The 57671-nt window shown below is 60.4% G+C and carries 51 protein-coding genes (1 of these 51 running past the window's edge); 33 read left to right on the top strand and 18 right to left on the bottom strand.

Features of this window, described 5'->3' with window-relative positions:
* The 7 genes from bcsZ to AC07VO_RS26325 form a co-directional block, all read left to right on the top strand.
* Positions 1–252, top strand: the end of a protein-coding gene (gene bcsZ / locus AC07VO_RS26355; RefSeq protein WP_192351276.1) for a cellulose synthase complex periplasmic endoglucanase BcsZ. 996 nt of this gene lie to the left of the window's left edge; the window shows 252 of its 1248 coding nt (coding positions 997–1248); its start codon lies off the left edge, out of view; its stop codon occupies positions 250–252.
* On the top strand, positions 228–4088 hold the full coding sequence (locus AC07VO_RS26350; protein ID WP_192351275.1) for a cellulose biosynthesis protein BcsC: 3861 nt from the start codon (positions 228–230) through the stop codon (positions 4086–4088). The genes bcsZ and AC07VO_RS26350 overlap by 25 nt, the downstream gene beginning before the upstream one ends.
* A 17-nt stretch (positions 4089–4105) precedes the next feature.
* Entirely contained in the window at positions 4106–4774 is a 669-nt protein-coding gene (locus AC07VO_RS26345) for an SGNH/GDSL hydrolase family protein (RefSeq protein ID WP_026286561.1), read from the top strand.
* Positions 4771–5445, top strand: a complete 675-nt coding sequence (locus AC07VO_RS26340) for an alginate O-acetyltransferase AlgF (RefSeq protein ID WP_064617413.1) — start codon at positions 4771–4773, stop codon at positions 5443–5445. The genes AC07VO_RS26345 and AC07VO_RS26340 overlap by 4 nt, the downstream gene beginning before the upstream one ends.
* An 18-nt stretch (positions 5446–5463) precedes the next feature.
* Complete coding sequence (locus tag AC07VO_RS26335) at positions 5464–6873, top strand: MBOAT family O-acyltransferase (protein ID WP_192351273.1); 1410 nt, start codon at positions 5464–5466, stop codon at positions 6871–6873.
* Positions 6873–8027, top strand: coding sequence for an alginate O-acetyltransferase AlgX-related protein (locus tag AC07VO_RS26330; protein WP_064617408.1), 1155 nt, complete (start codon positions 6873–6875; stop codon positions 8025–8027). Before AC07VO_RS26335 ends, AC07VO_RS26330 begins: the two co-directional genes overlap by 1 nt.
* A 244-nt stretch (positions 8028–8271) precedes the next feature.
* A complete protein-coding gene (locus AC07VO_RS26325) occupies positions 8272–10695 on the top strand; it encodes a glucose/quinate/shikimate family membrane-bound PQQ-dependent dehydrogenase (protein WP_018927932.1) in 2424 nt (807 codons plus the stop codon).
* A gap of 104 nt (positions 10696–10799) precedes the next feature.
* On the opposite strand, the gene pcaG is transcribed toward AC07VO_RS26325, so the two are convergent.
* From pcaG to hpaR (AC07VO_RS26305), 4 genes are all read right to left on the bottom strand, one after another.
* Positions 10800–11405, bottom strand: a complete 606-nt coding sequence (gene pcaG, locus AC07VO_RS26320) for a protocatechuate 3,4-dioxygenase subunit alpha (RefSeq protein ID WP_018927931.1) — start codon at positions 11403–11405, stop codon at positions 10800–10802.
* Positions 11406–11416: 11 nt separating this feature from the next.
* Entirely contained in the window at positions 11417–12136 is a 720-nt protein-coding gene (gene pcaH / locus AC07VO_RS26315) for a protocatechuate 3,4-dioxygenase subunit beta (RefSeq protein WP_018927930.1), read from the bottom strand.
* A 103-nt stretch (positions 12137–12239) separates the two neighbouring features.
* Positions 12240–13169, bottom strand: coding sequence for a pca operon transcription factor PcaQ (gene pcaQ / locus AC07VO_RS26310; RefSeq protein ID WP_018927929.1), 930 nt, complete (start codon positions 13167–13169; stop codon positions 12240–12242).
* A 145-nt stretch (positions 13170–13314) separates the two neighbouring features.
* Entirely contained in the window at positions 13315–13737 is a 423-nt protein-coding gene (gene hpaR, locus AC07VO_RS26305; protein WP_026286558.1) for a homoprotocatechuate degradation operon regulator HpaR, read from the bottom strand.
* Between the two features lie 254 nt (positions 13738–13991).
* On the opposite strand from hpaR (AC07VO_RS26305), the gene AC07VO_RS26300 reads away from it, so the two are divergent.
* On the top strand, positions 13992–15248 hold the full coding sequence (locus AC07VO_RS26300) for an OprD family porin (RefSeq protein ID WP_192351271.1): 1257 nt from the start codon (positions 13992–13994) through the stop codon (positions 15246–15248).
* 115 nt (positions 15249–15363) lie between these two features.
* Here AC07VO_RS26300 and hpaA read toward each other — a convergent pair whose 3' ends face one another.
* On the bottom strand, positions 15364–16266 hold the full coding sequence (gene hpaA, locus AC07VO_RS26295; RefSeq protein WP_018927925.1) for a 4-hydroxyphenylacetate catabolism regulatory protein HpaA: 903 nt from the start codon (positions 16264–16266) through the stop codon (positions 15364–15366).
* 189 nt (positions 16267–16455) lie between these two features.
* Here hpaA and AC07VO_RS26290 point away from each other — a divergent pair, with 189 nt between their 5' ends.
* The 9 genes from AC07VO_RS26290 (at position 16456) to AC07VO_RS26250 (ending at position 25380) form a co-directional block, all read left to right on the top strand.
* Positions 16456–17112 (top strand): fumarylacetoacetate hydrolase family protein, encoded by a 657-nt coding sequence (locus AC07VO_RS26290; protein ID WP_192351269.1) that lies wholly within the window; start codon positions 16456–16458, stop codon positions 17110–17112.
* Positions 17113–17123: 11 nt separating this feature from the next.
* A complete protein-coding gene (locus AC07VO_RS26285) occupies positions 17124–17894 on the top strand; it encodes a fumarylacetoacetate hydrolase family protein (protein WP_018927923.1) in 771 nt (256 codons plus the stop codon).
* Between the two features lie 5 nt (positions 17895–17899).
* Positions 17900–19360 (top strand): 5-carboxymethyl-2-hydroxymuconate semialdehyde dehydrogenase, encoded by a 1461-nt coding sequence (gene hpaE / locus AC07VO_RS26280; RefSeq protein WP_192351267.1) that lies wholly within the window; start codon positions 17900–17902, stop codon positions 19358–19360.
* A gap of 108 nt (positions 19361–19468) precedes the next feature.
* Positions 19469–20326 carry a 3,4-dihydroxyphenylacetate 2,3-dioxygenase gene (gene hpaD / locus AC07VO_RS26275; RefSeq protein ID WP_018927921.1) on the top strand — a complete coding sequence of 286 codons (858 nt, stop codon included), beginning with the start codon at positions 19469–19471 and terminating at the stop codon, positions 20324–20326.
* A gap of 201 nt (positions 20327–20527) precedes the next feature.
* Positions 20528–20920, top strand: coding sequence for a tautomerase family protein (locus AC07VO_RS26270; RefSeq protein WP_018927920.1), 393 nt, complete (start codon positions 20528–20530; stop codon positions 20918–20920).
* 49 nt (positions 20921–20969) lie between these two features.
* Positions 20970–22274 carry an MFS transporter gene (locus AC07VO_RS26265; protein ID WP_018927919.1) on the top strand — a complete coding sequence of 435 codons (1305 nt, stop codon included), beginning with the start codon at positions 20970–20972 and terminating at the stop codon, positions 22272–22274.
* A 12-nt stretch (positions 22275–22286) separates the two neighbouring features.
* Entirely contained in the window at positions 22287–23090 is an 804-nt protein-coding gene (gene hpaH / locus AC07VO_RS26260) for a 2-oxo-hept-4-ene-1,7-dioate hydratase (protein ID WP_018927918.1), read from the top strand.
* 18 nt (positions 23091–23108) lie between these two features.
* On the top strand, positions 23109–23909 hold the full coding sequence (hpaI, locus tag AC07VO_RS26255; protein ID WP_018927917.1) for a 4-hydroxy-2-oxoheptanedioate aldolase: 801 nt from the start codon (positions 23109–23111) through the stop codon (positions 23907–23909).
* Positions 23910–23925: 16 nt separating this feature from the next.
* Positions 23926–25380, top strand: a complete 1455-nt coding sequence (locus tag AC07VO_RS26250) for an NAD-dependent succinate-semialdehyde dehydrogenase (RefSeq protein ID WP_086945687.1) — start codon at positions 23926–23928, stop codon at positions 25378–25380.
* Between the two features lie 63 nt (positions 25381–25443).
* On the opposite strand, the gene hpaR (AC07VO_RS26245) is transcribed toward AC07VO_RS26250, so the two are convergent.
* Positions 25444–25866 (bottom strand): homoprotocatechuate degradation operon regulator HpaR, encoded by a 423-nt coding sequence (gene hpaR / locus AC07VO_RS26245; protein ID WP_064621252.1) that lies wholly within the window; start codon positions 25864–25866, stop codon positions 25444–25446.
* A gap of 232 nt (positions 25867–26098) precedes the next feature.
* Here hpaR (AC07VO_RS26245) and AC07VO_RS26240 point away from each other — a divergent pair, with 232 nt between their 5' ends.
* The 6 genes from AC07VO_RS26240 to AC07VO_RS26215 all read left to right on the top strand — a co-directional run bounded on the left by AC07VO_RS26240 (position 26099) and on the right by AC07VO_RS26215 (position 31002).
* Positions 26099–27397, top strand: coding sequence for an NAD(P)/FAD-dependent oxidoreductase (locus tag AC07VO_RS26240; protein WP_018927914.1), 1299 nt, complete (start codon positions 26099–26101; stop codon positions 27395–27397).
* Between the two features lie 53 nt (positions 27398–27450).
* The gene (locus AC07VO_RS26235; protein ID WP_018927913.1) at positions 27451–27816 is read left to right on the top strand and encodes a cupin domain-containing protein; all 366 of its coding nucleotides are present in this window, start codon (positions 27451–27453) and stop codon (positions 27814–27816) included.
* Between the two features lie 52 nt (positions 27817–27868).
* Complete coding sequence (locus AC07VO_RS26230) at positions 27869–28534, top strand: helix-turn-helix transcriptional regulator (protein ID WP_018927912.1); 666 nt, start codon at positions 27869–27871, stop codon at positions 28532–28534.
* A gap of 93 nt (positions 28535–28627) precedes the next feature.
* Positions 28628–29449: a molybdenum cofactor biosynthesis F family protein gene (locus AC07VO_RS26225; protein ID WP_192351265.1), complete on the top strand. Its 822-nt coding sequence runs from the start codon at positions 28628–28630 to the stop codon at positions 29447–29449.
* Positions 29442–30242, top strand: coding sequence for an SDR family NAD(P)-dependent oxidoreductase (locus AC07VO_RS26220; RefSeq protein WP_192351264.1), 801 nt, complete (start codon positions 29442–29444; stop codon positions 30240–30242). Before AC07VO_RS26225 ends, AC07VO_RS26220 begins: the two co-directional genes overlap by 8 nt.
* Positions 30235–31002 carry an SDR family oxidoreductase gene (locus AC07VO_RS26215; RefSeq protein ID WP_192351262.1) on the top strand — a complete coding sequence of 256 codons (768 nt, stop codon included), beginning with the start codon at positions 30235–30237 and terminating at the stop codon, positions 31000–31002. The genes AC07VO_RS26220 and AC07VO_RS26215 overlap by 8 nt, the downstream gene beginning before the upstream one ends.
* 59 nt (positions 31003–31061) lie before the next feature.
* Here the strand turns inward: AC07VO_RS26215 and feaR are convergent, their stop codons facing one another.
* From feaR to AC07VO_RS26200, 3 genes are all read right to left on the bottom strand, one after another.
* On the bottom strand, positions 31062–32024 hold the full coding sequence (gene feaR / locus AC07VO_RS26210) for a transcriptional regulator FeaR (protein ID WP_018927908.1): 963 nt from the start codon (positions 32022–32024) through the stop codon (positions 31062–31064).
* A gap of 118 nt (positions 32025–32142) precedes the next feature.
* A complete protein-coding gene (locus AC07VO_RS26205; RefSeq protein WP_028940818.1) occupies positions 32143–32727 on the bottom strand; it encodes a DUF3156 family protein in 585 nt (194 codons plus the stop codon).
* Entirely contained in the window at positions 32708–34207 is a 1500-nt protein-coding gene (locus tag AC07VO_RS26200) for an APC family permease (RefSeq protein ID WP_192351260.1), read from the bottom strand. Before AC07VO_RS26200 ends, AC07VO_RS26205 begins: the two co-directional genes overlap by 20 nt.
* 305 nt (positions 34208–34512) lie before the next feature.
* Here AC07VO_RS26200 and AC07VO_RS26195 point away from each other — a divergent pair, with 305 nt between their 5' ends.
* The gene (locus AC07VO_RS26195) at positions 34513–35841 is read left to right on the top strand and encodes an alginate export family protein (protein ID WP_192351258.1); all 1329 of its coding nucleotides are present in this window, start codon (positions 34513–34515) and stop codon (positions 35839–35841) included.
* 39 nt (positions 35842–35880) lie between these two features.
* Here AC07VO_RS26195 and AC07VO_RS26190 read toward each other — a convergent pair whose 3' ends face one another.
* The gene (locus AC07VO_RS26190; protein ID WP_018927904.1) at positions 35881–36786 is read right to left on the bottom strand and encodes a methyl-accepting chemotaxis protein; all 906 of its coding nucleotides are present in this window, start codon (positions 36784–36786) and stop codon (positions 35881–35883) included.
* A gap of 266 nt (positions 36787–37052) precedes the next feature.
* Here AC07VO_RS26190 and AC07VO_RS26185 point away from each other — a divergent pair, with 266 nt between their 5' ends.
* The 4 genes from AC07VO_RS26185 (at position 37053) to AC07VO_RS26170 (ending at position 41368) form a co-directional block, all read left to right on the top strand.
* On the top strand, positions 37053–38030 hold the full coding sequence (locus AC07VO_RS26185; protein ID WP_018927903.1) for a helix-turn-helix transcriptional regulator: 978 nt from the start codon (positions 37053–37055) through the stop codon (positions 38028–38030).
* Between the two features lie 128 nt (positions 38031–38158).
* Entirely contained in the window at positions 38159–39040 is an 882-nt protein-coding gene (locus tag AC07VO_RS26180) for a transporter (RefSeq protein ID WP_018927902.1), read from the top strand.
* A 22-nt stretch (positions 39041–39062) separates the two neighbouring features.
* Positions 39063–40226: an MFS transporter gene (locus AC07VO_RS26175; protein ID WP_096480355.1), complete on the top strand. Its 1164-nt coding sequence runs from the start codon at positions 39063–39065 to the stop codon at positions 40224–40226.
* Between the two features lie 35 nt (positions 40227–40261).
* Complete coding sequence (locus AC07VO_RS26170; RefSeq protein ID WP_018927900.1) at positions 40262–41368, top strand: class II histone deacetylase; 1107 nt, start codon at positions 40262–40264, stop codon at positions 41366–41368.
* Positions 41369–41476: 108 nt separating this feature from the next.
* Here the strand turns inward: AC07VO_RS26170 and AC07VO_RS26165 are convergent, their stop codons facing one another.
* On the bottom strand, positions 41477–42433 hold the full coding sequence (locus AC07VO_RS26165) for a p-hydroxyphenylacetate 3-hydroxylase reductase component (RefSeq protein ID WP_192351256.1): 957 nt from the start codon (positions 42431–42433) through the stop codon (positions 41477–41479).
* Between the two features lie 68 nt (positions 42434–42501).
* A complete protein-coding gene (locus tag AC07VO_RS26160; protein WP_192351254.1) occupies positions 42502–43671 on the bottom strand; it encodes a p-hydroxyphenylacetate 3-hydroxylase oxygenase component in 1170 nt (389 codons plus the stop codon).
* Between the two features lie 274 nt (positions 43672–43945).
* On the opposite strand from AC07VO_RS26160, the gene AC07VO_RS26155 reads away from it, so the two are divergent.
* The 3 genes from AC07VO_RS26155 to AC07VO_RS26145 all read left to right on the top strand — a co-directional run bounded on the left by AC07VO_RS26155 (position 43946) and on the right by AC07VO_RS26145 (position 47555).
* Complete coding sequence (locus tag AC07VO_RS26155; protein WP_086945697.1) at positions 43946–45433, top strand: aldehyde dehydrogenase family protein; 1488 nt, start codon at positions 43946–43948, stop codon at positions 45431–45433.
* Between the two features lie 128 nt (positions 45434–45561).
* Positions 45562–46608: a Rieske 2Fe-2S domain-containing protein gene (locus tag AC07VO_RS26150; RefSeq protein ID WP_192351252.1), complete on the top strand. Its 1047-nt coding sequence runs from the start codon at positions 45562–45564 to the stop codon at positions 46606–46608.
* The gene (locus tag AC07VO_RS26145; protein ID WP_192351250.1) at positions 46605–47555 is read left to right on the top strand and encodes a PDR/VanB family oxidoreductase; all 951 of its coding nucleotides are present in this window, start codon (positions 46605–46607) and stop codon (positions 47553–47555) included. Before AC07VO_RS26150 ends, AC07VO_RS26145 begins: the two co-directional genes overlap by 4 nt.
* Positions 47556–47565: 10 nt before the next feature.
* Here AC07VO_RS26145 and AC07VO_RS26140 read toward each other — a convergent pair whose 3' ends face one another.
* The 5 genes from AC07VO_RS26140 to AC07VO_RS26120 form a co-directional block, all read right to left on the bottom strand.
* Entirely contained in the window at positions 47566–48279 is a 714-nt protein-coding gene (locus AC07VO_RS26140) for a GntR family transcriptional regulator (protein WP_019578625.1), read from the bottom strand.
* 77 nt (positions 48280–48356) lie between these two features.
* On the bottom strand, positions 48357–49598 hold the full coding sequence (locus AC07VO_RS26135; protein ID WP_064617348.1) for a thiolase family protein: 1242 nt from the start codon (positions 49596–49598) through the stop codon (positions 48357–48359).
* Positions 49595–51478, bottom strand: a complete 1884-nt coding sequence (locus AC07VO_RS26130; RefSeq protein WP_192351248.1) for a feruloyl-CoA synthase — start codon at positions 51476–51478, stop codon at positions 49595–49597. The genes AC07VO_RS26135 and AC07VO_RS26130 overlap by 4 nt, the downstream gene beginning before the upstream one ends.
* A 143-nt stretch (positions 51479–51621) precedes the next feature.
* A complete protein-coding gene (locus AC07VO_RS26125) occupies positions 51622–53070 on the bottom strand; it encodes an aldehyde dehydrogenase (RefSeq protein ID WP_192351246.1) in 1449 nt (482 codons plus the stop codon).
* Positions 53071–53197: 127 nt separating this feature from the next.
* A complete protein-coding gene (locus tag AC07VO_RS26120) occupies positions 53198–54028 on the bottom strand; it encodes a p-hydroxycinnamoyl CoA hydratase/lyase (protein ID WP_007895816.1) in 831 nt (276 codons plus the stop codon).
* 212 nt (positions 54029–54240) lie between these two features.
* Here AC07VO_RS26120 and AC07VO_RS26115 point away from each other — a divergent pair, with 212 nt between their 5' ends.
* Positions 54241–54729 carry a MarR family winged helix-turn-helix transcriptional regulator gene (locus AC07VO_RS26115; protein ID WP_018927890.1) on the top strand — a complete coding sequence of 163 codons (489 nt, stop codon included), beginning with the start codon at positions 54241–54243 and terminating at the stop codon, positions 54727–54729.
* 6 nt (positions 54730–54735) lie between these two features.
* On the opposite strand, the gene AC07VO_RS26110 is transcribed toward AC07VO_RS26115, so the two are convergent.
* On the bottom strand, positions 54736–56046 hold the full coding sequence (locus AC07VO_RS26110; RefSeq protein ID WP_192351244.1) for an OprD family porin: 1311 nt from the start codon (positions 56044–56046) through the stop codon (positions 54736–54738).
* Positions 56047–56378: 332 nt separating this feature from the next.
* Here AC07VO_RS26110 and mhpT point away from each other — a divergent pair, with 332 nt between their 5' ends.
* Positions 56379–57605, top strand: a complete 1227-nt coding sequence (gene mhpT / locus AC07VO_RS26105) for a 3-(3-hydroxy-phenyl)propionate transporter MhpT (RefSeq protein ID WP_086945702.1) — start codon at positions 56379–56381, stop codon at positions 57603–57605.
* The last annotated feature ends 66 nt before the right edge of the window (positions 57606–57671 follow it).

Here is a 57671-nt window from a genome sequence, read left to right as displayed (position 1 = left end):
TGGGCTGCACTGATTCCCTACCTTGAGGCCAAGGGGCATCCCCGGTTGGCCGATCAACAACGACAGCGCGTGGAGCTCGCCTTGCAAGAGGCGCTGGCCAGGCCTGATACCGACGCCAGTCCGCCGCGTTACTACAACTTCATGCTTAGCCTGTTCGCGCTCGGCTGGGCAGATAAACATTACCGATTCCGGGAAGACGGAACGCTGAAACTCTCCTGGGAGACCGCATGCACGCGCACCACCGCACGCTAGCCATCGCCGTCATGAGCGCATGGACGGCTGCTGCACACGCTCAAAGTCCGACGCCACAGACGTTACTCGTCGAGCAAGGGCATTACTGGCAGTCGCACAACAACCCTCAACGCGCTGCGGAAGTCTGGCAGAAAGTCCTGCTGCTGGACCCGGTCCAGGTTGACGCACTCTATGGCCTGGGCTTGATCGGCGTGCAACAGGGCAAGCCACAACAGGCGCAGCAATACCTCGCCCGCTTGCAAGCCATCCAGCCAACGCCTCGACAGGCCCTGCAATTGGCGCAGGACATCGGCGTGGCCCAACCGCAGAACCAGCAGCGCCTGGAGGAGGCTCGGCGCCTCGTCGATGCCGGTGAGCGTGACAAGGCGACCGCCGTGTTTCGCTCGCTGTTCGATGGCCGCCCACCTCAAGGTACGATCGGCCGCGAGTATTACAACAACCTTGCCTTCAATCAGGCTGACTGGGCTGAAGCACGCAGCGGATTCCAGCGCCTGCAACGTGAGATGCCCAACGACTCGATCGTCGCGCTGTTTTACGCCAAGCATCTGGTCCGTCGTGAAGACAGCCGTGCCGAGGGCATTCGTGCACTGGCCGCACTGACCCAGCGTACCGACATTGCCGGTGATGCCGACGAAAGCTGGCGCCTGGCACTGACCTGGATCGGTCCGCCCAATCCGGCACAAGTACCGTTGTTCGAGGCGTACCTCAAGACGCATCCGGATGACGTGGAAATCCGCGCGCAGATGAACAAGGGCAAGCAACAGCCGGCAACGACGGCCAGCAAGGAATGGCAACCGCCCGCCGAAGTCGCGCGCGGTCTGAAGGCGCTCAAAGCAGGCGACCAGGCCACCGCCGAACAGGCGTTTCAAGCACGCTTGAAAACCCAGCCCGATGACGCTGACGCGCTGGGCGGCCTTGGGGTTATTCGCCAGCAGCAACAGCGACTGGCCGAAGCGGAAAAGCTCCTGGGGCAGGCCACGCGACAACACAACGGCAGCCGCTGGCAAGTGGCGCTGAACGAAGTGCGCTACTGGTCTGCGTTGCAGCAGGCCCGCGATGCCCAGGCCAAAGGCCAGACAGCCCAGGCACAGGCCTTGGTGAACCAGGCGCTGCGGCAGAATCCAAACGGGGCGGATGCTCTCCTCGCCCTGGCGGATATTCAGGCCAGCGCGGGCCAGTTCGATGAGGCTCAGCGCAACTATCGGCAAATTTTGAATCTGCGCCGCGACGACCCTCGAGCACAGGAAGGGTTGGTTAATGTGCTACTCAAGAGCGGCAAGAACGATGAAGCCCTGCAACTGATCAACAGCCTGCCAGCCACCGGACAGGCAAAGACCGGCCAGTCCGCACGCCTGCAAGCCTTGCGCGCGACGCAACTGGCCGCCCTCGCCGAACAACGCAACGACCTGCCCGCTGCGCGCAACGCCTTGCAAGACGCGCTGCGCGTTGAGCCGGACAACATCTGGACACGTTTCGCCCTGGCCCGCCTGAACCTGGCAATGGACGAACCGCAAAAGGCTCGGGACCTGATCAACACCATGCTCCAGGCCCACCCCGACAATGCCGATGCGCTTTACGTCAGCGCCTTGCTGTCGGTCCAGATGGGTGAGTGGAAAGCCGCCCAGGCAACCTTGGGACGCTTGCGCCCCGACCAGCGCACCCCGGACATGGAAGCACTGGCCGCTGATGTCAGCCTCAACCTGCAACTCAGCCAGGCGATCGGGTTGGGCAAGCGCGGACAGCGACAGGAAGCCCTGACCTTGCTCGATCGTACTCAGCCGATGGCCAACAACAGTCCAGATCGCACGGCGAGCCTGGCCTCGGCCTATGTCGAGATCGGCGAGCCGACCCGAGCGCTGGCCCTCATGCGCGGCCAATTGCAACACACCGCTGCGCCCTCGGCGGACTTCATCCTGCAATACGCCTCGGTCCTGCTTGAGTCCGGGGAAGACGCCCAGGTCAACGAGATTCTGCGCGACCTTCAGAACAAGCCCTTGAACGCACCGACTCGCAAGCGTTTCGACGACCTGCTCCATCTCTATCGCATCCGCCAGGCTGACCATCTACGCGAACAAGGCAATCTGGCCAGCGCGTATGACACGCTGGCGCCCGCGCTGGCGCAACGTCCCGGTGACAGCGCCGCCGTCGCGGCGCTGGCACGAATGTATTCGGCCAACGGCGACACGACAAAAGCCCTCGAACTCTACAAGCCGCTGTTACAACGTCAGCCAAACGACCCACAACTGCTGTTGGGTGCCGCCGACGCGGCGGTGCTGGCACATGACACAGGTTTTGCCGAACAGGCACTGCAACAGCTGCTCAAGACCGAATCCGGTAACCCTCAAACGCTGACCGAGGCCGCACGCCTCTACCAGAACATGGGCAAGACCGGCACGGCGACCGATCTGCTGCGCAAGGCAGTGGCCATCGAGCAGAGCGAGAAACGCAGAAGCCAGAGCGGCCAACTGGCCGGGTCGACGGTGGCACCCAACCCTTTTGCGGGGGTGTCGGGGCCACGTAGCGAGGTCAGTCGCGACACCTTGCTGGCAGCGATCCCGCCACCGGCTCAGGAAATACCGGGCAGCGTGAGGTCTAACACCCCTTTTGGCATCGACGCCCTGCCAAGGCCCCAGCAGGCGAGCAATCCATTCGAGTCGCAGCTGCCGCGCGCAGCACTGGTGAGTGAAGACATCAGCCCCGCGCAACTGGCGCTGAATAAAATCCTTCAGGAGCGCAGTGCCTACGTCACCCAGGGCGTGAGCATTCGCAGCAACAACAGTGAGTCGGGGTTGAGCAAGCTGACCGATATTGAAACGCCGCTGGAAATCAATATCCCGCTGGATGAAAGCCGTGTCGCCCTGCGCGTGACGCCGGTCTCGCTGAACGCCGGCAGTGCCAGCGGCGAAGCACTGCAGCGCTTCGGTAGCGGTGCGCAGAGCGAAGGCGCCGGCTCGCAAAAAGCCGAGGGTGTCGGTCTTTCCGTCGCTATTCAACGGCCCGCGGATGGGCTCAAGGCCGATCTCGGCACCACCCCGCTCGGCTTCAAATACTCCACCGCCACGGGCGGCATCAGCGTTGATCGCCCCATAAGCGACTCCTCTAATGTCCGCTACGGGGTGAGCGTTTCCCGGCGTCCGGTGACTGACAGCGTCACCTCGTTTGCCGGCACCACGGACAAACGCAGCGGGCAGTCCTGGGGCGGTGTGACCGCCAACGGCGGGCGCGGCCAGTTGAGCTATGACGACAGTGAAGTCGGCGCCTATGGCTACGCCTCCTGGCACCAGCTATTGGGCAACCATGTCGAATCCAACAGCCGCAGTGAACTGGGCAGCGGCATCTACTGGTACCTGCAAAATGCAACGGACAGCAAGCTGACCGTCGGCCTGAGCATGACCGGCATCAGCTACGCGAACAATCAGGACTATTTCACCTATGGCCACGGCGGCTATTTCAGTCCGCAGACGTTCTTCGCCCTGGGCGTACCGGTGACCTGGGCACAACGCACCGGGCGCTTGACGTATCAAGTCAAGGGCTCGGTCGGCGTGCAGCATTTCGAGCAAGACAGTGTCGACTATTTCCCGACCGACAAAGCCCTGCAGGCGGCCTCGGGCCTGCGTTACGCCGGGCAAAACAAAACCGGGATCGGCTACAGCGTCGCCGCAGCGGCTGAATACAAGGTCGCTTCGAACTTCCTGCTGGGCGCCAATCTGGGCCTGGACAACGCCCACGACTACCAACAATTCAGCGGCGCCCTGTCTTTGCGTTACCTGTTCGAGGACATCAGCGGCCCCATGAGCTTGCCGGTCAGTCCGTACGCCTCACCTTATTCCAACTGATCATTCTGGAGTTTCCGATGCCCACTTCTGCCCTTGCCGGCCTGACGCTCCTTGTTCTTGGGGAGAGCCATATGAGCCTCGCGGACCATTTGCTGGAGCCGCTGCACGACAACCTGACTCGCCAAGGCGCCCTGGTTCACTCCATCGGTGCCTGTGGCGCCAGCGCCGGCGACTGGCTGATCAGTAAAAAGGTCGACTGCGGTGCCGAGCGCAAAGGCAACGACAAGATGGTGATCAAGGGTCGTGACGCCACCACCACACCGATCCAGGACCTGATCGCCGCCGACAAGCCCGACCTGGTGGTACTGGTCATCGGCGACACCATGGCGTCCTACGACAAGCCCGTGTTTCCGAAGGCCTGGGCATGGCAAAGCGTCACCGGCCTGGCCAAGGCCATCGCGGCCACCGGGACCCGTTGCGCCTGGGTGGGCCCGGCCTGGGGCAAAGCCGGTGGCATGTACCAGAAGAATGATGCCCGCACCCAGTTGATGTCGCAGTTTTTAGCCGCGAACGTGGCGCCTTGCACCTACATCGATTCGCTGACGTTCTCCAAACCCGGGCAGTGGATCACCACCGATGGGCAGCACTTTACCGTTGCCGGTTATCAAGCCTGGGGCACTGCGATTGGTGGTGCGTTGGCCAAGTTGCCCGCCGACACCGTCAGCAGCACAGGAGCCGGCAAATGACTCGATCCGCATGTGGCTGGGCGCTGTTCGCGCCCTTGATGCTGAGCCTGCACGCCCAGGCCGCCGACATTGCCCTGTACCCGACGGGCCCGGATCAGGACTCGGCCTTCTTGCGCTTTATCAACGCCGCCGACCGCCCCTTGCAGCTGCTGGCCGAAGGCTCGCGGGCCAGCCTCAGGCTCGAGGGTTCGAATGCCGTGTCCGACTACCTGCCCGTGCCCGCCAACCAGCCGATCAAGGGCACCCTGGAACGCAACGGCAAAAGCCAGCCGCTGGACATCCAGGTGGCAGCAGGCGAATTCGCCAGTGTGATCGCTTTGCCAGATAGCGCTCAAGGTATCCGTCAGGTCGTCATCCGTGAGCAACCCGACGATTTCAATAGCCTGAGAGCCTCGCTGGCGTTTATCAGTGCCGATCCAGCGTGCACCCAGGCCGGTTTGCGTGCTGCGGGAAAAAACACCGACCTGTTCAAGGAGGTGGCCGACGGCAGCGTGCAACGCCGAGCGATCAACCCGGTCAGCCTGTCGGTTCAATTGGTCTGCGCCCAAACCAATGTCGGTGCGCCACTTGACCTCGGCCAGCTCAAGGCCGGCGAGCGCTACAGCGTTGTGCTGCTGCCTGGTGCAAATGGCCCGCACCTGTTGCTCGCGACTGACGTCCTGGCCCACTGATCGGATCGCGCCACCACCATGGTTTTTGCCTCTCTCGAGTTTCTGACGTTGTTCCTGCCGCTGTTCTTGTGCAGCTATGCAGTGTGCCCAGCCGCCTGGCGCAACGTCACGTTACTGATCGGCAGCTGGCTGTTCTATGGCTGGTTGAGCCCTCGGTTCCTCGCAGTGCATGTGGTGCTGACGATCACGGCGTGGGCCGGCGGCTTGCTGATTGACGCCTTGCGGGAAAAAGACAAGGGTCGCGTGCGGCTACTCGTGACACTGATCGTGCTCAACACAGCGGTGCTGTGCTGGTACAAGTACGCCAACATCGTCGCCGGTACGTTGATCGATGCCCTTGCCTGGTCTGGCGCCATGCCGCTGGACTGGCAGCGAGTCATCATGCCGGCCGGGCTATCGTTTATCGTCTTGCAGGCGATTTCCTATCTGGTGGATGTACACCGCCGCACCGTGCCGGCCGAACGCAGCTTCATTAATTACGCCACCTATATTTCGATGTTCGGCCATTCGGTCGCCGGTCCCATCATTCGCTATAACTGGGTTCGGCGTGAGCTGAATCAGCGTCACTTCAACTGGCAGAATTTCTCGCTGGGCGCACGCCGGTTCATGGTCGGGATGAGCATGAAGGTCCTGGTGGCCGACACCCTGTCGCCGGTGGTCGATGTGGCGTTCAATGTGCAGAACCCAAGTTTCTCTGACGCCTGGATCGGCTGCCTTGCTTACTCCTTGCAACTGTTCTTCGACTTCGCCGGCTACAGCGCCATGGCCATTGGTCTTGGATTGATGCTGGGCTTCCACTTTCCCGAGAACTTCAACCGTCCCTATCTGGCCAACAGCATCCAGGACTTCTGGCGCCGCTGGCATTTGTCGCTGTCCAGCTGGCTGCGTGACTATCTGTATATTTCGCTGGGTGGTAATCGCAACGGCACCTGGAAAACCTATCGCAACCTGTTCCTGATCATGGCTATCGCCGGCCTCTGGCACGGTGGCGATAGCTGGAATTATCTGCTGTGGGGCAGCGCCCATGGTATTGCGTTGTGTGTGAATCGTGTCTGGAACAGCTCTACCCTGCCCCCGTTACAGCCAGTGTTTTCCCATGGGCTGACCCTGCTGTTCGTCTGCCTGGCCTGGACACTGTTCCGCGCCCCCGACTTTCACAGCGCGCTGAGCCTGTATGCCGGACAGTTCGGCCTGCAAGGCATTGCCCTCGGTGACGAACTGTCCGCGACCCTACGCCCGGTACACGGCCTTGCGGGTTTGCTGGGGGTGTTCGGTGTCGTTGCACCGTTGTTGCACCCTTACTGTGAGAAACGACTGGGCGGCCTATTGCTCCACACCACCGCCCTTTGGCCCATCGCCGGTTTCATGCTGTCGTTCGCACTGATCGCCAGTCGCGAAACCGTACCCTTCCTGTACTTCCAATTCTGATGACAACCCTAAAGCCTCCCCCGCTCCCTACTCAGCCAGATGATTTGGCGATTCGCAGCAGTCGGTTGGCAGGCGTGGCGCTGCTGATATTCCTGTTCGTCGGACTGCTGTCCTCTGGCCGTCTGATCGTTTCAGGGCAGATCTCACTGTTACCCGGTGAAGTGCAGACCTCGCAGATTCTTGACGGCGATATCACTCATCGACTCGCCAAGGAACTGTCGAACGCTCACCTCCCCACGACCTTCGCCAAGCTGGAGCGCGGAGTCAGTTGGCTGCTCCTCAGTGACACCGGGCCGAGGGTTCGCTCAGGTTGTCCTGGCTGGTTGTTTTTGGCCGATGAGCTCAAGGTCAACCATCAAGCGCAGCGCAATGCCGATGCCAAAGCCCAGGCCGTGATTGATCTAAAGCAGCAGCTCTCCCAGCGTGGTATCAGCCTGCTGGTGGTCATCGTTCCAGACAAGAGCCGCATCGCTTCCGAGCAGCGTTGCACACTGCATCGCCCAGCCGCTCTCGAAGGACGCATCCAGGCCTGGACCTCAAAGCTGGATGCGGGCGGCGTGTCGAATCTGGACCTCACCGCGGCGCTGACGCCACTGGGGGCCAGTGCCTGGTTGCGCACCGATACGCACTGGAGCGAATCCGGCGCGAAAACGGCGGCCGATGCCATCACACAGCGCCTGAAGACCCTGGGCATCAGCGCCACGCCAAGCAGGTCGTTCAATGAACGTCATGCCCCGCTCGCGGTTCGACCTGGCGATCTGGTCCATCTGGCGGGCATCGACTGGCTGCCGCTCAAATGGCAACCCGCACCTGACATGGTCGCCCAAACCAGCACCCACGAACTTCCCGTTACGTCGGCCGCCAACCCTGACACTGAGGCAGACCTTTTTGGCGATGCCGACCTCCCCAACACCGCGCTCATCGGCACTTCATTCTCACGCAACTCCAACTTCGCAGGGTTTCTGCAGCAGGCACTGGGCGCCCCCGTGGGTAACTTCGCCAAAGACGGTGGAGCGTTCTCTGGCGCTGCAAACAGCTACCTCAACAACCCGGCTTCCAAAGAAACGCCGCCAAAGCAAATCATCTGGGAAATCCCGGAGCGGGACCTGCAATCGGCGTACGTCGACCCCATTGCCTATCGCTCTTTGCGGTAGGCAATCACACCTGGCTGAAGGCAATCTTCGCCAGCTCGCCCCGTGTGTTCAGGGGCATTTCTCTCGATTGTTACCATCTTCGCAACAGTGTTTCTCCTTTCCGGCAAATGACAATTTGTCGCAGGGCTCGCTTTTTTTGATATCTTTGCGCAATTAACCAAATAGTTAACAACTATTTTCAGACTTGCCTTCACTGCTCTTAACCCTCCCCACAAACGTTCATGCGTCAGTAGGATCATGCAACATGACTAAGTCTCGACCTTCGGCATCCGTCAGCCGCTGGCCCATCTGGGTCGTCGCCTTCGGTGTGCTGGTATTTGGATTATTCTTCGCAGCAGGTGGTGGCTACCTCGCCACGCTGGGCGGCAGCTGGTACTTCCTGCTCGCCGGTTTCGGTTTGATCGTCTCTGCCGTACTGCTCTTCAAGCAGCGTCTGCAAGGTGCCTGGCTGTTCGCGGCGGTGATGGTGCTGACCGTGATTTGGGCGCTGGCCGATGTCGGACTGAATTTCTGGCCACTGATCTCTCGCTTGTTCGCCCTGGGCGTGCTGAGCCTGTTGGTGGCATTGGTCTACCCCCATCTGCGCAAGGCCAATAGCCTGGCCAGCGGTCGCAGTGGCTACGCTCTGAGCGGTGTGCTGGCAGTCGCCATCGTTGCAGGTGGTGCCGGTATGTTCGTACCCCATGCCCCTGTTTCGCCGACCGGTGACGGCCCTGGCCTGACCACGGTCGACCCTGCCAAGGCCCAGAAAAACTGGGAACACTACGGTAACGACGAAGGTGGCGGCCGCTTCGCTGCTCTGGACCAGATCAACCGTAGCAACGTCTCGAAGCTGGTGCCGGCATGGACCTACAATACCGGGGACATCGCGATCAGCGACGGCAATGGCGCCGAAGATCAGATGACACCGTTGCAGGTTGGCGACAAGGTGTTCATCTGCACCCCGCACAACAACCTCATCGCACTGGATGCCGATACCGGTAAACAGCTGTGGAAGAACGAGATCAACGCCAAGACCCGTGTTTGGCAACGTTGCCGCGGTATCGCCTACTTCGACGCTACCGCCGCGCTCGCCCAGCCTGCTGACGGCAGCACACCTGCCAAGCCCGTATCAGTACCGGCCGGCGCCAACTGCCAGCGCCGTCTGCTGACCAACACCATCGATGCGCGCCTGATTGCAGTGGACGCCGATACAGGGGAGTTCTGCCAGGGCTTCGGTAACAACGGCCAGGTTGATCTGAAAGCAGGTCTTGGCGACGTCCCTGATTCCTATTACCAGCTGTCATCGGCACCGCTGATGGCCGGGACCACCGTGGTTGTCGGCGGCCGTGTCGCCGACAACGTCCAGACCGACATGCCAGGTGGCGTGATCCGTGGTTTCGACGTCGTCACCGGCGAGATGCGCTGGGCATTCGACCCGGGCAACCCCGAAGACAAGCAGGCTCCGGCGGCCGGCAGCACCTACGTGCGCAGCACGCCCAACAGTTGGGCACCGATGTCCTACGACCCGGCGATGAACACCGTGTTCTTGCCGATGGGCAGTTCGTCCACCGACATCTACGGTGTGGAACGTACGGCACTGAACCACAAGTACGGCGCTTCCGTTCTTGCACTGAACGCAACAACCGGCGAAGAAAAGTGGGTCTACCAAACCGTCCACAACGACCTGTGGGACTTCGACCTGCCCATGCAGCCAAGCCTGATCGACTTCACCAAAGCCGACGGCAGCAAGGTGCCCGCCGTAGTGATCGGCACCAAAGCCGGCCAGATCTTCGTGCTTGACCGCGCCACCGGCAAACCGCTGACCAAGGTGGAAGAGGTTCCGGTCAAAACCTCGAACATCCCGAACGAACCTTACTCGCTGACTCAGCCGAAATCGGTGGGCATGCCAGCGATCGGCGCGCAAACGCTGACCGAGTCGGACATGTGGGGGGCAACGCCGTTCGATCAACTGCTCTGCCGTATCTCGTTCAAGAAAATGCGTTACGACGGGCTGTACACCGCACCAGGCACCGATATCTCGCTGAGCTTCCCGGGCTCGCTGGGAGGGATGAACTGGGGTGGTATCTCGACTGACCCGGTACACGGTTTTATCTTCGTCAACGACATGCGTCTGGGCCTGTGGATCCAGATGATTGCGGCGCAGAAAGATGCCAAGACCTCTTCCGGTGGTGAAGCACTGAACACCGGCATGGGCGCAGTACCGCTCAAAGGCACCCCGTATGCAGTGAACAAGAACCGCTTCCTGTCGGTTGCCGGCATCCCTTGCCAGGCACCGCCTTTTGGCACACTGACCGCGATCGACATGAAAACCCAGAAAGTCGCGTGGCAAGTGCCGGTCGGCACCGTCCAGGACACTGGCCCGTTGGGTATCAAGATGCATCTGCCGTTGCCGATCGGCATGCCGACGCTGGGTGGTACGCTCTCTACCCAGGGCGGCCTGGTGTTCATCGCCGGTACACAGGACTACTACCTGCGCGCCTTCAACTCCGCCAACGGACAAGAGGCCTGGAAAGCCCGGCTACCCGTGGGCAGCCAGGGTGGCCCGATGACGTATGTGTCGCCGAAAACAGGCAAGCAGTACATTGTCATCACCGCGGGTGGTGCGCGTCAGTCACCCGATCGCGGCGATTATGTGATCGCTTACGCGCTGCCTGATAGCAAGTAACCCGTAACAACAAAAAGCCGCTGCCGCCCTGTGAGGGTGGCAGCGGCTTTTTGTTGTCTGCACGCTTGGCCCGTTGAACTCGCTGGCTCGGCGCGAAGCGGGTTTTAAAAATCGAAGAACACCGTTTCACCCTCCCCCTGAATACGTATGTCGAAACGATAAGCCGCCTTGCCATCCACCTCGCAACGCTGCGCTATCAGCGTTTCGCGACGCTGCGGTTGCTCGATCAGATTAAGCACCGGGCACGTCGCGTTGGCTTGTGGCTCATCGGCAAAGTACAGCCGGGTTTGCAGGTGAATATTGATCCCGCGGGCAAACAGCGACACATTGATGTGCGGCGCCATCGGCACCCCGGCGGCATTGTTCACCACGCCCGGCTTGATGGTATTGAGTGTCCACTCCCCCGCATCGAAGGTGGTGGCGGTTCGGCCGAAGCTGTTGAAGGTTTTTTCCGAGTCGAAGACCGGGTCGTAGACACCTTCATGATTGGCCTGCCAAAACTCCAGAAACGAGTCTCGCACCAGGTGACCGTTGCCGTCATAGACATGACCGATCAGCAGAATCTGTTCGCCCTCGGCACCCGGCTTGGCCATCTGATTCCAGATTTCTTCCGGCCGTGTCGGGTTGCCGGCAGCCTCTAGGGCCAGACCGATATGCACATAGGGGCCGGCCGTTTGCGAAGGGGTTTCGGGTAGCAGTTCGATAGGCATGGACGGACTCCTCAGCAGTTTTCGAAGTGGGTCTTGCGCTGGCCGCGCAGCACGATGTCGAAACGATAGGCCAGGCAATCCATCGGATTGGCATTACCCATGTCGAGCCGGGCGATCAGGCTCTGTACCGCCTCTGGATTGGCGATCGACTTGACGATCGGGCACATCGGGATCAGTGGATCGCCTTCGAAATACAGCTGGGTGATCAGGCGCGTGGCGATCGATGGCCCGCTGATGGAGAAATGGATGTGCGCCGGGCGCCAGTCATTCGGACCGTTGCGCCAAGGATACGGACCGGGTTTCACGGTGCGGAAGCTGTAGTAGCCGTCACGGTCGGTCAGAGCCCGGCCGACACCACCGAAATTCGGGTCCAGTGGTGCCAGGTAGCGATCATTCTTGTGCCGGTAGCGACCGCCGGCGTTGGCCTGCCACATCTCCACCAGGGTATGCGGGATGGGCTTGCCATATTGATCACAGACCCGGCCGGAAACGATGATCCTCTCGCCCACCGGCAGCCCACCATTATTGAAGTTGAGTAGCAGGTCGTTATCGAACCGCCCCATCTTCAGGTGAGAGAAATCCGGGCCGCTGGTTTCGCTGGCCGACTGGGGGATGCTCACCAAGGCTTGGCGTGGAGAACGGGCGACAGAGGTTTTGTAATCAGGGGTCAGGGCTTTGGGGTGCCAATTACGGTCACGAATAACGAAACGACTGCTGTCTGCATCAGACATGTCGATCTCCTGTTGTTTGATTTATGGAGCACTACCTGCGCAGTTTCAAACAACAGAAGGCTGGGGAATATTGAAAAGCCACCCTCAATACATAACCAAATGGTTATGGATAAGACCCTTCGCGATACGCCTGCCCTACCTCGCGCAGCACCTCGACGCACCACTGGGCCGCCAGTGACAACGGCAAGCTGGCGTTACTGGAAATCCCCACCGAACCACCCGGTTCGCGCTGCCCCAGGTTGATCTCAAGCAGTTCGCCGCTTGCCAGATCCAGGCGCACGGCATCCAGAGGCGCGATCCAGATCGCCTCGCTGGACAACACATAACGACGGCTCAGGGTCACGGACAAGGTTTCCAGACGCTGCCGCGACTGGCTGATGCCACATTGCACGAACAGGCTATCGGCATATTTGCGAATCGTCGTTCCTGCCAGCGGCAGCACCAGCGGGAAATCTTCCAGGGCGCTACGCTCCAGTGGCTCGGCCAGCAAGGGATGATCGGGACGCACCACCAGTGTCATGGATTCACTGTACAGATGCTCGAAGGTCAGCCCCTGAATCTCCGGGCTATCTGTCATACGGCCGACCACCAGGTCCACGTCACCCACCCGCAACTGCGACAACAAATAGGCGCTTGGCCCGGTCACCACACTCACCACCAGCGCCGAATGGCGCTCGTGCAAGCGCCGTACAACCTCAGGCACCAGCAAACTTTCCACTGTCGACAACACGCCGAGTCGAACCGTGCCTGCCGCATATTCGCCACCGCGCAAGGTGTTCACCCCATCACGCAACGCCTGCACCGAAGGCCCGGCATAACGCAAAAAGGCAACCCCGGCTTCGGTCAGGTTCACACCACTTTTACTGCGTATAAACAGACTTGCCGCCAGCAGTTCCTCCAGCTCCTTGAGCGTCTTCGACATCGCTGGCTGACTCACCGCCAACACATCCGCCGCCCGCGCCAGACTGCCCTGACGAGCCATTTCGAGAAAGCACACGAGGTGACGGAATTTGATGCGGGTGTCGATGTTCACTACGGAGCCCCGTGAGGTTGCCTCATTGGTATCGAAACGTTTGCAGGCAATCTTAGCGTGCGCTCAATTTCCTGGTGATCGGATGGTGGCAATGGACTTTTTTGACTTGCTCGGAGGGGATGTCAAATACAGGACATTGCGTCAATTAGGGCTTGATGTTCTTCAATTTATTGAGCAGTTCCAGCAACTGCTCAAGCGACTCCGCGCCGAACTGCTCCTGAATCTTCAAGTAGTTGCTTTCCATCCCCGCACTCATGTCGACGAAACACTGCTGCCCCTGCTCGGTCAGGGCGATGAATACCCGGCGCTGATCTTCGGACGACTTCCTGCGCCGGACGATACCGTCGCGCTCCAGCCGGGACAGCACGCCGGTCATGCTCGGTTTGAGGATGCATGCCAGATTGGCCAGTTGATGGCTTTCCAGTTCGCCGTGCTGACGCAAGATACGGATCACCCGCCATTGCTGTTCAGTCAGATCATGTTCGTTGAGCAACGGCCGGAAAAATGCCATGGCTGCTTCGCGGGCCTGCAACAAGGTGAGCGTAAGGGACGGTCTGGGGGTCGGCATGGTTCACGCGGAAAAAGAGGTCGAAGCGTCAAAGCTTAGAGTCGGCACAGAGTGCATGCAACATCCCCTCTGCAGCACATCATTAACTTATAAACAAATAACTGATCTCAGATAAAAAATAATCGCCACCACCCCTATTCCTTCTGAAAAAACTGAAAAAAACGCTACGCAAATAATAGATAAGATGTTAACTATATGACACCCCTTACCGAATAGGGGGTGATACCTACAAAAACAACAAAAGGACCCCCCTCATGCATTCGTGCCTCCTTCGCACGGCGGCAAGCGTTGCCCTGTGCGCCGCGTTTAGCCCGTTTAGCGCTCACGCTGATTTTGTCCAGGACAGTAAAGCCAGTTTGGACCTGCGCAATTTCTACATGAACCGAGACTTTCGTCAGAGCAACGCACCACAGAACAAGGCCGAAGAGTGGGCCCAGGGTTTTGTATTACGCCTGGAGTCGGGTTACACCGACGGCATGGTCGGTTTCGGGGTCGATGCCTTGGGCGAACTCGGGGTGAAACTTGACTCCAGTCGCGATCGTCGAGGCACCGGCTTGCTGCCCTTTGGCGCCAGCCAGCAACCAGAGGACAGCTACAGCGAATTGGGCCTGACCGCCAAGCTGCGAACATCGAAGACCGTGCTCAAACTCGGCACCCTACAGCCGCAACTGCCCGTGGCCGCCTATAACGACACCCGACTGCTGCCCTCAACCTACAGCGGTGAGCTGGTCACCTCCCAGGAAGTCGACGGCCTGACCCTGAATCTGGGCCGCCTGGAAAAGCAGAACCTACGAGACTCCTCCAGCAATGACGAGATGAGTTACGCCGGTGTGCAAAGCAGCCATCTCGATCTGGCCGGTGGCACCTACGCGATCAATCCACACCTGGCAGCGACCTATTATTACGCCCGGATGCAGGACATCTACAGCCAGCACTTCATCGGTCTGGTGCATGAATTGCCCTTGGCAGAAGGTGTGAATCTGCGCAGCGATTTGCGCTATTTCGATACTCGCGAACAAGGCAACCATGAATTGCGCAGTCCATCCAGGGTCGATGGCGGCAAGATCGACAACCGTTTTTTCAACGGCATGGTAAGCCTGTCGATGGGTGCCCATAAATTCGGCCTGGGGTACCAGAATCTCTCCGGAGACGGCGACTTCGCCTTTCCGGGCCTGGCCCCATATTCAGTAAACCTGGTGACCATCAACGTCTTCACCAAGGCCGAGACCGACGCCTGGCAGGCGCGTTACGACTACAACTTCGCGGCCCTGGGCCTGCCTGGGCTGACCTTCATGACTCGCTATGTCGACGGCTCTCATGTGCAAACCTCCACCGTGCGTAACGGTCGGGAATGGGAGCGTGACACCGACCTGGTTTACACGGTGCAGAGTGGTCCGCTGAAGAACGTCAATGTGCGGCTACGCAACGCCACTCTTCGCTCAAGCAACGGCCTGACCAGCGATATAGACGAAAACCGGATCATCATCGGCTACAGCCTGGCCTTGTGGTGAGCCGCCCATGAAAAGTGCAATCGGTTCCCTGTAAAAGCCATTTTTCAGGGCACCGGCTGCGACCATGATTGCTCGACAAACACTCGGCGCCTATCGAGAAGCAAACATGGCTACCTCAGCGCAAACCCGACTGCCGCAGGCGGTACTCCCCAGGGGTCACCAGCGCATAACGCTGGAAAAACCGACTGAAATAGGCCGGGTCCTTGAAGCCCAACTGGTAGCAGATTTCATTGGCCGAACTGCCAGTGAACAACAACAGACGCTTGGCCTCCTGCATCAGCCGTTCAAGGATCAAACGTTTGGACGGCAGGTCGGCAATGCGCCGGCAGACATCGTTGAGCCGTGCCTCGGTAACACCAATGCCATCGGCATAGCGCGACAGCGGCCAGTGCTGCAGGTAATGGTCTTCGATCAATTCGTTGAAGCGGTGGAAGATCCGCAAGTCTTCATGGCGTGCCGGGCGGGCTTCCAGGGAATTGGCGCACAGCCTGAGCAGGCTGATCACGATCAATCGCGTCAGGCTCTCCAAGGCCGCCCCCCGCCCTGGCTTGTCGCCGTTGATCTCGTTGCACAGTTCCTCGAACAGAAACTCCAGTCTCCTGACCTCGGGCTGGAACTGTGGTGCCAGCCCCGCCAATGCCACGCAAGCCGCTGGCAACTGCGAGCCCGGCGCCAGACTCGGATCGGCATCGATCAACTGCCAGACCAGTTGCTGGCGCACCGTCAACACATGCCCGTCGGCGTCCGCTTCGGTGACGAAGGAATGGGCCACCGTCGGTGGCGTGAGGAAAAACATAGGTCCCGACTCGAGGTATTGCTGGTCATCCAGATAGACCCGCACCGCACCGCTCTTCACGTAATGCACCTGGAAGAACCGGTCGTGTCGGTGCACGGGCATATTGCGGCCGAAGAACTCAGCCAGATTGCCGAGTTTGTCGTAGTGCACTTCGGCATCGCTGTAACGCTGGTCGTAGACCTGACCGATGTTGATATTGGGGATCGGCTGACGATCGATCATCGCTCGGTTCTCTTTCTTGTTTGCGTGTTGGCAGTGCAAGGACTTTCATCCTGCGCCGGTTTGCGGCGGCTAACCACTGCCAGCGCATTTTGCCACGCTTGACGATTGTTAACATATTAATTATAACGTTAACAGGTTAACGAATATTTCGCGAAGCAGTCACTGCTCCGCCATTGCCAGGAGAAAAGCATGAGCCGTGCCCTGCATGATGTTGCGAACGGCACCCTGTTCGGCGTTGCGCTGAACTATCAAGGGTTGCTGAACCAGCGTGTCGCCGAATTCGAGCAAGCGCCTTACCAGAAGCCGCCGGTTAAACCGGTGCTGTTCATCAAGACGCCCAACACCCGCAATGGTCATGACCGCACGGTGATTCATCCGCAAGGTGAACGCCTGCAACCGGGGCCTGCACTGGGTGTGGTGATCGGTAAAAGCGCCAGCCGGGTCAGCATCGAGAATGCGCTGGAACATGTGGCCGGCTACACCATCGTCAATGAGTTCAGCCTGCCGGAAGACAGCTACTACCGCCCGGCGGTGAAAGCCAAGTGTCGTGACGGCTTCTGCTCGCTGGGCCCGGAATTGGTGGGCCGTGACCAGCTCGCCGATCCGCATCAGTTGAGTCTGAAACTGTTCGTCAACGGTGAACTACGCCAGGAAAACTCCACGGCCAACTTTGTCCGCAGCATTCCCCAGTTGATCGCCGAAATCAGCGAATTCATGACCCTCCACGAAGGCGATGTGCTGATCACAGGCACCCCTGAAGGCCGTGTCGATGTCCAGCCCGGTGACACCGTCGAAGTCGAAATCAGCGGCCTGGGCCGCCTCGTCAACCACATCGTGGCCGAGTAACAGGAGCTTCCATGAAACACGCCCGTATCCGCTTTGAAGGTGAAGTCCACCTCGTCCATGTCGAAGAGCACAACGCCGTGCGCCTGGCCGACGGCCGCCTGCTGGCCGAAGAACAAGTGCAATGGCTGCCACCGGCCACCGGCAGCATGTTCGCCCTGGGCCTGAACTACGCCGACCACGCCGCCGAGTTGGCCTTCAAGCCGCCCACCGAGCCCCTGGCGTTCATCAAGTCCCCGGGCACCTACACCGGCCATAACCAGGCTACATGGCGCCCGGACAACGTCGCCTATATGCACTACGAGTGCGAACTGGTCGCCGTCATCGGCAAGCCCGCGCGTAACGTCAAGCGTGAAGACGCCCTCCAGTACCTGGCCGGCTACACGGTGTGCAACGACTACGCGATCCGTGACTACCTGGAAAATTACTACCGGCCCAACCTGCGGGTGAAGAACCGCGATGCCACGACGCCGGTCGGTCCGTGGATCGTCGACGTCGCCGACGTGCCGGACCCGAGCAACCTGAAACTGCGCACCTGGATCAACGGTGAGTTACGTCAGGAAGGCTCGACCTCCGACATGATTTTCGACATCCCTTACCTGATCGAATACCTGTCCAGCTTCATGACCTTGCAGCCCGGCGACATGATCGCTACGGGCACGCCGGAAGGTCTGGCCGATGTGGTTCCCGGCGATGAAGTGATTGTGGAAGTGGAAGGCGTGGGTCGCCTGGTTAATCGAATTGTTAGCGAAGCGGAATTCTTCTCCGCCCGTAAAGAGGCTTGAGCAGCATGATCAAACACTGGATCAACGGCCGTGAGGTCGAAAGCAAAGACGTTTTCGTCAACTACAACCCGGCCACCGGCGAAGCCATCGGTGAAATCGCCAGCGGCGGCGCCGAAGAAGTCGCTCAGGCCGTAGCCGCGGCCAAGGAAGCCTTCCCCAAGTGGGCTAATACGCCAGCCAAGGAACGTGCCCGACTGATGCGCAAGCTCGGTGAGCTGATCGAGCAGAATGTCCCGCGTCTGGCCGAACTGGAAACGCTGGACACGGGCCTTCCGATCCATCAGACCAAAAATGTGTTGATCCCCCGCGCTTCGCACAACTTCGATTTCTTCGCCGAAGTCTGCACCCGCATGGACGGTCACTCTTACCCCGTCGACGACCAGATGCTCAACTACACCCTGTATCAGCCGGTGGGTGTTTGCGGTCTGGTGTCACCGTGGAACGTGCCGTTCATGACAGCCACCTGGAAAACCGCGCCGTGCCTGGCACTGGGCAATACTGCAGTGCTGAAGATGTCCGAGCTGTCCCCGCTGACAGCCAACGAACTCGGTCGTCTGGCTGTTGAGGCTGGCATTCCCAATGGCGTGCTCAACGTCATCCAGGGTTACGGCGCCACCGCCGGTGACGCACTGGTTCGGCACCCGGATGTGCGCGCAATTTCGTTCACTGGAGGTACCGCCACCGGCAAGAAAATCATGCAGACCGCCGGCCTCAAAAAATACTCCATGGAACTCGGCGGCAAGTCACCGGTGCTGATCTTTGAAGATGCGGACCTGGAGCGCGCCCTCGACGCCGCACTGTTCACCATCTTCTCGCTGAACGGCGAACGCTGCACCGCTGGTAGCCGGATCTTCATTCAGGAAAGCGTTTACCCTCAGTTCGTCGCCGAGTTTGCTGCCCGCGCCAAACGCTTGATCGTCGGCGATCCACAGAACCCGAAGACTCAGGTCGGCTCGATGATCACTCAGGCCCACTACGACAAGGTCACTGGCTACATCAAGATCGGCATCGAGGAAGGCGCCACCCTCCTCGCCGGTGGTCTGGAACGTCCGGCCAACTTGCCGGCGCACCTGAGTAAAGGCCAGTTCATTCAGCCGACGGTGTTCGCCGACGTGAACAACAAGATGCGTATCGCCCAGGAAGAGATCTTCGGTCCGGTGGTGTGCCTGATTCCGTTCAAGGACGAAGCCGAGGCCCTGCAACTGGCCAACGATACCGAGTATGGCCTGGCGTCTTACATCTGGACCCAGGACATCGGCAAGGCCCATCGCCTGGCCTACGGCATCGAAGCCGGCATGGTGTTCATCAACAGTCAGAACGTGCGGGACTTGCGTCAGCCGTTCGGTGGTGTGAAAGGTTCCGGTACCGGACGCGAAGGCGGCCAGTACAGCTTTGAGGTGTTCGCCGAAATCAAGAACATCTGCATTTCCATGGGCAGTCATCACATCCCGCGTTGGGGTCTCTGAACAGCCGATGGTCGCTGCTGAAGGCAGCGATGGGCCGCGCATCGGCTCATCGCAGCCTTCACTGGCCACCAGATTGAATCGAATAACAACAATTTCAGGAGAATCATCATGGGCGAAGTCGTCCTGGCCGCGAAAATCTGCCATGTACCCTCGATGTACCTGTCGGAACTGCCCGGCAAGCATCACGGTTGTCGCGAGGCGGCAATTGCCGGACACAAGGAAATCGGCCGTCGCGCCCGCGAGCTCGGTGCCGACACCGCCGTGGTGTTCGACGTGCACTGGTTGGTCAACAGCGGCTATCACGTCAACTGCGGCGAGCATTTCAAGGGCATCTACACCAGCAACGAACTGCCGCACTTCATCAAGAACATGGAGTACGAGTACCCGGGTTGCCCAGCGTTGGGCGAGCTGATCGCCACCGAGGCCAATCAGGCCGGGGTGCGCACCATGGCCCACAACATCCCGAGCCTGGAGTTGGAATACGGCACTCTGGTACCTATGCGCTACATGCACATGGGCGTCCCGGACGAGCAGAAGTTTGACGTGATCTCCATCGCCGCCTGGTGCGCCTGGCATCGCCTGGAAGACAGCTTCGCCTTCGGCGCTGCCGTGCGCCGGGCCATCGATAGGAGCGACCGCAAGGTGCTGGTGCTGGCCTCCGGCTCGCTGTCCCACCGTTTCTCCGACGACCGTGAAGCCGAAGCCAACATTCACAACTGGACCCGTGAATTCGACAAGCAGATGGACCTGCACGTGGTCGAGATGTGGAAGCAAGGTCGCTTCAAGGAGTTTTGCGCAATGCTCCCGGACTACGCCGAGCACTGCTTCGGCGAAGGCAAGATGCACGACACCGCCATGCTCCTCGGACTGCTTGGCGGGCCCGAGTACAACAAACCGGTGGAAGTACTGACCGAGCCCTTCGGCAGTTCAGGCACTGGCCAGATCAACGCCATTTTCCCTCTCTGAGGTACCAGACAGGAACTGGCGTAGCAGCTGTCGAGCGGAGCGAGGCGGCGTCCGAGGACGTAGTCCTCGTAAAACCGGTGCTCTCGATTTACCTGAAACACAGAGGTGTATGGGGTTACGACTGCTTCGCAGCCGGACGCTGCCTCGCTCCGCTCGACAGCTGCTACGCGATGCGAAACATCAACGTTACGGGAGACTCACATGCCTCATTTCATTGCTGAATACACCGACAACATCGAACAACAAGCCGACTTGCCCAGCCTGTTCGAAAAAGTCCACGCCTCCCTCGGCGACAGCGGCGTGTTCCCCCTGGGCGGCATCCGCAGTCGTGGAGTGCGCCTGGACACCTGGCGCATGGCTGATGGCAAGCACGATTACGCCTTCGTCCATATGACCCTCAAGGTCGGTCACGGACGAGATCTGCCGACCCGGCAGACAGTCGCACAAACACTGTTCAACGTAATCACCGAGCACTTCGCCGAACTGCAGTCGCAACGGCTGCTGGCGCTGTCGTTCGAGATGATCGAGCTGCACCCCGAACTGAATTTCAAGCAGAACAACGTGCATGCCTTCTTGAAGAACCAGGCGGGCTGATTCACGCCCTCCTTCCGCCAACGGCCACTCAAACAAAAAGTACAACATCATGAGCACAGCCAATACCGCTGACAGCATCACCCTTGCCGAGCACGATCGAACCCACAGCACCGTTACCTGGCGCCTGATGCCATTGCTGTTGATCTGTTACCTGTTCGCCCATCTGGACCGGATCAACATCGGCTTCGCCAAGATGCAGATGAGTACCGACCTGCACTTCAGCGACACCGTCTACGGCTTCGGAGCCGGACTGTTCTTCATTGCCTACGCGCTGTTCGGGGTACCGAGCAACATGGCCCTTGACCGGGTCGGACCACGGCGTTGGATCGCCAGCCTGATGGTGGTCTGGGGCGTACTTTCTGCCAGCATGTTGTGGGTCGAAAGCTCCAGCGGTTTCTATGTCCTGCGCTTTCTGCTGGGCGTAGCCGAAGCCGGCTTCTTTCCCGGGATCCTGGTGTTCCTCAATCGCTGGTACCCGGCCCGGCGCCGGGCTCAAGTCACCGCGCTGTTTGCCATTGCCGTGCCGATGGCCGGAGTCATCGGCGGACCGCTGTCCGGGGCGATTCTGGAAAACCTCCATGACTTCGGTGGACTGCGCGGCTGGCAGTGGATGTTCCTGATCGAAGGAGCGCCGGTGGTCTTGCTGGGCCTGGTGGTGCTCAAGTGTTTGCCGGATAACTTCGAAGTCGTGAAGTGGCTGAACCCGGCGCAGAAACAGCAACTGCGCGCGCAACTGAGCAGCGAAGAACAGCGTAAATCCATCACCTCCTTCGGTGGGATTGTGCGCGACCCGCAGGTCTGGCTGCTGGTGGCGATCTATTTTGCGGTGATGCTGGCGGTCAACACCCTGGCCTTCTGGATGCCAACACTGATCCACGGCGCGGGAATTGGCAGCGATGGCAAGGTAGGCCTGCTCAGTGCAGTGCCCTATCTGGCCGGTTGTTTCTTCATGATCGGCTGCGGACGCTCGTCGGACCGTAACCGCGAACGCCGCTGGCACCTGTGTGTGCCGCTACTGATGGCCGCCGCCGGTATCGCAGTGGCGGGCCTGGCGCCGGGCAACCCGCTGTTGGTGATGGGCGGCTTGACCGTCGCAGGCATGGGTGCCAGCGCCGCGTTGCCGATGTTCTGGCAACTGCCTCCGGCCTTTCTCTCCAACTGCACACAAGCCGCCGGCATTGCCCTGATCAGCTCGTTCGGCAGCATCGCCTCGTTCCTCGCGCCTTACCTGATCGGCTGGATGCGCGACACCACTCAGAGCGCCAGCCTGGCCCTGTATGTCCTGGCGCTGTTAATCGCTCTCGGCGGCTTCCTGGTGCTGCGCACCAATGCGGCCATCGTCAATCCACAATAAGAGATCTTCGTCATGCTCGATCAACAGCAAATCCTTCACGCCGCCGCACAACTGGATCGGGCTGAACGCTCCAGGGAGCAGGTCCGGCAATTTTCCCTCGATCACCCGGCTATCACCATCGAAGACGCGTATGCCATCCAGCGCGCCTGGGTCGCCCAGAAAATCAAGGACGGGCGCAAACTGGTCGGGCACAAGATCGGTCTGACCTCGCGGGCCATGCAAGTGTCCTCGAACATCACCGAGCCGGACTTTGGTGCCTTGCTCGATGACATGTTCTTCGACGAGGGCACGGACATTCCGTTCGAGCGCTTCATCGTGCCGCGGGTGGAAGTGGAGCTGGCGTTCATCCTTGGCAAGCCGCTCAAAGGTCCGAACTGCACGATCTTCGACGTGCTCGACGCCACTGAATGGGTGATCCCGGCGCTGGAAATCATCGATGCGCGAATTCAGCAAATCGACCCGCAGACCAAGGCGACACGCAAGGTGTTCGACACCATTTCCGACAACGCCGCCAACGCTGGCGTGGTCATGGGCGGTCGTGCCGTGCGGCCGACCGAGATCGACCTGCGCAAGGTGCCTGCGGTGCTCTACCGCAACGGCGTGATCGAGGAGTCCGGGGTGTCGGCCGCCGTGCTCAATCATCCGGCCAAAGGCGTGGCCTGGCTGGCGAACAAACTGGCCGCCTACGACGTCACCCTGGAAGCGGGCCAAATCATTCTCGGCGGCTCCTTCACCCGCCCGGTGGCGGCCAACCCCGGTGATACCTTCCATGTCGATTACGACATGCTGGGTTCCATCTCCTGCCGCTTTGTTTGATCCCTGGAGGACTGTTCCATGGACATGCCCATCAACCGTTTCAAACAACGCCTCAAAAGCGGCGAAGCTCAGATAGGCCTCTGGCTCGGTCTGGCCGACGCCTACTGTGCCGAGCTGGCAGCCAATGCCGGTTTCGATTGGCTGCTGATCGACGGCGAACATGCACCCAATGATCTTCGCGGGTTGCTCGGCCAGCTTCAGGCAGTGGCGCCCTACCCCAGTCATCCGGTGATACGCCCGGTGATCGGCGATATCGCGCTGATCAAGCAGGTGTTGGATATCGGCGCCCAGACCCTGCTGGTGCCGATGGTTGAAAGTGCCGAACAGGCACGGGAACTGGTGCGTGCGATTCACTATCCGCCCCAGGGCATACGCGGTGTCGGCAGTGCGCTGGCCCGTGCGTCACGCTGGAACAGCATTCCCGGTTACCTCGACAAAGCGGATGAACAAATGTGCCTGCTGGTACAGATCGAGAACCGCGAAGGCCTGGTCAACCTGGATGCCATTGCGGCGGTCGAGGGCGTGGACGGGGTGTTTATCGGCCCGGCGGATTTGAGCGCGTCCATGGGCCATCGCGGCAATCCGGGGCATCCCGAGGTGCAGGCGGCCATCGAGGACGCCATCGTGCGGATTCAGAAGGCCGGCAAGGCCGCAGGCATTCTCAGCGCCGACGAGACACTCGCCCGGCGCTATATCGAGTTGGGCGCGGCATTCGTTGCCGTGGGTGTCGACACCACCGTGCTGATGCGTGGCCTGCAAACCCTCGCCGGCAAATTCAAAGATGCTCCGGTGCCCACCAGCTCCGGCGGCGTGTACTGATTTTTCGAGAAGCCCGATGAAACTTAACGATTTGAAACTGCTGCGCGAGCAGGCTTACATCAATGGCCAATGGGTCGACGCCGATGACGGTTCACGCTTCGCGGTGACCAACCCGGCGGATGGCGAAGTCATCGCCCAAATCAGCTCCCTCGGCCAAGCCGAAACCGCCCGCGCCATCGCCGCGGCCCAGGCTGCCCTGCCCGCCTGGCGCGGCAAAACCGCCAAGGATCGCAGCAAGGTATTGCGCACATGGTTCGAGCTGATCATGGCCCATCAGGAAGATTTGGCTCGCCTGCTCAGTTGGGAACAAGGCAAACCGCTGGCCGAGAGTCGTGGCGAAATTGCCTATGGCGCGAGCTTTATCGAGTGGTTCGCCGAAGAGGCCAAGCGGGTCTACGGCGATGTGATTCCTCATGACAAGCAAGGTCGGCGGCTGGTGGTGATCAAACAAGCCATCGGGGTGGTGGCGGCCATCACACCGTGGAATTTTCCCAATGCAATGATCACCCGCAAGGTCGGTCCGGCGTTGGCCGCCGGTTGCACCGTGGTGCTTAAACCGGCTTCAGAAACCCCATTGTCGGCTTTGGCCCTGGCTGAACTCGGCGAACGCGCCGGCATTCCGGCGGGCGTGCTGAACGTCGTCACCGGCACCCGCTCTCGAGAAATCGGTGCGGAGCTGACGGGTAACCCGGCAGTGCAAAAACTCTCGTTCACCGGCTCCACCGGCATCGGCAAATTGCTGATGGCCCAGTGTGCGCAAACCATCAAGAAAGTCAGCCTGGAACTGGGCGGTAACGCGCCCTTTATCATCTTCGAAGACGCCGACCTGGATGCCGCCGTGGAAGGTGCGATCGGCTCGAAATTCCGCAACAGCGGCCAGACCTGTGTCTGTACCAACCGCTTGCTGGTACAAAACAGTGTCTATGACGAGTTCGCCCGCCGCCTGGTGCTGGCGGTCAACACCCTCAAGGTCGCCCGGGCCGAAACCGAAGGCGCGCAACAAGGGCCGCTGATCAACGCCAAGGCGGTGGCCAAGGTCGAGGAACACATCAACGACGCACTGGCCCAGGGCGCGACGCTGCTGGCCGGCGGCAAACCCCACGCACTGGGTGGCAACTTCTTCGAGCCCACGGTCCTCGGCGACGTCACCCCGGCCATGCTGGTGGCCCGGGATGAGACCTTCGGCCCGCTGGCACCGCTGTTCCGTTTCGACACCGAAGCCGAGGCAATCGCCATGGCCAACGATACCGAGTTCGGTCTGGCGTCCTATGTCTACACCCGCGACCTGGGCCGGGCTTGGCGCGTCAGCGAGGCGCTGGAGTACGGCATGGTCGGAGTCAACGAAGGACTGATCTCCACCGAAGTGGCGCCGTTCGGCGGGATAAAGCAGTCAGGGTTGGGCCGCGAAGGTTCCAAGTATGGGATCGATGATTACATCGAGCAGAAGTACATGTGCCTGAGTATCAAATAATCTCTGTACAACGCGTCATTCGATTTCGCGAGCAAGCTCGCTCGCGAAATCGCTCCGATATTGTCAGCGCTTGATGGTCTTCAACTCGTTGAGCAGCCCGAGCAACGTCTGCAACTTCTCCTCTCCCAACTGTGCCTGCAACCGTTGGTAGTTCTCTTCCATGCACTGGCTCATGGACTCAAAGCACGCCTCGCCCTTTTCGGCCAGGGTCACCAGCACCCGTCGCTGGTCCTGCTCGGCCTTGCGCCGATGGACCATGCCGGCCGCCTCCATGCGCACCAGCACACCGGTCATGCTCGGTTTGAGGATGCACGCCAGTTCCGCCAGCCGGTAGATTTCCAGCTCGCCGTGCTGACTGAGAATGCGGATAACCCGCCACTGTTGTTCAGTCAACCCGTGCTGGTTGAGCGAGGGACGAAAAAAACTCATGGCTGCTTCACGTGCTTGCAGCAGGGTCAAGGTCAGGGATTGCCGGGGTTTGAGCATCGGAGTCAGGATCACGGTTGATTTAGTTAATAATTTAACGAAACTCTATCATCCTGTCCCCCCGAACGCGCCATAACTTCTTATCGCAAAGGCCTTCTGGCGCGCTGAATCAAAAATCCCGGCATAGAGAATCAAGACATCCACCGAGCCAAGGCTCTTAATAGGAGTCATCCGGTACAGAGCTAATCAAAGGCCCTGCGTTGAGTTTTTCTTCACTTTTTCAGGCTGCGCCATGATCAATATCGAAACGCCCACCTATTACACGGCCACCAAAAAATACAATCTCAGCTTCCCGACCCTGGAACAGGATGTGGAAGCCGACGTTGTGGTCATTGGCGGTGGTTTCTCCGGCATCAATACCGCGCTTGAGCTCGCCGAAAAAGGCATCACCAACATCGTTGTGCTGGAGGCGCGTTACCTGGGTTTCGGTGGCACCGGGCGCAATGGAGGGCAGATCATGGCCGGCATCGGTCACGACCTGGAGAAGATCAAGAAGGACGTGGGTGAGGACGGTCTGCGCCAGGTCTTCGAGATCAGCGACCTGGGCGCGGACATCATCAAGGACCGCATCGCCAAGTACAACATTGATGCCGACTTCTGCCACGGCTACGGCTACATGGGCTTCAACGCTCGCCAGGAAAAGACCCTGCGCGCCTGGGAAAAAGACTTCAAATCGATCAACAGCAAACACGAGATTCGCTTTCTCGGTGGTTCGGACGTCAAGCAAATCATCGGCTCCGATGCCTACAGCAGCGCATTGCTGCACATGGGCGGCGGTCACGTCCATTCGTTGAACCTGCTACTCGGTGAAGCCAAGGCACTGGTTGGGCACGGCGTGCGGATTTTCGAGAACAGTCCAGCGCTGGAAGTCAGCTATGGCGAGCGCATCACCGTGCGCACCGGCCGTGGTTCGGTCAAGGCCAGCAAGCTTCTGTGGGCCTGCGACAGTTTCCTCAACAAGCTGGAACCTGAGCTGCACCGCTCGACCATAAACACTTACGCTTTCCAGATGATGACCGAGCCACTGTCGGACGAGTTGATCAACCGCATCAGCCCGATTCGCGGCGCCTACAGCGACATTCGTCCGGTGATCGACTACTACCGCGTCACCAACGAAAACCGTCTGTTGTTCGGTGCGGCCACACCGCTGGTCGAGCACATTCCCCTGGACCTGAAAGCCTGGAACCGCAACCTGATGCTGAAGATTTTCCCGTACCTCAAGGACGTGAAAATCGATCTGGCCTGGGGCGGTCCGATGGCCTGCAGCCCGAATCTGTTCCCGCAGATCGGCACCCTGCCCGGTCGCAGCAACGCCTTCTTCGTTCAGGGCTATTCGGGCTTCGGCGTCACCCCCAGCCACATCATCTGCAAGGTGCTGGCCGAAGGCATGAGTGAAGGCTCGGCGCGCTATGACCTGGTCAGCTCGATCCACCGCCCTACCATCCTTGGCAAAGATGCGTTTCGCCCACTGTTGCTGACCGCCGGCAAGTCCTGGCACCAGCTGTCAGGTTATTGGAACGGGCGTCGGTAACTGCCAAGGCGCTCTTCCCTTTTCTGTTTTTTTACTCATCAGGAGCAACTGCCATGACCCTTACCACCCTCAAGAAAGACATCCAGCTGTCCGAACTGGACGCCTGGGGCTCCGTTGCCGACCTCGGCTCGGAAATCCTCGAAGGCGAAGTCAAAGCCTTCGGCAAAATGACTTTCGGCGCACCGACCGACCCGGTCAGCAGTGCCTATTTCGGCACCACCCAGGGCAAGTTCCGCATGGTCTATCCGTTCGCCGAACAAGCTACGGTGGTTACCGGCGAAGTGGTCCTGACCAACGAATCCACCGGCCAGAGTGCTCGCTACAAGGCCGGCGACAGCTGGTTCGTGACCAAAGGCACTCCCGTGCTGTGGGAAGTGGTCAGCGAAAGCTTCGTCAAACACTACTTCGCTGTCGCTTGACCGATTCGGGTTGCCGGCGAACAGCCGGTAGCCCCTTGGCGAGGTACCGAACATGAATGCCCTCCCCACCCAGGAAATCGCCGGCCATTGCCTGCAAGCTTTCACTCAACTCGTACCTGCCAGTCAGGCGGCGTTCTACTGTGTCGACCGGCAACTGCAAGCCCGTGACTTCCGGCTGCATTGCATGAGCGATGAGATGCATCGCGACTATCTGGACAACTACCGTCGGTTCGACCCTTTGCAACCGCGAAATTGCCTGTCCAGCGGGCGAGCCGTGGTGCCTCTGGGTTTTGCCATGGCCCGACAGCCGACACGGGACAGTCGGCGCTATCGGGACTTTCTGCAGCGCTATGGCATTGTCGATGTGGTGGAAATCCTCGCCCATCGCGCCGGCCAGCCTCAGGCCGCGATCTCGATGTTACGCACCGCCGAACAAGGCGCCTTCACCACCGACCAACTGGCCCAGCTCAATGCCTTGCAGTCCCTGCTGCAACTCGCCGTCGCGAACATACAGCCCTGCGAAGATCCGCTGACCGGCCTGACGCCCAAGGAGCGGCAGATCGCGTTGTTACTGCGCCAGGGCGCCAGCAACAAGCAACTGGCCCTGGAACTGAAAGTCGGTCTGCCGACCATCAAGACCCACCTGATCAACCTGTTTCGCAAGACCGGCGTCAGCAGCCGCACCGAGCTGGTCGGAACCCTGTTTCTCCAGCTCTGATTTTTTAGCCCGGCTCAACCATCCGGTTGATAGGCGAGCTTGTATGCGAACCGCATGCTCCAGATTGTTATTTCACTCAACTGGAGCATTGCAATGACAACATCATCCGACTGGATCACCGTTGGCGCCCTGGCCGACGGCTTCGCCCCTGAAGCCTTCATCCTGCCGAACCTGGCCGACCTGAACGGCAAGGCCTTCACGCTGAACTTCGCCAATGGCTGGCAGATCGAACATCGTTTCGACACCGAAGCCCTATCCTGGACCGCTGCCGATGGGCACTCCACGGGCACTGCAAACTATCGAGCCACCTCAGTGCGTCCAGGTCTGTACCTGGTGGACTTCATCAAGCACGAAGGTGGTCAAGCCTGGTCGATCAGCCTGGTGCTCGACACCGTTAGCGCTGCATTCACCGCCGTGATCGGCCGCATGCCGACCCAGGATCAAACCCGTGAAGGCCTCTACAGCCGTGCGCTGGCGGGCAAGCACCTGACCTCGGTCGAAGTCGAGTTTTTGCATGGCAGCCTTGATCGTCCGTGGCAGGAAGGCCAATGCCCTCACGCACCGACCAGCGAACTGAGCGGCCTGCGCAACCTGTATCGCTACAGCCCAAGTGAAGTCTACGAACACATCTACCTCAACGATCAGTTCTATTCCTGGCAGTGCCTCAAGGGCGTCGAGCAAGGCCTGTGCGACACCGACCGCTGCCACTACTACAAGATCGCCGATCAGCTGTACCTGTTCGTCTGGCGCGAGAAGATCATCCCGACCCTCGGCCTGGTGCTGATCGACCTGCAACAGCACCGCAGCGACGGCAAGATCTTCGGTTATGCCGGGTCGTCCTTCGATGAACTGTCAAACTTTCCGATCAGCTCTTACTGCCAGGTTCTCAACCGGACGGAGTATCCCAATGCCTGAGCCACGTACCGTTGCAATCACCGGTGCCGGGACGGGTATCGGTGCTGCCTGTGCCCGGCTGTACGCAGCCGAAGGCGCCAATCTGGTGTTGATCGGCCGCCGCCGCGAGCCCCTGGAGCAAATTGCCCGGGAAACCGGCGGGCTGGTTTTGGTCGGCGATGCCGCCTGCCCGGACACCTGGGAAGGATTCGTGGCGCAGATTCGTCAGCGCCACGGGCGCCTTGATGTACTGCTGGCCTGTGCCGGCGGCCTTGGCCTGGGCAGCGCCACCGACACTAGCCCGCAGACCTGGGAAGCAGCGTTGCGCAGCAACCTGGACAGCGCCTTCTACAGTGCCCGGGCCTGCCTGCCTCTGCTGCTGGAAAGTACCGGCAACATCGTGCTGATCGGGTCCATTGCCTCACTGGCGGCGGGCCCCGAAGTCTGCGGCTACACAACGGCCAAGCACGCGCTGCTCGGCCTCAACCGCTCGCTGGCCAGGGATTACGGCCCGCGCGGTGTACGAGTGAACGCCGTCTGCCCGGGCTGGGTGCGCACGCCCATGGCCGATCAGGAGATGCAGCCGCTGATGGACTTTTATGACGAAACGCTGCAGCAAGCCTATGACCGGGTCTGCGCCGACGTGCCGTTGCGACGACCGGCCAGCGCCGAGGAAATTGCCAGGGTTTGCCGCTTCCTGGCCTCTAGCGAGGCGTCGATTATCACGGGCGCAACCGTGGTGGCCGACGGCGGCTCGAGCATCGTCGATGTGCCGACCCTGGCCTACACCCACATGGAGCCGTCTCATGCCTGATGACCTGGATTTCAGCGGTAAAACCGTACTGGTGACCGGCGGCGCCCAAGGCATTGGCCGGGCGATCGTCGAAGCCTTCGCCTGGCGCGGTGCGCGAGTGGTAATCGCCGACCTGCAACTGTCACAGGCTCAGGCACTGGCCAGCGAATTGTCCGGGCAGACGTGTCAGGTCGAAGTTGTGGGCGTCGATCTGGCCGATGCCACGGCAGTGTTCGACATGGTCCGGGCACTGGAGCAACGCTGGAGTCGGCTCGATATTCTGGTGCACAACGCCGGGTATTTTCCGCTGACACCGTTTGCCGACATCACGCCATCCATTCTCGAGCGCACCCTGGCGGTCAATCTCTCGGCATTGTTCTGGCTGACCCAGGCGGCCTTGCCGATGTTTCACCGTCAGGGCGGTGGTTGTGTGCTGGTCACTTCGTCAGTTACCGGCCCAAAAGTGGCTTATCCGGGGCTGAGCCATTACGCGGCATCAAAAGCCGGGGTCAACGGTTTCATCCGCAACGCGGCACTGGAACTGGCCGGACACAACGTGCGGGTCAATGGCGTCGAGCCGGGCATGATCGCGACGCCAGCCATGGGCAATCTGGGGGACGACCAACTGAACGAAAATATCGCCAGTCGAGTGCCCCTGGGACGGCTTGGCAAGGCGGCAGATATTGCCGGAGCCATGCTGTTTCTAGCATCGGATCTGGCAACTTACATCACCGGACAGACGCTGGTGGTCGATGGTGGCTCGACCTTGCCAGAGGTTTGATATAGCGTTTTTTCATGCTGGAAGGGGGCTTTGAAAAGCCCCCTTTTTTATCCAGAGAGTCAAGCCGCCCCCACCGCCTGTTGCAAATGACTGGAACGAAAATCCTTGGGTGACAACTCGAACTGCTTCTTGAACGAGCGGCTGAAATGCGCCGAGTCGGTGAAGCCCCACTTGTAAGCGATGGAGGTGATCGATTCGCTACGCAAGAACGGATTGGTCAGGTCATCGGCACTGCGCTTGAGCCGCGCCCGTTGAATGTAGCGGCAGACGCTATCGTCCTGCTCTTCAAATAACCGATACAAGTGCCGCACTGAAATGTTCAATCGATTGGCCAGCCCGACGGGACTCAAGCCCGGCTGGGTCAGGGACTCGTCGATGACTTTCTGCACATAACTGCGCAGGTTGTTGCCCTGCAACGAAGTAACGTCATCCCCCGACACCTGATCCTGATCGAATGCCGAACCCAGCAACGATACAAAAGCCGATTGCAACGCCTCACCCTCACCGACTGCGCCCTCGCCCACCCACGCGTCCTTGCACAGCTGATCCACCAGCACATGCAGCATCCGCCCACAGGCCTTGCTCGAGGAAATCTTGCCGAACGTCCGGGACTGGCTGCCAAGCTGTTTGCACACTTCGTTGCGGGACAAGGAGACCGAGACATGCTCGATCAGCCCGAATGGGCTGATTTCAATGGAACCTGCCGAGTCCATCAGCAGCAGGTCCCCGGGAGCCAACTGGATGCTCTGTCCGTACTGGGTGATCTGGCAGTAACCGCTGCGCTGGCTGACCAGGAAACAATCCTGTTCGTTGTCGTGATCGGCGTTGGGCTTGTCGCGCTTGATAAGCCCTGCGTTGGTACGCAAGTTCGCCAAGGACAGACCGCCCCGGGAACACTCGGAAACCTCACCAATGAACAGCGAACGGTTGTAGGCCAATTCTGTGTCGAAATGACCACAGGCTGCTCGCAGATCCCGGGTCCAGGTTTCCAACCCGTCTTGCACAGACTGATGGATGCTCATGGGGCTCTCCACAATGGCTTTTTGTTTTTGTTGCGCAATAGTTAACATGTTATCTATATGCGCGCAACAAGTACGTGTCTGCCAAAGTGAGTAGCACTAATGATGCCAAAATCGCGAATCAGAACGTGCGCAACAGGCGCTGCAATCCAGTCAACGTGTCAAGCAGCCAAGTACGTTGATCACGGCTCAAAGCGATGTAGCGACGAAAGGCCGGCATCCGGTTGACCACCTCGCTGCCACCCATATGCTCCAGCCGTACGCACCACTGATGCCCTTGCAGATCGATGCGCAAGCGTTTGAAGTCCAACGGCATCAAGGCCTGGTGCAGCGCACTGTCCTCCTGCAACCTGGCCTGCAACCTGGCTAATAGCGCGGCGTCTCCAGCACGCTGCCGACAGCGGATCCCGGTCCGTCGAACAGCCCCGCTATGGTGCAGTTCGAAGCTCGCCGCGCCCTCAGTCGAGGCAGGCACCCGGATCACGAACTCGGTCATGACCAGGTGCATCAACAGCTGCGACTCGGTGCGCTCGACGATCTCCAATTGCAGGCTGCCATCGTCCAGCGAAGCCCGGGCCGCTGTCGGCTCTGTCTGCTCGAAACTGGCCAGACCGAGGTTGCGCCGCAGGTGCTCGAGCGTCACCCCAGGTCGATAACCGGCTGGGGCGCGTCTGGCGCTGAACAGCTCAGACAGTTTTTGCAGCATGGTCGATATACCCGTTGTCAGGGTGCCCCGGTTCATTGGAGAACTCCTTGGCCAGCACTTCTTCCACCGAAGCAGGCTTGAATGGATTGACCTTCTGCACGACTAACGTCCAGAACAGCGCGTACACCGCGGTGCCACCAAGCATCACCGCGAACGGGACATAGATATCCGCGGGGTTCATGCCGGGCGGCGTGATAAACCACATGCCCAGCAGGATGCCGACGCTGGAAAGGATCTGTGGCAACGGGAAGAAGGGCGAGCGATAGGCCCGTGGCAGATCGGGACGACGGATGCGCAGCATTACCACCGACAGCGTCACCAGCAGATAGGCAAAACTCCAGGCACAAACGGCGGCCAACACCAGATGCATGATGTTGTCAGTGTTACCGCCCAGATACAGCGCATGCAGGCAAGGAATCAGCATCGCCACCAGAATGCACAGCAGCGGCGTCTTGAAGCGTGGGTGCAAGTAGGTGAAGACCTTGGGCAACGCGCCGTCGACTGCCATGCCGTAAAGAATCCTCGGCACACCCGCCATCAGCGTATTGATGGTCGCCGCCCCGGCAAACAGAAAGCCGATCCCCAGCCACATCGGACCGATATTGCCCATCACCTGCTCGGCGAACTTTGGAATGGCCATCGGTGTATCGAGCAGATGCACGCCACCGGCGGCATCAAGCAACACGTTCTCCACTTGACGCTTCATTGCCGCGCCATAGATGAACATGCACGACGCAACGCTCAACAACCCCAGAATCATCGCCTTGGGCATGACCTTGGCCGATTGGCGCAAGTCCGGCGCCAGAGGGGTGACGAACTCACAACCGACGAACATGAACATGGCCATGCCCACCAGCGACAGGATGGTGATCAGGTCAGTACCCACAAGGGATACACCGAACCAGCCATCCAGTTGCACCGCTGGCGCCGCGATCAACCCCATCACGCCAAACACCATCAACGTGGTCCACATGCCGAAGGTCAGAATGATCTCTGCCCTGCCGAAGGCGCTGACGCCGAAGGCATTGAGAATCCCGAACACCACGACGAACCCAACCCCAAGCAACCAGGAACCACCGGCAGATTCTGCCAAGGTATTGAGGTGCTCGAAGTTCACCAGGGCCATGACCCCGGAAAGAATGGTCTCGGCAGTGCCTGCGAACACATGCACGATCAGGTAGGCCGACAACGTGCCAGTGATAGCAAAGAAGCGGCCCATGCCGCAATTGATGTAGTCGTAGACCGAACCGGTAGTCGGCAGGATCGATGCCGCTTCAGCGAAGGTGGTCGCCTGGGCCAACATCATCACCACGGCAATCAGCATGGCCACCGCGAAGGCGCTGCCGCCGATGCCAAAGCCCATGGTCGCGGTGAGAATCACCGGGCTGGCCATGATCAGACCAATGGTACTGGCGAGCGCAGTGGGAAAACCGACCGTGCCCCGGTTCAAATGCTCGGTGAGTCTGTCATTGATCGACATAGTGCAGATCCTCAAAAACGGATTTTTATCGTGGATGTAACGAGCCGTTCAAGGAGCTGGCGACAAAGCCCTCCCCAGCCAGTCCCTGAGCGAAACGGCGCCGTGTGCAGAGTGACTGTGCTCCTCTGCCACCCAGATCGTCTTGCCCATGTCTGCCGCCGGTCTTGTTGCTCCCTGCCATGCTTCACCGCGTGGCTGACAGGATCAAATGCCTGGCACGCAGGTGAAAGACTTCCCCCACCTCCAGTCGCCCTAATGCGCACTCGACCTATCGAACTGTCCAACAAAAGCTGGGGAAAACAACAATGGAGCAAACACTGAAAGTACGAGCGCTGCCCAAGGCCGTTGGTCTGGGGATCGCGCTCTTGATCGCCGACTCGTCGGCCCAGGCGTACGAGCTGTATGCCGATAACGACACCAAGGTCACGGGCAACTTCCTCGCGGTCTATGGGATGTTCAACAGTCGCAAGAACTATGACGGCACCACAGGCGGGTCTAGCTGGCGCGAAGGATTTATCAAGTATGGCTTGAGTGTCGAGCAAACGCTCGGCGGCCTGGGCAGCGCCTACGGCACGGCCAATCTGGTCAGTTCCGGCACCTGGGGCGATGGCGATGCCGCGGGCATCACCGACGGTACCGAACGAACCACAAAGTTTGATGAAGCCTTCGCCGGCTGGCGTTCCGGCGACCTGTTCCCGGTACTTGGCAAGGATGGCGTGGATGTGTCGTTTGGGCGCCAGGTCATTACTCTCGGTGACGGTTTCATCATCAACGACGACGGCCTGAACCTGGGTAAAGGTGTGGCGGATGGTGAGTTCAACCGAGGTGGTGCCTATTATCTCGCGGCGCGCCACGCATTCGACGAAACGGCCGTCCTGCGCCTGGGCGGCAAGGAAGGCGTGCACGGCAGCCTGATGTGGATCAAGTCGGACAACCGCGCCCAGGCCAAGACCGAGATGGCCGCCAGCACCCTGGAATACACCGCCGCGCCAGGTACCCTCGGGCTGACGTATATTCACGGCATTGACGTCGATGATCGTTATGCCAGCGACTTCCAGAAGCAACGTGAAGGCATGAACATCTATAGCCTGCGGGGCGCTGGCAATGCCGGAATAGAGAACGCTCACTTTTCCTTCGAATATGCCTGGCAGGACAAGGACGCCGGCCCGGAAAAAGCCTGGTACACCGAAGCCGGCTACACCTTTGCCGACCTGCCATGGTCGCCGGACCTGACGTACCGTTACAGCCGCTATTCCAAAGATTGGGATTCGATGTTCAACGGTGTCAACCGTGGCTACGGCACCTGGTTCCAGGGCGAAGTGGCCGGTAATTATTCGGGCCCGTTCAACAGCAACACCGCGATCCAGCATGTGGCGCTCAAAGTCAAACCACTGGAGCCAGTGACCGTTGGCGTGCTGTTTTTCGACTACAAGACCCTGCACAAGAACAATGCGCTGGACCTCGATGGTCGTGAACTGGACCTGTATGCCGAATGGGCGGTGAACGAGCACCTGATCGTCACCCCGTTGGTGGGCCTGTATAAGCCGGAAAAGGATGAAAGCAACGGCGGTAATCAGGTTGGTGGCAACGGCACCAATGTCTACAGCCAACTGACCGTGGCCGTGCCTTTCTAATCCATGTCAGGAGCTGCCTGGCGCAGCTCCTGACGCGGTTTACTGTTTGTGCTGATGCAACATCGTCTGAATCTGATGAGTCGCCTGGCGGGTATTTTCCGCCAGTTTGCGCACTTCATCGGCCACCACTGAAAACCCGCGCCCGACCTCCCCCGCCCTGGCCGCTTCGATGGCGGCGTTCAAGGCCAGCAAGTTGGTCTGGTCGGCGATGCCTTTAATGACTCCTACCACCGTCGCGATCTGGCCGTAGGTCGCCTGATTCTGCTCGAGCATTCGTTGATGGGTGGCCTCGGCTGAACGCTCATCGCTAATGTCGCGCACCGCGCCGATCACTCGGGTCAAGCGGCCCTGCTCGTCACGGGCTGCGCGACCACGCTCGCGACACCAGATGTAACCTCGGGTCTTGTGGCGCATCCGGTATTCAAAGACGTATTCACCACTGCCGTGGGTTGCGAGGATTTCCCGATCGAAGATCGCCATGATCTTCGGCAGATCGTCAGCATGGGTGATGTTGACTTGAGCATCCCAACCGTCGGGCAGCTCGTGCGGGGCATACCCCATGAGGAGGCGGAACTGACTGGAAAACCGCATGCAACTGGCTGGATCCTGGACATCACCGTTGACCACGGTGATGTCCCAGCAACCCTCGGTCAGCGTCGACTGCAACAGCTCCCAGATCTGCTCCTCCTGCCGGTGCTGGTGGGACAACTGCACGTGCAGGCTTAACTCGGCCTCCAGCGCCTGCTCGCGGAGCCGGGTCTGTTCCAGCTGTTGGCGAAGCGTTTCAAGCGCCTGCTCGCTGCGCTCCAATTGGCAGGCCTGGCCCTTGGACAGCTCCTCGGCGACCCGCAGACGTTGCACGATTTGGTTTTTTTCTTGTGTAAACCGTTCCAGTTGCAAGGCCTCGGTGAGCGCCTGCTGCTGTTTATGTTTCTTGAAGAACATCAGCCTGTCCTTTGTTCATCGAGTCGAGACACTGGATCTGATAGCAAACGGGAGATGATTGCTTGTACGTGGCTGCTGAGGCGTTTGCTCCTGTCTGCCACACACAAAAGGCCTTCCTGTAGCAGCCATCGTGCATCTGTAGGATAGCGATACTCTCTCAACCCGCCGATACTCGTCCTCAGGCCCTGCCCACGTCCAAACGACGTTTCGGTCCTTAATGACTTCGTGACGAAAACAATAAAAATGTCGCACAGAGGTACATACGAATGAGCCGTCATGATCATGGTCACGCCAGCCTCCTGGAGGCGTTCAGTGCAATGACACTGGAGCTTCAGCGCCTGGCACAGGACAAAGACATCGAGCATTTCCACCACGCCGCGCTGGGCTGCATCAACCAGTTGTTACCCTTCGACAGTGCCTGGTGGGGGCGTGCGGCGCTGATTGAAGGGTTGCCTGAAGAACATAACTCCTATCTCTACAAATTGCCCCGCAGCTACCTGTCGGACTGGCAATCGATTCGCCATATCGACGTGACCGTCGGCAGGGTCCACGACATCCCCGGGCAAGCGGTCATCGTCGACATGCGCGACCCTTCCAACGGTTCCGGACTCAACTGGCTCGGCGAATCCTATGGTATTGGCGAATTGCTGTGCATTGTGTACGTCGACCCACAAACCCACCTCAGCGATCACCTCACGGTGTATCGCGCTCCCGAAGCACCGCGCTTTTCCGATCAGGATTGTCGGTTGCTGAACAACCTCATGCTTCATCTGGTTGCTGCGGTATCGGCCAACCAGATCCGCACCCTTGTGGCCATGCGCGAAACCCTCACCCGCCCGCGCAATCTGGCGCTCGCCGTATGCGACCAGCGCGGCACACTGCACTGCGCGGAACGTGGTTTCGTCGACTTGCTGCTGACCGAGTGGACGGACTGGACCGGCCCTTGCCTGCCGGTGGCAATGGACGCTAATGGGTATGAAGGCAAGTATCTGCAGATCGAGGCCTCGACGGTCGGTGATCTGTTCTTGCTGGCAGCCCGCAGCCGCACTGTGCTGATGCAATTGAGTCCACGAGAAAACGATGTGGCTCAAGGCTTCGGCGAAGGCAAGACCTACAAGGAAGTCGCCCGCGATCTGGGCATGTCACCCAATACCGTGCGCCACCACATCCGCGCCATCTACAGCAAACTCGGGGTCAAGGACAAAGCCCGAATTGCCCATCTGCTGCACGCCCCGCCTGACTGATCTACCCCGCTGACTCGCGCTGACTTTTTAGCTGCCTTTTTGACAGCCACGGGACACTTTTGCCCTTTTTTCCCTATGCCACGTAGGGGCGATCCGTTCGCCGCACAACAACTCAAAGAAGAGACGCAATGCCCATGACCAGTACCTTCACCCGCAACACTGCACTGGCTCTTATCAGTGGTCTGTCGAGCCTGCATGCTGGCGCCGCCGACCTCAACGCCCGGGATTTTTTCGGCGCCCCTTCGGGCACCACCCTGGGCGTGCTGTATTTGCCGGCAAGCCGCGCCAATGATTTCCACGGCCCCGCCGACAGCACGGGCAAGGCCGACCTTAAGGTCAACGCCGTGGCTTATCGCCAGGTCTTTTTCACCGACATCTGCGGCACCCTCTGCACCCCACAATTCATCGTGCCCTTCGCCGACATCAGCGCCCACCTGCCAGGTGCCAGTCAGCACACCGGAGAAAGCGGTTTCGGTGACCCTCAGGTCGGCGGCACCCTGTTCTTCATCAACGACCCCACCTCGCGCACCTACAGCGGGTTGCTGACCCTGATTACCCTGCCGGTGGGCGAGTACCACAGCACAAATCCCGATGTGTCACCCGGTGCCAATCGCTGGGGGGCAACCTTCGTTTACAACTACACCCAGGGCATCGGTGAAAAATGGGTGCTGGAAGCCAACCTCGAAGCCCAGCTCTATGGCAAGAACGACGACTACTTCAGCAATGACCTCAAACAGGACCCTCTGTATCGCTTGCAAGCTTTTGCCTCTTATGACTTCACGTCGAGCACCTATGGCGCGTTGCGACTGATCCACGCCGATGGCGGCGAGTTGCGGATCAATGAACAACGCATCGATGACACCCACAAGCGCTACACCCAGGTGGGTTTCGAAGTCGGTCACTGGCTCGATAAACAGAATCAGTTGATGTTCAGCCTCTCGCAGAACGTCGCCACCGACAACGGCTATCACGGTACCGACGCATTGCTGCGTCTGGTCCATGTGTTCTGAATTCATTCATCGGAGCTTGAACATGAACACCCAGACCAAACCGCTGACCAATCACCGCTCGCTCGCATCATCCCAACTGGCATTGCTGGCAGCCATTGTGTTGTTCGCCGCCATCACCCCGACCATCCTCATGACCGCACCGGCTGTGGCGGCGCAACTGGCAACTCAATGGCAGCTGAGCCCGTCACAGATAGGCAATCTGTTCTCCACCGAACTCGGTGCCATGAGCCTGGCCACCCTGCCCGCTCTCTGGTGGCTCAAACGTATCGACTGGCGCCGCGCCGCATTGCTGGCCGGGATACTGTTCATTGCAGCCAACCTGCTCTCGATGCTTGCCCACGATTATTCGCTACTCCTGGCATTGCGCTTTTGCAGCGCCCTGGCCGGCGGTTCACTGATGATCATCTGTCTGTCCAGTGCCGCCTCGACGTCCAACCCCGATCGCGTCTATGGCTTATGGGTGATGGGGCAACTGGTGGTCGGGGCGATTGGCTTGAGCATCCTGCCACGCCTGTTTGAACACTACGGGCTGTCAGCCTGCTACTTGATCCTTGCAGGGCTGATGACGGTCTTTTTGCCAATGGCCCGTTACTTTCCCCAAGGCAGCCCGCCGACTGAGAAAACCGCCGAGCGAGTAGCCCTCGCCTCGAAGTGGAAGGCGGCACTGGGCATTCTTGCCATCCTGAGTTTTTACATCAGCCTGAGCGGCGTCTGGACCTTTATCGGTTCCATCAGCACCCACGCCGGCCTCTCTGCCGAGTCCAGCGGCGAGATTCTTGCCGTTGCTACGGTGACAGGCATTGTCGGTGCGGGTTGTGCCTCGCTGATCGGCAATCGTCTGCCACGCCTGCTGTTGTTGCTGCTGGGTTACGGGCTGATGGCAGGCTCGGTGCTGCTGTTGCTGGGCCAACCTGAAATGCTGCGCTTTGCTTTGGCTGCGCTGCTTTTCAAGTTCACCTGGACCTTCATTCTGCCGTTGATTCTGGCCTGCCTGGCCGACCTCGACCGTTCCGGAAAACTGATGAATGCCTCCAACCTTGTGATCGGTGGTGGCCTCGCCATCGGCCCGACAGTGGCTGGCCGGCTGATCGAAGCCAGCGGCGGTTTCCAATCGCTGCTTATCGGAGCGGCCTGCATCACTTTGCTGTCCCTGGTGTTGATTCTGAGCTGCCGCCCTAGCGCGTGAGTGGTCCTTTTACCCTAAAGAAAATGGAAAGAACGATGAGCCGAAAAAGTGCGTTTTTCTTCGACGAACTCAGCCTCTGGCACAGCGCCGGACTGCACGCCTTGACCTTGCCGGTGGGAGGTTGGGTGCAACCGCCTGCCGCTGCCGGCCACGCCGAATCGCCGGAAACCAAGCGCCGTCTGAAGAGCCTGCTGGACGTTTCCGGCCTGACCCGACACTTACAGGTACGAAGCGCCAATGCGGCAGCGGATGAGGATCTGCTACGGGTTCATACGCCTGACTACCTGCAACGCTTCAAGGCCATGAGTGATGCCGGCGGCGGCGAATTGGGGCCGAACGCTCCCATTGGGCCCGGCAGTTATGAAATAGCCAGGCTGTCCGCCGGACTGGCCATGGCAGCGGTCGATGCCGTACTGTCCGGCGAGGTCGACAATGCCTACTCTCTGTCACGCCCACCGGGTCACCACTGCCTGGCCGACAGCGCCATGGGTTTCTGCTTCCTGGCCAATATCGCCATCGCCATTGAAGCCGCAAAAGCACACCGTGGCCTGGGCAAAGTCGCGGTGATCGACTGGGATGTGCACCACGGCAACGGTACTCAATCAATCTTTGAGGAACGCGGTGATGTGCTGACCATTTCGCTGCATCAAGACAGCTGTTTCCCCGCCGGTTACAGCGGTGAAGCCGATCGCGGCCGCGGCGCGGGATTGGGAGCGAATATCAATATTCCGTTGCCCCCAGGCTGCGGTCATGAGGCTTATCTCTATGCGATGGAGCGTATCGTGATTCCGGCGCTGGAGCGCTTCGAGCCCGAGTTGATCATCGTTGCCTGCGGTTACGACGCCAACGCCGTCGATCCCCTCGCCCGGATGCTGTTACACAGCGACTCGTACCGGCAGATGACTCGCTGCGTGCGCGAAGCCGCCGAACGGTTGTGTCAAGGCCGTCTCGTTCTGGTGCATGAAGGCGGGTACTCCGAAGCGTATGTGCCGTTTTGCGGGTTAGCGACCATTGAGGAATTGGCTGGCATCAGGACTGAAGTCACCGACCCCATGTTGGAGTTTGTGCAGCTGCAGCAACCGAAGGAAGCGTTTGCGGCATTTCAACGGCACTTGATCGATGAGTTGGCCGTAGCACGCTGAGCCTTGGCGCTGACAATGTTGCAGCGCAGTTCAACGGCCCGAGCGTGACGCAAAAAAAAATCCGATGCCATTACCGGCATCGGATTTTTCTACCCCAAGATCAAACGGTCAGCAGTTGCTGATCAGTCGTTTCAACACGGTTTTGAACGTTTCTATCTGCGTCTCGCTGAATTCGGCAAAGACTTTCTCTTGTTGCGCCTGAGCGATCGCCCAAAGGTCTTCGGTCTGCTCGATACCGGCAGCCGTCAGACGTACACCGTTGTCATCGTCGTTCACCAACCCCTTGCGTTTGAGGTTGGCGACGGCCTCATCGATTTCCCGAACAGGCATCGCCACCTCACGCAACAGATCGTCGGGGCTCAGCCTTGCGTCACTTTCCAGCACCATCAGCATGCGCGCCTCGCTGGTGCGCAGGCCGGTGGACAGTTGCCGTGGCTGGTAGCTGGACTGGTAGGCCCGCACCGCCTGGGTCATCAGGTAATACAGATTGTGGCTGAGGCGCCCCTGAAAATGGCTGCTCGGTGGCTGGCTTTCATCGCGTTTAGTCATGCGGGTATGAGGCAAGACCATGGAGTAGGCGCCCTGGTGATAGAGCAACGGCGAGCGACCGAAATCATCGAACGCCACCACCTTGCCGATCATGATCCAGTGATCACCGCCATCCACCTGCTGGTACTTCTCGCAGTGAAAACGCGCCGAGCAATCGGCGAACACCGGTGCCCCACCCTCGCCCGGTTCGAACTCGATCTCGGCGAAGCGATCTTCCTTGGGCCGGGCGAAATTATTGGAGAGGTCAATCTGGTCCGCCGCCAACACGTTGACCGCGAAATGGCTGGCCTGCTCGAACACCTCGTGGCTGTTGGAACGCTTGTCGATGCTCCACAGCACCAGCGGCGGATCGAGGGATACCGAGTTGAAGCTGTTGGCGGTCACCCCGACTTTGCGCCCGGATGCACTGGCGGCAGTCACCACCGTCACGCCGGTGGCGAAATTGCCCAGCGCCCGGCGAAAGGCCCGTGGGTCGAAGGTCGTTTCAGTAGCTGCACAAACGCTGTTATCAGACATGCAAGACTCCCGGACTGCTTTCAGGAGCAGTCCTGATTGTTGTTATGGGGACGCGGTGACGATCTGGCTCAGATCATGCTCGGGTCGGGCTCCAGCCCCATCAGCTCGCGGCCGAGGATCTGCGCGCAGACGTCGTAGTCGGTGTAGGCATGGGCCCCGGTCATGTGCGAGTCGCGGAACAGGCGTTGCATCTCGTTATGCTCGAACCAGGCATTGCCGCCGGCGGCCTCGAACAACCGGTCCACTGCCTGAATGCACATCTTGGTGGCGTAGGCCTGGTTGGTGCGCCAGAACGCCAGGGTTTCGCGGCTTGGGTATTCATGTCGTTCGCTGTGCTCGGCATGCTCCTGCCAGGTCTTTTCGAGAAAGGCCCGGGCCGCTGCTACCTGATGGGTCGACTCGGCCAGGCGCATCAACGCCGGGGTCGCGGCACCGACCGCCGCACCGGTGTAGGCACGCACGCGGGTTTTGGTTTTTTCACGGAACACCTCCAGCATGCGCTCGGCGACACCCAGGCTCACCGTGGAGAAACCGCTGGCAAAGTAAGGACGGTACGGCGAGTAGAAGATCTTGCTGTCCGGGTACAGACCGAAACCGGCGGACTTGCCTTCCATCATGTCTTTGGCTTTCTGGATGCGATGTTCCGGTACCAGCACACTGTCGATGATCAAAGTCTTGGTGCCACTGCCTTTCATGCCAGCGGCGAACCAGTCGTCACGGATCTGGTAGTCGCTGCGCGGCAGCACCGCGAAGCAGTAGTCCTGGGTACCCTCGGCATTCTTGCGACGGAAACCGACAATCGCCCACTCGGCATGGTCGCAGCCGCTGCTCCAGCCCATTTCACCGCTGAACAGCACACCGCCTTCGGTCTCTTCGGTACGGCCGAAAGGCGCGATGCTGCTGCTGGCGGTGGCATCCGGGTTGGTGCCCCAGACTTCCTGCTGCAATTTGGCCGGGAACATCGCCAGTTGATGGCTGTGAGTACACAGCAGACTCATGGCCCATGCCGTGCTGGCACAAGCGCCGGCGAGCAAGGCAATGCAGTCGGCAAATTGCGGCAGCGATATTTCCATCCCGCCGAACTGCTTCGGCTGAAAGGCACGGTGCATGCCGATGCTTTTGAGCAGCGCAATGTTCTCGTCGGGGACCTTGCGGTCCTGCTCGGCCTCAAAGGCATTGGCAGCGATGGTCGGCAGAATGGATTTGAGGTCTTCGAGGAGCGGGTTTGGCTTTTTCATGGACGGCCCTGCTTATTATTGGATGTCCGGCCGGCGCCCCGAATCGAGGCACGGCAGCGGATACAGGGCCAGTATGGAACCCGCCATCGCGGTAGAAAATGCACCTTCCAGAGCCAAGATTGTACTTTTCAAAGGCAATGGCCCAATCATTCTGCCCACACTTGAAGCCGTTCTGGCACCCACGGGCATGTAGCACGGCAGGCACAGTCAAGCCACGCATGCCCCCACGGATTAACCTCGGGTTTTTCTCTTGTTCGCGATCAGGAAAACCCCCATGAGCGATATTGCGCTGCTGCCTCAAGTTGAAGCCTTCCTCCGTCGAAGCCATGCATTGTTTATCGACGGCGGCTACGTCCAGAGCCGTTCCAGCCAGACACTGGAAGTGATCAACCCTGCCACTGGCAAGGTCATTGCCCAGGTCGCCAATGCCGATCCAGCCGATATCGACGCGGCGGTGGAATCGGCCAAACGTGGCTTCAAACAATGGTCCCAGGCCACACCGGCGACGCGGGGCAATGTGCTGCTGAAACTGGCGGACTTGCTGGAGCGCCACCGCGAAGAACTGGCACAGATCGAAACCTGCCAATCGGGCAAGATCATCCATATTTCCAGGGCTTTCGAAGTCGATCAGGCCGCTCACTTTCTGCGTTACTACGCTGGCTGGGCGACCAAGATCAGCGGCCAGACCATCACCCCGTCATTGCCCTCCTTCGCCGGCGAACGCTATACCGCCTACACCTTGCGCCAACCCGTCGGCGTGGTGGTCGGCATCGTGCCGTGGAACTTCTCCACCATGATCGCTATCTGGAAACTCGCCTCGGCGCTGGTGACCGGTTGCAGCATCATCATCAAACCCAGTGAGTTCACCCCGCTGACCATCCTGCGGATCGCCGAACTGGCCATTGAAGCCGGTCTCCCGGCCGGCGCACTGAACGTACTGACAGGGGGCGGGCTGGTTGGCAAAGGGCTGATCGAACACCCGGGCACCGACAAGGTGTCGTTCACCGGCTCGGTGCCGACCGGCATTGCCGTCGGTCAGAGCGCCATGGGTGCCGGCCTGACCCGCGCCACCCTGGAACTGGGCGGCAAAAACTCGGCGGGGTTCCTGCGCGACGTCGATCTGGATAAAGCGGTCAACGGCATCATCGAAGCCGGCTTCCTGCATTCCGGGCAAATCTGTGCCGCTGCCGAACGGTTCTTCGCCCATCGCTCACAGATCGAGCCAATCATGGACAAACTGGCCCAACGTTTGAGCACGCTGAACATCGGCTCGCCCCTGGACGAGCGCACCGAATTCGGCCCGGTGACCAACCGCCAGCATCAACTCAAGCTCGGCGCGTTTTTCGACAAGGCCCGTGCTGAAAACAACACCATCATCTGCGGTGGCAACCTGATCGACCGCCCCGGCTGTTATGTCGAACCGACGGTGATCCTCGCCAACACCGTCAACGACTCCCTGCTCAACGAAGAAACCTTCGGCCCGGTCGCCACCTTCTACCCCTACGACACCGAAGACGAGCTGCTCGAACTGATGAACAACACACCGTACGGCCTGAGCGCGAGCCTGTGGACCAACGATTTGTCCAAAGCCATGCGCATGATCCCGAGCATCGAAGCCGGCACCGTCTGGGTGAACATGCACACCCTCCTCGACCCGGCAGTACCGTTCGGCGGCATCAAGTCTTCAGGCATCGGCCGTGAATTCGGCGGCGCGTTTATCGACGACTACACGGAGCTGAAATCCGTGATGATCCGCTATTGATTCGGAGGATTCCAAAGTCACCAGTGGATCCAATAAATCGTTAATAAACAGAATCAGTTTGACAAAACCTCAATAAATCACCATTAATGGATCCACTAAATAACAACAAACAACCTTGGAGAATCTCCATGTACCCCAAGAACACCTGGTACGTCGCCTGCACGCCCGATGAAATCGCTGGCAAGCCATTGGGCCGTCAGATCTGCGGTGAAAAGATGGTTTTTTACCGCGGCCACGAGGGTAAGGTGGCGGCTGTCGAGGACTTCTGCCCTCATCGCGGCGCGCCGCTGTCCTTGGGTTATGTGGAAAACGGCAATCTGGTGTGCGGCTATCACGGCCTGGTGATGGGGTGCGACGGCAAGACTGTGGAAATGCCCGGGCAGCGGGTTCGCGGCTTCCCGTGCAACAAGACCTTTGCCGTGGTCGAGCGCTACGGCTTTATTTGGGTCTGGCCCGGCGATCAGGCATTGGCCGACCCGGCGCTGATCCATCACCTGGAATGGGCGGTCAGTGACGAGTGGGCCTATGGCGGCGGCCTGTTCCACATCCAGTGCGACTACCGCCTGATGATCGACAACCTGATGGACCTGACTCATGAAACCTACGTTCATGCGTCCAGCATCGGCCAAAAGGAAATCGACGAAGCGCCGCCGGTCACAACGGTCGAAGGCGATGAGGTGGTCACCGCCCGCCACATGGACAACATCATGGCCCCGCCCTTCTGGCGCATGGCCCTGCGCGGCAACAACCTGGCCGACGATGTGCCGGTGGACCGCTGGCAGATCTGCCGCTTCACCCCGCCCAGCCATGTGCTGATCGAAGTCGGCGTGGCCCATGCCGGCCATGGCGGTTATCAGGCTCCCCAGCAGTTCAAGGCGTCGAGCATCGTCGTCGACTTCATCACGCCGGAAACCGAGACCTCGATCTGGTACTTCTGGGGCATGGCGCGCAACTTCAATCCGCAGGATGAAGCCTTGACCGCGAGCATTCGCGAGGGACAGGGCAAGATTTTCAGCGAGGACCTGGAGATGCTCGAACGCCAGCAACAGAACCTGCTCAGCCATCCCGCGCGCAATTTGCTCAAGCTCAACATCGACGCTGGCGGCGTGCAGTCGCGTCGGGTTCTGGAGCGCCTGATCGCCAGGGAGCAAGCCCCGCAGGAGTCAATGGCATGATCGAAGTGCTGGTGGTATCGCGCAACAACGAAGCCCACGACATCTGCAGCTATGAGCTGGCCAGTGTCGATGACCGACCGCTGCCGGCCTTCAGCGCCGGTGCGCACATCGATGTGCACCTGCCCGGCGGCTTGATCCGGCAATACTCCCTGTGCAATCACCCCGAAGAACGCCATCGCTACCTGATCGGCGTGCTCAAGGACCCCACCTCCCGCGGTGGTTCACTGGCCATGCACGAGCAGATCCACCCCGGCACCCGCCTGCCGATCAGTGAACCGCGCAACCTGTTCCCGTTGGTCCATGAGGCCAGGCGCAGCCTGCTGTTCGCTGGTGGTATCGGGATCACGCCGATCCTGTGCATGGCCGAACGCCTGGCACACAGTGGCGCGGATTTCGAGCTGCATTACTGTGCCCGATCACGGGACCGTGCAGCCTTTGTCGAACGCCTGCAACGCTCGCCTTTTGCCGACCGGGTGTTCCTGCATTTCGATCAGGAACCCGACACCGTGCTGGACGCGGCCAAGGTTCTGGCCACGCCGCTGAACGACGTTCATTTATATGTGTGTGGCCCCGGCGGCTTCATGCAGCACGTGTTGGACACGGCCAGGAAGCAGGGCTGGCAGGAACAATACCTGCACCGCGAGTACTTCGCCGCTGCGCCCGTCGACACTGGCGCCGATGGCAGTTTCTCGATCAAGGTCGCCAGCAGCGGTCAGGTCTTCGAGGTGCCGGCCGACAAGAGCGTGGTGCAGGTGTTGCAAAACCAAGGCATCGAGATCGCCATTTCCTGTGAACAAGGCATTTGTGGCACTTGCCTGACTCGGGTTCTGGAAGGGGTGCCGGAGCATCGCGATCTGTTCCTCACCGAGGATGAACAGGCCTGCAACGACCAGTTCACCCCTTGCTGCTCGCGCTCGAAAACGCCGCTGCTGGTGCTGGATATCTGATAAACCGCGCTTATTCCGAGCGGAGAATGACCTTCATCCGCTCCTCGGCCGTCGCTGAGCCGAAGACCTCGGCGTAGCGCAACGTGGCGTTGGCGTGTTCGCGCATGATCGCTTCGGCACGCGCACCCTGGCGGTTAACCAAGGCATCGAACACCGAATGGTGTTGCATGTGGGCATAGTTGAAGCGTCGGTATTCCCGGACCATGTCGTTGCGGTCCACGGCCAGGGCGGTCACCGAAGCGAAGGGCAAATGATCGTTGCGCGCCAGGGCGTCGGCGATCGCCGGGTTATGGCTGCCTTCGACGATCACCTCATGAAAACGCATGTTGAGGTCGTGATAGACCTCCAGGTCTTCTATGGTCACGTACCCTTTATCGAACAGCTGATCACCCTGCATCAGGCACTGTTCGAGGGTCGCCCGGGCTTCATCCGAGAGCCCGCGCTCGGCGGTCTGACGCGCCGCCAGGCCTTCGAGTACGCCCCGTACTTCGACCGCACCGGCAATGTCATCGGGGCTGACCGAACGCACCTGAAACCCGCGCCCGCCAAAACGCACCAGCAAGCCTTCCTGCTCCAGCGTGCGGAACGCCATGCGCACCGGCATCCGCGAAACACCGAACAGCTGCGCCGTGGGGATTTCCATCAACCGCTCGCCCGCCGCCAGTTCGCCCGAGGCGATCATCTTGCGCAATGCGACCAACACCGTTTGACCGGGCTTACTCATCCAGGCAACTTCCAGAAAGGTGGGCCTGCATAGTAACGCAAGAGAGAGACGCCAGGTTTGGGCAGAGGTCGCGGTGTTCAGCCTTGATAGGCCGGATTCTCGATCAGCAGTGCCATACCCTGTCCTCCGCCAACACACGCGGCGGCAATGCCATAACGCAGATTGCCCTCGCGCAGTTGCCTGGCCAGGGTCAGCACCAGACGCAACCCGCTGGCGGCCAAGGGATGCCCCAGGGCGATGGAGCCGCCCCGCCGGTTGAGGCGGTCGCCGTCCAGTTCAAGCACCTGCGCCACGGCCAGCACCTGTGCCGCCTGGGCTTCGTTGATTTCCAACAAGCCGATGTCGTCAATGGCCAGGCCGCTGCGTTGCAGCAGCAACTGGATCGCCGGCGCCGGGCCGATGCCCATGAACTCCGGTGCCACGCCCACCACGGCACTGGCCAGCAAATGGGCCAACACCGGACGCCGAGCCGCAGAGGCTCGCCCCACCAGCGCGGCCGCCGCACCATCGACCACCGCGCAACTGTTGCCGGCCGTTTGCACACCGCCGGCATGCACCGACTGCAACCGGCCCAAAGCGCTCAGGTCGGTAGGTCGCGGGTGGCTATCGTGCGTTACGCGGTCCACGCCCCGTGGCAACTGAATATTGCGTGGCTGATAGCCGGCCAACTCAAAACGCTCATTACCAATCGCTACCAGTTCCGGCTCGAACCAGCCGTCGGCTTGCGCCTGCAATGCCAGTTGATGACTGCACAGAGCGTAGCGATCCACTTCGTCGCGGCTCAGGCCATGCCGCCGGGCCAGGTTGTCGGCGGTGGTGATCATGTCTACGCCCGGGGCCGGGTCGTAGAGGGCTTCCCAGAGAAAGTCCTTGAACGCCACCTCGGCACCGAGCCGGAAACCGCTGCGGTGGGTGTAAGCGGCAATCGGGTTGCGCGACATCGATTCGGCCGCCACACACAGGGCCAACTGCACGCCGTCATCCAGCTGCCTGGCGGCCTGCCGCAAGAGTTCGAAACCGGTGGCGCAGATGCGCTGCACCCCCAGCGCCGGAGTCTCTTGCGGCACGCCACTGTAGAGGCCGATATGTCGAGGCAGCAGGTAAGCATCGAAACTGGCCTGAGCCACGGAGCCGGCGAGCACGCTGTCCACCGAGGACGGATCGAGAGCGGCGCGGGCCAATACCTCGCGCCCAACCTTGATCCCCAGATCGATCGGCGAGACCTGAGCCAAGTCCCCGCCAAGGTCGACCCAAGGCGTGCGCAGGGCTTCGAAAATCGCCACATCGCTAAAGCTCGAATACTGCCCCGCACCGTTCACGGCAGAGGTCCGGCACGCAGGATGGAAGGATCTTCACCGCGATACAGCGCCTCGACCTTGTCGGCACGCCACTGCAACACCGCACGCTGATTGATCGAGCCCTTGTCGGTGATTTCACCACGGTCGATGGAAGCAGGTTCGTCGAGCAGCGCGATCCATTCCAGGCGGCTGGCATTACCGGTGGCGTCGCGGTTGAGCCGCTGCAGCCAATCGCTGAACCACTGACGCACCGACGCGCTGGCCAGAACCTCGGCATCGCTGGCGTGGGCACTCAAACCCGCCAGACGTCGGCATTCATACAACCGGGGAAAGACCAGCGCCCCCAGGCACTCGCGGTCCGGCGCGGCCACCACCAGGTCCTGAACATAGGGCGAACCTTCGAGCACCGCGCGATTGCGCAGCGGACCGACGCTGACAAACACGCCGGAGCTGAGCTTGAAGTCCTCGGCGATGCGCCCGTCGAACATCAGCCCGAGTTGCGGATCACAGGGGTCAGCCAGCTTTAACGCATCGCCAGAACAGTAGAAACCCTGTTCGTCGAACACCTCGGCGGTCTGCTGCGGCGCGCGCCAGTAACCGGGCATGATGTGCGGCCCGCGAAAACGCCCTTCCAGCTTGCCGTCCACCGGCACCAACCGCACTTCGCAACCGGGTGCCGGCAGGCCGATGTAGCCGGCCATGGACAATGGCCCGGTGGTGAACGTGCAAGACGGCGACGCCTCGGTCATGCCAAGCCCGGCCATCATGCGAATGCGTTCGCCACAATGCTGTTCAGCGACCCGGTCCAAGCGATCCCAAACCCGTTGCGACAAACCGGCGGCAGCGAAAAAGAACAGCTTCATGCGCGAGAAGAAACGCTCGCGCAACTCGCCATCCTGCTCCAGAGCGTTGACCAGCTCTTCCCAGCCCTTGGGCACGGTCAGGTAGGCGGTGGGCGATATTTCCTTGAGGTTGCGCAGTGTTTCAGCAAAACCCTGAACGGTCGGCTTGCCGTCGTCCAGGTAAAAAGTGCCGCCGTTGTACAGCACGATGCCGACGTTGTGGCTGCCACCGAAGGTGTGATTCCACGGCAGCCAGTCCACCAGCACCGGAGGTTCTTCGCCGAACACCGGGAAGGTTTGCAACAGCATCTGCTGGTTGGCGCAGAGCATGCGCTGGGTGGTGACCACCGCCTTGGGCAGTTTGGTGGAGCCTGAGGTAAACAGGAATTTGGCGATGCTGTCTGGCCCGGTAGCCGTGAAGGCGCAATCGGCCTCGGCACCGCCGGGTTGTTCCAGCAGGCTGGCAAAACTCGCCTGACGGCGGCCCGGTACTTGACCATGCACGGTAATCAGCGGCGTTTCGGCCGGCAGCACCGCGTCGATCGCCCGCTGATAGGTCGCGGCGTCGCTGACGAACACGAGGCCCGGTTGCAGCAGATCGCAGACATGCCGCAGCTTGGCGAAATCCTGGGACAACAACGAATAGGCCGGGGAAATCGGGCTATAGGGAATGCCGGCATACATTGCGCCCAGGGCAATCTGCAGATGCTCGATGTCATTACCCGAGAGGATCGCCAGCGGTCGCTCGGCCGACAGGCCATAAGTCAGCAGGCTCTGGGCAATGGCGCGGACGCTGGTCAGCATCTCGGCGTAACTCACCCGGCGCCAGTCGCCGCCCTCCTGGCGAGCGGCGACAAAGGTCTGTTGCGGGCGCACCCGGGCCCAATGCACCAGGCGATCGAGCAAGCGTACGGGCAACTCGGCCAAGGGTTCCAGGGAGCGCATATGCAATATGCCCTGCTCTTCGCTGACCTCGACCGCAGGACAGCCGATGGATACCTGGCGATAGCGTGGCGCACTGGCGTCGGCCTGGGGTGGCGATCTGAATTCGGAACTCACGTGCTTGTTCTCCATCAAGGCACGCCACCGGTCCGCTGCGAAGCAGTCAACTGGGGCATGGCAGCCTTGTTATTGTTATTTCTGGCCTGCACGCGGGCGACGGGCGCTCTCAAGCGTACGTCGCCCGACGCTGCGACAGCTGCTCAGATCGGGTAGTGCCGCGGGCCGTTCTGCAAGGTCACCCAGCGCAATTGGGTGAAGTGCTCGATGGACGCCTTGCCGCCAAAACTGCCATAGCCGCTGGACTTGACCCCGCCGAAAGGCATCTGTGCCTCGTCGTGCACGGTCGGGCCGTTGATGTGGCAGATGCCCGACTCGACCCGCTGGGCCAAGGCCAGAGCACGGCCGGTGTCACGACTGAAGATCGCCGCCGACAAGCCGAACTCGGAATCATTGGCCAGACGCAGCAGCTCTTCATCGCCCTCACCGCGCAGCACCACCGCCACCGGGCCAAAGGATTCTTCGCGGTACAGGCGCATGGCATCGGTGACGCTATCGAGCATAGTCGGCTGCAGAATACTGCCCTCCAACCGGCCACCTGCGACCAGGGTTGCGCCCTTGTCGAGAGCATCGTCGATCATCAGTTTGATCCGTTCGCCGGCGTTGCTGTCCACCAGGGAACCCAGCACCGAACCTTCCGCATTGGGGTTGCCGGCGGGCAAGGTGGCGATCTTCGCCGCCAGTTTGGCGACAAAGGCATCGGCCACCTTGGCATCGACGATCAGGCGCTCGGTGGACATGCAGATCTGCCCCTGATTGAAAAAGGCACCGAAGGCCGCTGCCTCCACCGCCGCATCCAGGTCGGCATCTTCCAGCACCAGGAACGGCGCCTTGCCGCCCAGTTCCAGCAACGCCGGCTTGAGATGACGCGCCGACAGCTCACCAACGATGCGCCCGACATGGGTCGAGCCGGTGAAGTTGACCCGACGCACCGCCGGGTTGGCGATCAACCGTTCGACAATCGCCGCGGCATCCTGGGGCGCGTTGCTGATGACGTTGACCACGCCGTCACCGAGGCCGGCGTCTTGCAACACTTGGCCAATCAGCCGGTGTACCGCCGGGCTCAACTCCGACGCTTTGAGCACCACAGTATTGCCGCAGGCCAGCGGCATGGCGATGGCGCGGGTGGCGAGGATGACTGGGGCGTTCCACGGCGCGATGCCGAGCACCACGCCACACGGTTGACGCAGGGCCATGGCGAAGCTGCCGGGCACATCCGAAGGAATGACTTCGCCGGTGATCTGGGTGGTCATCGATGCCGCTTCACGCAGCATGTTCGACGCCAGATGCACATTGAAGCCGTACCAGTTGGCCATGGCGCCGGTCTCGCCAGCGGCGGCGATGAATTCCGCGCTGCGGGCCTGCAACTGCTCGGCGGCGCGCAACAACCGGGTGCGTCGTTCATTGGGGGCCAGGGCCGCCCAGGTGGGGAATGCCGCTTTGGCCGCAGCCACGGCGGCGTCGGCATCTTCCAGGGTGGCGGCGGCAACCCGCGACACGATTTCGCCGGTCACCGGATTACGCCGTTCGAAGGTTCGACCGTCTCGGGCGGGGCACGACTGGCCGCCGATCAGCAGGGGCACGTCCAGCATGGTGATTCCTCTTTATTGTCTTTATCGGGAATACAGTCGAGGGGTTCACAGTAGCGCCTGGGCGCCGGGGCGAACAGCTGGCGGACGCTCGATCGCCCGGCCAGCTCGCCTGATGCAACGCCAGGCTTCAGCGTTTGTAAGCCTGCAAACCGGGCTTGATGCTCTTGTCGTCGAGGAACTGCTTCATGCCCTGCTCGCGGCCACCTTCGGTGTCCAGCAGGCGCGACTGATCGAGCTTGGCGTACAGGTAATCTTCGTTCTGCTCCCAGGTCAGTTCGCGGCAACGCTTGAAGCCATGCTTGGCTGCGCGCAGCACCACCGGGTTTTTCTCCAGCAGGTTACGCGCCAGTTCGATCGTCACCTCACGCAGTTGCGCCAGCGGCACGCTCTCGTTGACCAGGCCCATCTCGGCGGCTTTCTGCCCGCCGAAGGTCTTGCCGGTCATGATGTAGTACAGCGACTGGCGATGGCCCACGGTGTCGGCCATGGCCTTGCTCACCAGGTTGCCCGGCGGAATGCCCCAGTTGATTTCCGACAGGCCGAAAGTCGCTTCATCGGCGCAGATCGCCAGATCGCAGGCCACCAGCGGGCTGAAACCGCCACCGAAGCACCAGCCGTTGACCATGGCGATGGTCGGCTTGGCGTACATGCGCAGCAGTTTCCATTGCCATTGAGAGGCTTCGCGGCGGATTTTTTCCTGAAGGATTTCCGGGCCGGCGTCCACTTCGCGGAAGTATTCCTTGAGGTCCATGCCTGCAGTCCAGGCTTCGCCCGCCCCCGTCAGCACCAGGACACCGGCGTCCGGATCCTGCTCCAGGGTTTCCAGAACGTCGATCATCTCGCGGTTCAGGGTCGGGCTCATGGCGTTGCGTTTTTCCGGGCGGTTGAGGATGACCCAAGCGATGCCTTCCTCGATTTCCACTTTGACCGTTGTCCAGCGACCTTCGTAATTGCTCATGGCGATGCTCTCTTGTTCTTGGCTTGACGATGGGTAAAAACTAAACCGCAAATATAGTTATGTCAATTAACTATTAATAAAATTAACCGAGTTGTTTTCGTGCCTGAAACGGGCGCAGCGCCCAGAAATCTGAAAGAGGTCGTGGCTATCCCCGGCCAATCTCGGCAAACTAGATAGCCTTCTTAACCGCCAGCCCGAGGATTCACCCTGCAATGGCCAAGTCTTCCAAGATTGCCGCCGCCCCCGAGGCGCCTGCCGACAGCCCCGAAACCCAGGCGTCGCTGGACGCAGCCCTCGACGACCTGATCGGTTACGCCATGCGCCGGGCGCAACTGAAACTGTTCCAGAACCTGATTGGCCGGCTCTCGGCCCACGACTTGCGCCCGGCGCAGTTCTCGGCCCTGGCGATCATCGACCAGAACCCCGGGCTGATGCAGGCCGACCTGGCCAAGGCACTGGCCATCGAGCCACCGCAAGTGGTGCCGCTGCTGAACAAACTGGAAAGCCGGGCGCTGGCGGTGCGAGTGCGCTGCAAACCGGACAAACGCTCCTACGGGATTTTTCTCAGCAAGACCGGCGAAACCCTGCTCAAGGAGCTGAAACTGATCGCTGCCGAGAGCGACATGGATGCCACGTCCGCCCTCGACAGTCAGGAACGCGAAGAACTGCTCAGGCTGCTGAAGAAGGTCTATCAGGCCTGAAACGACTTACCAGATCGGCAAGGTGTAGAGCACCAGAAAGCGGGTCTGGTTTTCATCGCGAAACGCCGCGCCGGTGGGGAAGTCATTGCGATAGATCGACTTGCGCGCCATCAGCCCGACGTTCTTCAGCGGGCCACTCTGGATTACATACCCCAGCTCCATCTGGAACTCCCGCTCCTTGCGGTCGTCGGCGTTCAGCGCCGCCAGTTCGATATGGTCACCGCGCACATAACGCAGCCGGCTCTTCAGGCCGGGCACCCCGGCGGCGGCGAAGTCATAGTCGTAGATCGCCTGCCAGGTTCGCTCCTTGGCATTGAGAAAGTCCGAGCTCATGGTCAGCTCACTCATGCCCATCAACTCGGTACCCGACACATAAGGCGTCGCGGTGTCACCACTGGAGTGCATATAACCCAGGCTCAGGCGATGGCCGCCAAAGCGATAACCGAACAACGCCGAGAGGTTGCGGTTGTCCACCTTGCCGGCCTTGGCGCTGCCGTCCTCGTCGCTGAAAAAACTGCGCAAGTCAGTGGTCAACGTGCCCTCGCCTACCTGCAGCGTGTGCAGCAAGGCCAGGGTGTTCTGCTGATACAGATCCGCCACTTCGGCGTGATAGGCACGCAGGCTCAGATCCTTGTTCACCTGGTAATCGCCACCGACATAGGCCATGTGCGATGAGGTGGCCGCGCCGTTGAAACGCCGGTTCGGCGAGGCGATGCTCATCGGCTGGTAGTTGGTGGAATCGCGCTTGTTGATGCGATCGATGTAGCCAGTGTTGAAGGTCAGCCCGTCGATGTCCTTTGAACTGAGGGTGGTGCCACGAAACGTCTGCGGCAGCAGCCGTGACGGACTGGCGAAAGCGAACGGCAGGAAGATCGACACATCGCCGGTCTTCACCGTGGTCTGGGCAAAACGCATCTTGGCGGTCATGGCCAGGCGCGAATACTCGTCCGCCGCACGCTTGTCGCTGGCGGACACCGGCAACAACTCGGTGCCGCTGCGGTCCGGCGACGAGTCCAACTTGACGCCCATCAGGCCGCGAGCGTCCAGGCCAAAACCAACAGTCCCCGGAGTAAAGCCCGACTCCATATTCATGATAAAACCCTGGGCCCATTCCCGGGCCGCGGTCTTCGCCCCGTCGTCCTTGTAGTCCCGATCCAGGTAGTAATTGCGCAGGGTCAAGGTGCCGTGACTGTCATCGATAAAGCCTTCGGCCAGCGCCGGAGTGGCAATCACACTCAAACCCAACAGGGCCAGATGACGTGCGCGAACAGGTAAGGTTGAGATCGCCACGAGGGCGTCCCGAGGGAGATTTGGCATGTTCGATGTCCACTTATTGTTGTTGTTTTTTTGAACGGGATCGTCGGGTTGCCCCAAGGATCTCCGGTCAGAGAATGGAAACGCCTGAGGGTGGCGTCAATCCACAATGACCGATAATCGAACATTAATATTATTATCTATTTTTTAAATACATCTTCAACCTTATGTCATCACATTGATTTAAATGAAATTAATGGCATTTTTCAGTAAAAAACCTTTGTCATTCATTTTTTAGTTATCTTTGTTAATCTTAATTTCAGCCTGCTATCGCCTACAGCAATCAGGCTCGCGTTCCCCCGTAAGCCCCAACAAAAACAATAATGAGGTTCGCCATGGACACCCCATCACGTCGCACGACGCTGACCATCGCCCTGTGTTTTATCGTTGCACTGATCGAAGGCTTCGACCTGCAAGCCGCTGGCACTGCCGCCGCAGGCCTGCGCCAGACCTTTGCCCTGGACCCGAAAATGATGGGTTGGGTATTCAGCGCCGGCATCATCGGTTTGCTGCCGGGCGCCTTCTTCGGCGGCTGGATCGCCGATCGCATCGGCCGCAAGAAAATCCTCATCGGCGCGGTGCTGCTGTTCGGCGTGTTCTCCCTCAACACGGCCTATGTCAGCAGTTTTTCCGGCCTGCTGCTGGCGCGCTTCATGACGGGCCTGGGCCTGGGTGCCGCCCTGCCCAACCTGATCGCGCTGTGTGCCGAAGCCGTGGGTGAGCAACGTCGCGGCACCGCGATCAGCATCATGTATGCCGGCGTGCCGTTGGGCGGCGCGCTGGCGGCGGTGGTCGCCATGCTGTTTGCCGAGCATTGGCAGATGACCTTCATCATCGGTGGTCTCGTGCCCTTGCTGGTGGTGCCGTTGATGGTCCTGCTGCTGCCTGAGTCCAGCGCCTTTCGCCAGCAACAAGGCAGCGTCAACGTGGCGCGCGCGTCAACCGGCCAGGCGCTGTTCGGCGAAGACCGGACCCGCGTCACCCTGGCGTTGTGGCTGAGCTACTTCTTCACCCTGACCGTGATGTACATGCTGCTCAACTGGCTGCCATCGCTGTTGCTGGAACAGGGTTTCAGCAAACCCCAGGCAGGCCTGGTGCAGATGCTGTTCAACATCGGCGGCGCCCTCGGTTCCCTGCTCGGCGGACTGCTGCTGGATCGCTGCAACGGCATCAAAGTGGTGCTGTTTGTCTACGCCGGGTTGCTGGCGGCGCTGGCTGGAGTCGGCCTGTCGGTGGGCATCGTCCCCATGGCCATCGCCGGTTTTTCTGCCGGGTTGTTTGTGATGGCCGCGCAGCTGGTGCTTTACGCCCTGGCACCGCCGTCGTACCCGACCTCGGTGCGCGCCACCGGCGTCGGTGCTGCGGTGGCGATCGGTCGCCTCGGATCAGTAGCCGGGCCCTTGGCCGCCGGGCAGATTCTGGCGGCCGGGGCCGGCACAACCGGAGTTTTGCTGGCGACCTCGCCCGGACTGCTGATCGCAGCACTGGCGATCATCAGCGTGATTGCCCGCTCGGCCGAGCCGCCGTTGCGTACGGCGAACCCGGTTGCGGATAAAACCTGACCGGGGTGCACTCCTTGTAGCAGCTGCCGAGCCTGCGTGGCTGCGTTCGGCTGCGAAGCAGTCGTC

This window comes from Pseudomonas sp. GW821-FHT03E01 (assembly GCF_059420765.1).
Note: the sequence above shows the minus strand (reverse complement) of the source record. Positions and strands in the feature narration are given on the sequence as shown.

What these genes read in the sequence shown, in the direction of transcription:
- hpaR (WP_064621252.1), bottom strand. Translation starts at nt 25,866, where the DNA reads ATGCTCAAACCCCGGCAATCCCTGACCTTGACCCTGCTGCAAGCACGT.
- AC07VO_RS26285 (WP_018927923.1), top strand. Translation starts at nt 17,124, where the DNA reads ATGAAACACGCCCGTATCCGCTTTGAAGGTGAAGTCCACCTCGTCCAT.
- AC07VO_RS26235 (WP_018927913.1), top strand. Translation starts at nt 27,451, where the DNA reads ATGACCCTTACCACCCTCAAGAAAGACATCCAGCTGTCCGAACTGGAC.
- hpaE (WP_192351267.1), top strand. Translation starts at nt 17,900, where the DNA reads ATGATCAAACACTGGATCAACGGCCGTGAGGTCGAAAGCAAAGACGTT.
- AC07VO_RS26250 (WP_086945687.1), top strand. Translation starts at nt 23,926, where the DNA reads ATGAAACTTAACGATTTGAAACTGCTGCGCGAGCAGGCTTACATCAAT.
- mhpT (WP_086945702.1), top strand. Translation starts at nt 56,379, where the DNA reads ATGGACACCCCATCACGTCGCACGACGCTGACCATCGCCCTGTGTTTT.
- AC07VO_RS26205 (WP_028940818.1), bottom strand. Translation starts at nt 32,727, where the DNA reads ATGCTGCAAAAACTGTCTGAGCTGTTCAGCGCCAGACGCGCCCCAGCC.
- AC07VO_RS26185 (WP_018927903.1), top strand. Translation starts at nt 37,053, where the DNA reads ATGAGCCGTCATGATCATGGTCACGCCAGCCTCCTGGAGGCGTTCAGT.
- AC07VO_RS26265 (WP_018927919.1), top strand. Translation starts at nt 20,970, where the DNA reads ATGAGCACAGCCAATACCGCTGACAGCATCACCCTTGCCGAGCACGAT.
- pcaG (WP_018927931.1), bottom strand. Translation starts at nt 11,405, where the DNA reads ATGCCTATCGAACTGCTACCCGAAACCCCTTCGCAAACGGCCGGCCCC.
- hpaR (WP_026286558.1), bottom strand. Translation starts at nt 13,737, where the DNA reads ATGCCGACCCCCAGACCGTCCCTTACGCTCACCTTGTTGCAGGCCCGC.
- hpaD (WP_018927921.1), top strand. Translation starts at nt 19,469, where the DNA reads ATGGGCGAAGTCGTCCTGGCCGCGAAAATCTGCCATGTACCCTCGATG.
- AC07VO_RS26115 (WP_018927890.1), top strand. Translation starts at nt 54,241, where the DNA reads ATGGCCAAGTCTTCCAAGATTGCCGCCGCCCCCGAGGCGCCTGCCGAC.
- pcaH (WP_018927930.1), bottom strand. Translation starts at nt 12,136, where the DNA reads ATGTCTGATGCAGACAGCAGTCGTTTCGTTATTCGTGACCGTAATTGG.
- AC07VO_RS26170 (WP_018927900.1), top strand. Translation starts at nt 40,262, where the DNA reads ATGAGCCGAAAAAGTGCGTTTTTCTTCGACGAACTCAGCCTCTGGCAC.
- AC07VO_RS26145 (WP_192351250.1), top strand. Translation starts at nt 46,605, where the DNA reads ATGATCGAAGTGCTGGTGGTATCGCGCAACAACGAAGCCCACGACATC.
- AC07VO_RS26140 (WP_019578625.1), bottom strand. Translation starts at nt 48,279, where the DNA reads ATGAGTAAGCCCGGTCAAACGGTGTTGGTCGCATTGCGCAAGATGATC.
- hpaH (WP_018927918.1), top strand. Translation starts at nt 22,287, where the DNA reads ATGCTCGATCAACAGCAAATCCTTCACGCCGCCGCACAACTGGATCGG.
- hpaA (WP_018927925.1), bottom strand. Translation starts at nt 16,266, where the DNA reads ATGATCGATCGTCAGCCGATCCCCAATATCAACATCGGTCAGGTCTAC.
- AC07VO_RS26240 (WP_018927914.1), top strand. Translation starts at nt 26,099, where the DNA reads ATGATCAATATCGAAACGCCCACCTATTACACGGCCACCAAAAAATAC.
- AC07VO_RS26150 (WP_192351252.1), top strand. Translation starts at nt 45,562, where the DNA reads ATGTACCCCAAGAACACCTGGTACGTCGCCTGCACGCCCGATGAAATC.
- AC07VO_RS26200 (WP_192351260.1), bottom strand. Translation starts at nt 34,207, where the DNA reads ATGTCGATCAATGACAGACTCACCGAGCATTTGAACCGGGGCACGGTC.
- AC07VO_RS26330 (WP_064617408.1), top strand. Translation starts at nt 6,873, where the DNA reads ATGACAACCCTAAAGCCTCCCCCGCTCCCTACTCAGCCAGATGATTTG.
- AC07VO_RS26300 (WP_192351271.1), top strand. Translation starts at nt 13,992, where the DNA reads ATGCATTCGTGCCTCCTTCGCACGGCGGCAAGCGTTGCCCTGTGCGCC.
- AC07VO_RS26270 (WP_018927920.1), top strand. Translation starts at nt 20,528, where the DNA reads ATGCCTCATTTCATTGCTGAATACACCGACAACATCGAACAACAAGCC.
- AC07VO_RS26195 (WP_192351258.1), top strand. Translation starts at nt 34,513, where the DNA reads ATGGAGCAAACACTGAAAGTACGAGCGCTGCCCAAGGCCGTTGGTCTG.
- AC07VO_RS26215 (WP_192351262.1), top strand. Translation starts at nt 30,235, where the DNA reads ATGCCTGATGACCTGGATTTCAGCGGTAAAACCGTACTGGTGACCGGC.
- AC07VO_RS26120 (WP_007895816.1), bottom strand. Translation starts at nt 54,028, where the DNA reads ATGAGCAATTACGAAGGTCGCTGGACAACGGTCAAAGTGGAAATCGAG.
- AC07VO_RS26160 (WP_192351254.1), bottom strand. Translation starts at nt 43,671, where the DNA reads ATGAAAAAGCCAAACCCGCTCCTCGAAGACCTCAAATCCATTCTGCCG.
- AC07VO_RS26325 (WP_018927932.1), top strand. Translation starts at nt 8,272, where the DNA reads ATGACTAAGTCTCGACCTTCGGCATCCGTCAGCCGCTGGCCCATCTGG.
- AC07VO_RS26155 (WP_086945697.1), top strand. Translation starts at nt 43,946, where the DNA reads ATGAGCGATATTGCGCTGCTGCCTCAAGTTGAAGCCTTCCTCCGTCGA.
- AC07VO_RS26180 (WP_018927902.1), top strand. Translation starts at nt 38,159, where the DNA reads ATGCCCATGACCAGTACCTTCACCCGCAACACTGCACTGGCTCTTATC.
- AC07VO_RS26165 (WP_192351256.1), bottom strand. Translation starts at nt 42,433, where the DNA reads ATGTCTGATAACAGCGTTTGTGCAGCTACTGAAACGACCTTCGACCCA.
- AC07VO_RS26225 (WP_192351265.1), top strand. Translation starts at nt 28,628, where the DNA reads ATGACAACATCATCCGACTGGATCACCGTTGGCGCCCTGGCCGACGGC.
- AC07VO_RS26190 (WP_018927904.1), bottom strand. Translation starts at nt 36,786, where the DNA reads ATGTTCTTCAAGAAACATAAACAGCAGCAGGCGCTCACCGAGGCCTTG.
- AC07VO_RS26110 (WP_192351244.1), bottom strand. Translation starts at nt 56,046, where the DNA reads ATGCCAAATCTCCCTCGGGACGCCCTCGTGGCGATCTCAACCTTACCT.
- feaR (WP_018927908.1), bottom strand. Translation starts at nt 32,024, where the DNA reads ATGAGCATCCATCAGTCTGTGCAAGACGGGTTGGAAACCTGGACCCGG.
- AC07VO_RS26290 (WP_192351269.1), top strand. Translation starts at nt 16,456, where the DNA reads ATGAGCCGTGCCCTGCATGATGTTGCGAACGGCACCCTGTTCGGCGTT.
- AC07VO_RS26230 (WP_018927912.1), top strand. Translation starts at nt 27,869, where the DNA reads ATGAATGCCCTCCCCACCCAGGAAATCGCCGGCCATTGCCTGCAAGCT.
- hpaI (WP_018927917.1), top strand. Translation starts at nt 23,109, where the DNA reads ATGGACATGCCCATCAACCGTTTCAAACAACGCCTCAAAAGCGGCGAA.
- AC07VO_RS26175 (WP_096480355.1), top strand. Translation starts at nt 39,063, where the DNA reads ATGAACACCCAGACCAAACCGCTGACCAATCACCGCTCGCTCGCATCA.
- AC07VO_RS26220 (WP_192351264.1), top strand. Translation starts at nt 29,442, where the DNA reads ATGCCTGAGCCACGTACCGTTGCAATCACCGGTGCCGGGACGGGTATC.
- AC07VO_RS26345 (WP_026286561.1), top strand. Translation starts at nt 4,106, where the DNA reads ATGCCCACTTCTGCCCTTGCCGGCCTGACGCTCCTTGTTCTTGGGGAG.
- AC07VO_RS26340 (WP_064617413.1), top strand. Translation starts at nt 4,771, where the DNA reads ATGACTCGATCCGCATGTGGCTGGGCGCTGTTCGCGCCCTTGATGCTG.
- AC07VO_RS26350 (WP_192351275.1), top strand. Translation starts at nt 228, where the DNA reads ATGCACGCGCACCACCGCACGCTAGCCATCGCCGTCATGAGCGCATGG.
- AC07VO_RS26335 (WP_192351273.1), top strand. Translation starts at nt 5,464, where the DNA reads ATGGTTTTTGCCTCTCTCGAGTTTCTGACGTTGTTCCTGCCGCTGTTC.
- AC07VO_RS26125 (WP_192351246.1), bottom strand. Translation starts at nt 53,070, where the DNA reads ATGCTGGACGTGCCCCTGCTGATCGGCGGCCAGTCGTGCCCCGCCCGA.